Annotated in this window: 48 protein-coding genes, 1 tRNA gene and 2 pseudogenes (2 of these 51 running past the window's edge); 21 read left to right on the forward strand and 30 right to left on the reverse strand. The window is 55.4% G+C overall.

The features are described 5' to 3' along the window. Positions 1-222: the 5' end (the start) of a murein transglycosylase A gene (gene mltA, locus UR504_RS08345; RefSeq protein WP_302236359.1), read on the reverse strand. It extends 876 nt beyond the left edge of the window; 222 of the gene's 1,098 nt are visible here — the first part of the coding sequence; its start codon is at positions 220-222; its stop codon lies beyond the left edge, outside the window. Between the two features lie 208 nt (positions 223-430). On the opposite strand from mltA, the gene UR504_RS08350 reads away from it, so the two are divergent. Further along, a tRNA-Met gene (locus UR504_RS08350) sits at positions 431-507 on the forward strand. A gap of 87 nt (positions 508-594) precedes the next feature. Here the strand turns inward: UR504_RS08350 and amiC are convergent. After that, the gene (gene amiC / locus UR504_RS08355) at positions 595-1,848 is read right to left on the reverse strand and encodes an N-acetylmuramoyl-L-alanine amidase AmiC (protein WP_023309036.1); all 1,254 of its coding nucleotides are present in this window, start codon (positions 1,846-1,848) and stop codon (positions 595-597) included. 227 nt (positions 1,849-2,075) lie between these two features. Between amiC and argA the strand changes: the two genes are divergently transcribed. After that, positions 2,076-3,407: an amino-acid N-acetyltransferase gene (gene argA, locus UR504_RS08360; RefSeq protein ID WP_008499655.1), complete on the forward strand. Its 1,332-nt coding sequence runs from the start codon at positions 2,076-2,078 to the stop codon at positions 3,405-3,407. Positions 3,408-3,441: 34 nt separating this feature from the next. Here the strand turns inward: argA and recD are convergent, their stop codons facing one another. From recD to rppH, 12 genes are all read right to left on the reverse strand, one after another. Continuing rightward, on the reverse strand, positions 3,442-5,262 hold the full coding sequence (recD, locus tag UR504_RS08365; protein WP_302236356.1) for an exodeoxyribonuclease V subunit alpha: 1,821 nt from the start codon (positions 5,260-5,262) through the stop codon (positions 3,442-3,444). Next, on the reverse strand, positions 5,259-8,801 hold the full coding sequence (gene recB, locus UR504_RS08370) for an exodeoxyribonuclease V subunit beta (RefSeq protein WP_302236354.1): 3,543 nt from the start codon (positions 8,799-8,801) through the stop codon (positions 5,259-5,261). Before recB ends, recD begins: the two co-directional genes overlap by 4 nt. Beyond that, positions 8,798-11,680, reverse strand: coding sequence for a pitrilysin (gene ptrA, locus UR504_RS08375; RefSeq protein ID WP_320739597.1), 2,883 nt, complete (start codon positions 11,678-11,680; stop codon positions 8,798-8,800). The genes recB and ptrA overlap by 4 nt, the downstream gene beginning before the upstream one ends. A gap of 139 nt (positions 11,681-11,819) precedes the next feature. Then, the gene (gene recC / locus UR504_RS08380; RefSeq protein ID WP_302236348.1) at positions 11,820-15,194 is read right to left on the reverse strand and encodes an exodeoxyribonuclease V subunit gamma; all 3,375 of its coding nucleotides are present in this window, start codon (positions 15,192-15,194) and stop codon (positions 11,820-11,822) included. Between the two features lie 12 nt (positions 15,195-15,206). Then, positions 15,207-15,530, reverse strand: a complete 324-nt coding sequence (locus UR504_RS08385) for a prepilin-type N-terminal cleavage/methylation domain-containing protein (protein ID WP_133295081.1) — start codon at positions 15,528-15,530, stop codon at positions 15,207-15,209. Further along, positions 15,515-15,916, reverse strand: coding sequence for a DUF2509 family protein (locus tag UR504_RS08390; RefSeq protein WP_320739599.1), 402 nt, complete (start codon positions 15,914-15,916; stop codon positions 15,515-15,517). The genes UR504_RS08385 and UR504_RS08390 overlap by 16 nt, the downstream gene beginning before the upstream one ends. Then, positions 15,913-16,473 (reverse strand): prepilin peptidase-dependent protein, encoded by a 561-nt coding sequence (locus UR504_RS08395; protein WP_143345478.1) that lies wholly within the window; start codon positions 16,471-16,473, stop codon positions 15,913-15,915. Before UR504_RS08395 ends, UR504_RS08390 begins: the two co-directional genes overlap by 4 nt. Next, positions 16,464-16,928: a prepilin peptidase-dependent protein gene (locus UR504_RS08400; protein ID WP_320739675.1), complete on the reverse strand. Its 465-nt coding sequence runs from the start codon at positions 16,926-16,928 to the stop codon at positions 16,464-16,466. The genes UR504_RS08395 and UR504_RS08400 overlap by 10 nt, the downstream gene beginning before the upstream one ends. Positions 16,929-17,112: 184 nt before the next feature. Beyond that, positions 17,113-17,907, reverse strand: a complete 795-nt coding sequence (gene thyA / locus UR504_RS08405) for a thymidylate synthase (protein WP_111966081.1) — start codon at positions 17,905-17,907, stop codon at positions 17,113-17,115. Positions 17,908-17,913: 6 nt separating this feature from the next. Then, complete coding sequence (gene lgt, locus UR504_RS08410; protein WP_115876201.1) at positions 17,914-18,789, reverse strand: prolipoprotein diacylglyceryl transferase; 876 nt, start codon at positions 18,787-18,789, stop codon at positions 17,914-17,916. A gap of 193 nt (positions 18,790-18,982) precedes the next feature. Then, entirely contained in the window at positions 18,983-21,229 is a 2,247-nt protein-coding gene (gene ptsP, locus UR504_RS08415; protein WP_111966082.1) for a phosphoenolpyruvate--protein phosphotransferase, read from the reverse strand. A 12-nt stretch (positions 21,230-21,241) separates the two neighbouring features. Beyond that, a complete protein-coding gene (rppH, locus tag UR504_RS08420; protein ID WP_013098553.1) occupies positions 21,242-21,772 on the reverse strand; it encodes an RNA pyrophosphohydrolase in 531 nt (176 codons plus the stop codon). A gap of 683 nt (positions 21,773-22,455) precedes the next feature. On the opposite strand from rppH, the gene mutH reads away from it, so the two are divergent. From mutH to UR504_RS08435, 3 genes are all read left to right on the forward strand, one after another. Then, positions 22,456-23,148, forward strand: coding sequence for a DNA mismatch repair endonuclease MutH (gene mutH / locus UR504_RS08425; protein WP_111966083.1), 693 nt, complete (start codon positions 22,456-22,458; stop codon positions 23,146-23,148). A 128-nt stretch (positions 23,149-23,276) separates the two neighbouring features. Continuing rightward, positions 23,277-23,495 (forward strand): YgdI/YgdR family lipoprotein, encoded by a 219-nt coding sequence (locus tag UR504_RS08430; protein WP_008499668.1) that lies wholly within the window; start codon positions 23,277-23,279, stop codon positions 23,493-23,495. A gap of 131 nt (positions 23,496-23,626) precedes the next feature. Continuing rightward, complete coding sequence (locus UR504_RS08435; protein WP_115876203.1) at positions 23,627-24,667, forward strand: NADP(H)-dependent aldo-keto reductase; 1,041 nt, start codon at positions 23,627-23,629, stop codon at positions 24,665-24,667. Positions 24,668-24,759: 92 nt separating this feature from the next. On the opposite strand, the gene lplT is transcribed toward UR504_RS08435, so the two are convergent. Further along, entirely contained in the window at positions 24,760-25,953 is a 1,194-nt protein-coding gene (lplT, locus tag UR504_RS08440; RefSeq protein ID WP_111966085.1) for a lysophospholipid transporter LplT, read from the reverse strand. Continuing rightward, complete coding sequence (gene aas / locus UR504_RS08445; protein WP_320739602.1) at positions 25,946-28,105, reverse strand: bifunctional acyl-ACP--phospholipid O-acyltransferase/long-chain-fatty-acid--ACP ligase; 2,160 nt, start codon at positions 28,103-28,105, stop codon at positions 25,946-25,948. Before aas ends, lplT begins: the two co-directional genes overlap by 8 nt. 425 nt (positions 28,106-28,530) lie before the next feature. Here aas and galR point away from each other — a divergent pair, with 425 nt between their 5' ends. Beyond that, positions 28,531-29,547, forward strand: coding sequence for an HTH-type transcriptional regulator GalR (gene galR, locus UR504_RS08450; protein ID WP_302236330.1), 1,017 nt, complete (start codon positions 28,531-28,533; stop codon positions 29,545-29,547). On the opposite strand, the gene UR504_RS08455 is transcribed toward galR, so the two are convergent. Next, entirely contained in the window at positions 29,508-29,993 is a 486-nt protein-coding gene (locus tag UR504_RS08455) for a GNAT family N-acetyltransferase (protein ID WP_115876206.1), read from the reverse strand. The two genes, galR and UR504_RS08455, sit on opposite strands and share 40 nt — an antisense overlap. 220 nt (positions 29,994-30,213) lie before the next feature. On the opposite strand from UR504_RS08455, the gene UR504_RS08460 reads away from it, so the two are divergent. Next, on the forward strand, positions 30,214-31,251 hold the full coding sequence (locus tag UR504_RS08460; protein ID WP_111966089.1) for a LacI family DNA-binding transcriptional regulator: 1,038 nt from the start codon (positions 30,214-30,216) through the stop codon (positions 31,249-31,251). On the opposite strand, the gene lysA is transcribed toward UR504_RS08460, so the two are convergent. Continuing rightward, positions 31,221-32,483 (reverse strand): diaminopimelate decarboxylase, encoded by a 1,263-nt coding sequence (gene lysA / locus UR504_RS08465; RefSeq protein WP_115876207.1) that lies wholly within the window; start codon positions 32,481-32,483, stop codon positions 31,221-31,223. The two genes, UR504_RS08460 and lysA, sit on opposite strands and share 31 nt — an antisense overlap. Positions 32,484-32,604: 121 nt before the next feature. Between lysA and UR504_RS08470 the strand changes: the two genes are divergently transcribed. Then, on the forward strand, positions 32,605-33,537 hold the full coding sequence (locus tag UR504_RS08470; RefSeq protein ID WP_111966091.1) for a LysR family transcriptional regulator: 933 nt from the start codon (positions 32,605-32,607) through the stop codon (positions 33,535-33,537). A 19-nt stretch (positions 33,538-33,556) separates the two neighbouring features. Here the strand turns inward: UR504_RS08470 and UR504_RS08475 are convergent, their stop codons facing one another. Beyond that, entirely contained in the window at positions 33,557-34,105 is a 549-nt protein-coding gene (locus UR504_RS08475) for a flavodoxin family protein (protein ID WP_045909897.1), read from the reverse strand. Between the two features lie 191 nt (positions 34,106-34,296). Between UR504_RS08475 and UR504_RS08480 the strand changes: the two genes are divergently transcribed. Then, positions 34,297-34,689 (forward strand): winged helix-turn-helix transcriptional regulator, encoded by a 393-nt coding sequence (locus UR504_RS08480; RefSeq protein ID WP_115876208.1) that lies wholly within the window; start codon positions 34,297-34,299, stop codon positions 34,687-34,689. 14 nt (positions 34,690-34,703) lie between these two features. Here UR504_RS08480 and UR504_RS08485 read toward each other — a convergent pair whose 3' ends face one another. The 6 genes from UR504_RS08485 to UR504_RS08510 form a co-directional block, all read right to left on the reverse strand. Further along, on the reverse strand, positions 34,704-35,396 hold the full coding sequence (locus tag UR504_RS08485) for an aspartate/glutamate racemase (protein WP_115876209.1): 693 nt from the start codon (positions 35,394-35,396) through the stop codon (positions 34,704-34,706). A 132-nt stretch (positions 35,397-35,528) separates the two neighbouring features. Next, complete coding sequence (locus UR504_RS08490; protein WP_302236319.1) at positions 35,529-36,944, reverse strand: sugar porter family MFS transporter; 1,416 nt, start codon at positions 36,942-36,944, stop codon at positions 35,529-35,531. Positions 36,945-37,255: 311 nt separating this feature from the next. Continuing rightward, positions 37,256-38,017 carry a 2-dehydro-3-deoxy-D-gluconate 5-dehydrogenase KduD gene (kduD, locus tag UR504_RS08495; RefSeq protein ID WP_111966094.1) on the reverse strand — a complete coding sequence of 254 codons (762 nt, stop codon included), beginning with the start codon at positions 38,015-38,017 and terminating at the stop codon, positions 37,256-37,258. 63 nt (positions 38,018-38,080) lie between these two features. Continuing rightward, complete coding sequence (gene kduI, locus UR504_RS08500; protein WP_115876212.1) at positions 38,081-38,917, reverse strand: 5-dehydro-4-deoxy-D-glucuronate isomerase; 837 nt, start codon at positions 38,915-38,917, stop codon at positions 38,081-38,083. Positions 38,918-39,151: 234 nt separating this feature from the next. Beyond that, on the reverse strand, positions 39,152-40,330 hold the full coding sequence (locus UR504_RS08505; RefSeq protein WP_302236315.1) for an acetyl-CoA C-acetyltransferase: 1,179 nt from the start codon (positions 40,328-40,330) through the stop codon (positions 39,152-39,154). Positions 40,331-40,423: 93 nt separating this feature from the next. Next, a complete protein-coding gene (locus UR504_RS08510) occupies positions 40,424-41,290 on the reverse strand; it encodes a LysR family transcriptional regulator (RefSeq protein WP_274240698.1) in 867 nt (288 codons plus the stop codon). Between the two features lie 105 nt (positions 41,291-41,395). Between UR504_RS08510 and UR504_RS08515 the strand changes: the two genes are divergently transcribed. Then, complete coding sequence (locus UR504_RS08515; RefSeq protein ID WP_115876214.1) at positions 41,396-41,857, forward strand: multidrug/biocide efflux PACE transporter; 462 nt, start codon at positions 41,396-41,398, stop codon at positions 41,855-41,857. 119 nt (positions 41,858-41,976) lie between these two features. Continuing rightward, the gene (locus UR504_RS08520; protein ID WP_136195109.1) at positions 41,977-43,206 is read left to right on the forward strand and encodes an amino acid permease; all 1,230 of its coding nucleotides are present in this window, start codon (positions 41,977-41,979) and stop codon (positions 43,204-43,206) included. Positions 43,207-43,244: 38 nt separating this feature from the next. On the opposite strand, the gene UR504_RS08525 is transcribed toward UR504_RS08520, so the two are convergent. Next, positions 43,245-43,715, reverse strand: a complete 471-nt coding sequence (locus UR504_RS08525; RefSeq protein ID WP_302236307.1) for an Lrp/AsnC family transcriptional regulator — start codon at positions 43,713-43,715, stop codon at positions 43,245-43,247. Positions 43,716-43,830: 115 nt separating this feature from the next. On the opposite strand from UR504_RS08525, the gene UR504_RS08530 reads away from it, so the two are divergent. Next, positions 43,831-44,442, forward strand: a complete 612-nt coding sequence (locus UR504_RS08530; RefSeq protein ID WP_133295096.1) for a LysE family translocator — start codon at positions 43,831-43,833, stop codon at positions 44,440-44,442. A gap of 27 nt (positions 44,443-44,469) precedes the next feature. Here UR504_RS08530 and UR504_RS08535 read toward each other — a convergent pair whose 3' ends face one another. Both UR504_RS08535 and yjdI read right to left on the reverse strand, forming a co-directional pair. Beyond that, the gene (locus tag UR504_RS08535) at positions 44,470-44,742 is read right to left on the reverse strand and encodes a GNAT family N-acetyltransferase (RefSeq protein WP_302236304.1); all 273 of its coding nucleotides are present in this window, start codon (positions 44,740-44,742) and stop codon (positions 44,470-44,472) included. Positions 44,743-44,752: 10 nt separating this feature from the next. Next, on the reverse strand, positions 44,753-44,983 hold the full coding sequence (gene yjdI / locus UR504_RS08540) for a 4Fe-4S mono-cluster protein YjdI (RefSeq protein ID WP_008499689.1): 231 nt from the start codon (positions 44,981-44,983) through the stop codon (positions 44,753-44,755). 176 nt (positions 44,984-45,159) lie between these two features. Here yjdI and UR504_RS08545 point away from each other — a divergent pair, with 176 nt between their 5' ends. The 5 genes from UR504_RS08545 to UR504_RS08565 all read left to right on the forward strand — a co-directional run bounded on the left by UR504_RS08545 (position 45,160) and on the right by UR504_RS08565 (position 51,649). Further along, a complete protein-coding gene (locus tag UR504_RS08545; RefSeq protein WP_302236301.1) occupies positions 45,160-46,800 on the forward strand; it encodes a sensor histidine kinase in 1,641 nt (546 codons plus the stop codon). Continuing rightward, a complete protein-coding gene (locus tag UR504_RS08550) occupies positions 46,784-47,479 on the forward strand; it encodes a response regulator (RefSeq protein ID WP_032638033.1) in 696 nt (231 codons plus the stop codon). Before UR504_RS08545 ends, UR504_RS08550 begins: the two co-directional genes overlap by 17 nt. 168 nt (positions 47,480-47,647) lie before the next feature. Then, the gene (locus UR504_RS08555) at positions 47,648-48,736 is read left to right on the forward strand and encodes an ABC transporter substrate-binding protein (protein ID WP_271369248.1); all 1,089 of its coding nucleotides are present in this window, start codon (positions 47,648-47,650) and stop codon (positions 48,734-48,736) included. 80 nt (positions 48,737-48,816) lie between these two features. Beyond that, the gene (locus tag UR504_RS08560) at positions 48,817-50,586 is read left to right on the forward strand and encodes an ABC transporter permease (RefSeq protein WP_274240710.1); all 1,770 of its coding nucleotides are present in this window, start codon (positions 48,817-48,819) and stop codon (positions 50,584-50,586) included. Beyond that, complete coding sequence (locus UR504_RS08565) at positions 50,579-51,649, forward strand: ABC transporter ATP-binding protein (protein ID WP_023326018.1); 1,071 nt, start codon at positions 50,579-50,581, stop codon at positions 51,647-51,649. Before UR504_RS08560 ends, UR504_RS08565 begins: the two co-directional genes overlap by 8 nt. Before the next feature lie 210 nt (positions 51,650-51,859). Here UR504_RS08565 and UR504_RS08570 read toward each other — a convergent pair whose 3' ends face one another. Further along, positions 51,860-52,312, reverse strand: coding sequence for a hypothetical protein (locus UR504_RS08570; RefSeq protein ID WP_302236290.1), 453 nt, complete (start codon positions 52,310-52,312; stop codon positions 51,860-51,862). Continuing rightward, positions 52,312-54,165: a VENN motif pre-toxin domain-containing protein gene (locus tag UR504_RS08575; protein WP_244599393.1), complete on the reverse strand. Its 1,854-nt coding sequence runs from the start codon at positions 54,163-54,165 to the stop codon at positions 52,312-52,314. The genes UR504_RS08570 and UR504_RS08575 overlap by 1 nt, the downstream gene beginning before the upstream one ends. Before the next feature lie 1,198 nt (positions 54,166-55,363). Here UR504_RS08575 and UR504_RS08580 point away from each other — a divergent pair. The 4 genes and pseudogenes from UR504_RS08580 to UR504_RS08595 all read left to right on the forward strand — a co-directional run. Next, positions 55,364-55,630, forward strand: a complete 267-nt coding sequence (locus UR504_RS08580; protein ID WP_061354404.1) for a hypothetical protein — start codon at positions 55,364-55,366, stop codon at positions 55,628-55,630. 167 nt (positions 55,631-55,797) lie between these two features. Then, positions 55,798-56,154 (forward strand): hypothetical protein, encoded by a 357-nt coding sequence (locus tag UR504_RS08585; protein ID WP_320739609.1) that lies wholly within the window; start codon positions 55,798-55,800, stop codon positions 56,152-56,154. A gap of 172 nt (positions 56,155-56,326) precedes the next feature. Further along, positions 56,327-57,475, forward strand: a pseudogene (locus tag UR504_RS08590) (IS3 family transposase). A 20-nt stretch (positions 57,476-57,495) separates the two neighbouring features. Beyond that, a pseudogene (locus UR504_RS08595) lies at positions 57,496-57,671 on the forward strand (tyrosine-type recombinase/integrase); its annotated part runs 148 nt beyond the window's last position; the annotation flags it as partial.

Raw genomic sequence — 57,671 nt, forward strand, 5'->3', positions numbered from 1 at the left:
ATACAGACGCGGCGACGCGTTGCGGATCTGGTAGACCTGCTCGGAGAAATCACCGGCATTAATCGGTGCGCCGACAGCATCAGGCTGATTAACTAAAGACAAAGGCTGGGATAACTTCCCGTCTTTATACTGTTGACCGCGATCGGTCGGTTTGGAAGAACAGGCCGCAAGAATCGCTACCATTGCGCCCGTCATCAGATACTTCGCCCAACGTCCTTTCATTATATCTCGTCTTTAAGTTGCCCATTTCCGCGTGATGAAGATAACAAACCGCCAGGGCTAATGAAATGCGATCGCATGCCCTTTGGCAAATTTTGCGCAAAAAATAGTCCAAACAACGCCATGTCGTTCAATTTGCATACAAAATCATGATAAATGTGAAAAAGGGGTTGCATCACAAGTCTATCCGAGTATAGTGCGCATCCACGGACGCGGGGTGGAGCAGCCTGGTAGCTCGTCGGGCTCATAACCCGAAGGTCGTCGGTTCAAATCCGGCCCCCGCAACCAACACTTCTAAAACAATAAACACCCTGAAGGGTGTTTTTTTGTATCTGTCGTTTGTGAATTTGCCGGGCGTGTACCCGGCTGAAAGCGTTATCCGCGCCGCGCCAGCGTCGCCCCGTCAGAGAAATACGCACGAATCCCTGCCAGAATCGACTCCGCAACCTCCTGCTGGAATTTTGCCGTCTTGAGCTTACGCTCCTCTTCCACGTTACTGATAAACGCGGTTTCAACCAGGATGGACGGAATATCCGGCGCCTTGAGTACCGCAAATCCGGCCTGTTCAACGCTGTTCTTATGCAGCTTATTGATGTTCCCCAGCTTGCCCAGCACCGCTTTACCAAACTTCAGGCTGTCGTTAATGGTCAGCGACTGCACCATATCGAACATGGTGTGGTCGACGTAGCGATCGCCGCTTTTGCTCACGCCACCAATCAGGTCCGAGGCGTTCTGGGTGTCCGCAAGGTATCTCGCGGCGGTACTGGTCGCGCCTTTGGTTGAGAGCGCGAACACGGACGAACCGCTTGGCTGGCGGCTGGTAAACGCATCCGCATGGATCGACACGAACAAATCTGCGCGCTGCTTCTGTGCTTTCGCCACCCGGACCTTCAGCGGAATAAAGATATCTTCATTGCGCGTCATATAGGCGCGCATATTGCCTTCTTTATCAATCAACGCCTTCAGGCGACGGGCAATTTGCAGCACCACGTCTTTTTCACGCGTACGGTATTTTCCCACCGCGCCGGAGTCTTCGCCGCCGTGGCCAGGATCGAGCATGATCACAATCGGACGATCGCGCCCTGCTTTCCCCGGCTGCGGACCACTTTGCGCGGGCGGCACCTGACGCTGAAGATCGCCTTTGTTGTAATCCTCCAGCAGGGCGAGAAGCGGATCCTGAATATCCGTCGCATTGGCCGGGTAGAGATCCATGACCAGTCGCTCTTTAAACGTCGCGACGGGCGCTAGGGCGAACAGCTGCGGCTTCACGTTCTGCTTAAGCTCAAACACCATGCGCACGGTTTGCGGGTCGAACTGCCCGACGCGCGCCGATTTAATAAACGGATCGTCGCCGCGGATCTGCGCCGCCATCCCTTTCAGCACGGAGTTGAGGTTAACGCCTTCGAGATCCACCACCACGCGTTCCGGGTTGCTGAGGGCAAATTGCTTATATTTCAGCACGCGATTGGATTCGACCGTCACGCGCGTATAGGTCGACGATGGCCAGACGCGCACCGCTACCACCTGACTGGTTGCGGCAAGACCGACCTGACTGACGCTAAGCAACCACATTGCCCCGGCCCCTTTTAACAAACGGCGGCGGCTTATTGCTGAATTGGATCCCGACATGCTTCTCCCGAGCAAGAACACTGACTGATATACAAAATGTCCAGATTGACCGAAAACTTTAACGAATGACGCATAAACTGTCATCTATAAAAGGGTAAACAATCATACGCTAACGCACGGATTACTTACCAAATTCTGTGGGTCGCGGAAAATTTGCGCTTGCACACGCGGTCACAATCGAATAAAAATACATAAATTACGAATAAACATTCATTAAGGGTTGTGCCATGGTGAAGGAACGTAGAACCGAACTGGTCCAGGGATTCCGCCATTCTGTTCCCTATATCAACGCTCATCGGGGAAAAACGTTTGTCATCATGCTTGGCGGCGAAGCCATTGAGCATGAAAATTTTTCCAGCATCGTCAATGACATTGGCCTGCTGCACAGCCTCGGGATCCGCCTGGTGGTGGTTTATGGCGCCCGTCCGCAGATCGACGCCAACCTGGCCGCTCATCACCACGAGCCGATTTACCACAAACATACCCGCGTCACGGATGCCAAAACCCTTGAGCTGGTGAAACAGGCGGCAGGTCTGCTGCAGCTGGATATTACCGCTCGCCTGTCCATGAGCCTGAACAACACGCCGCTGCAGGGCGCGCATATCAACGTCGTGAGCGGCAACTTTATCATTGCCCAGCCGCTCGGCGTGGACGATGGCGTGGATTACTGCCACAGCGGTCGCATTCGTCGTATTGATGAAGAAGCTATTCACCGCCAGCTGGACAGCGGAGCCATCGTCCTGATGGGCCCGGTCGCCGTTTCCGTGACTGGCGAAAGCTTTAACCTCACCTCAGAAGAGATCGCCACGCAGCTGGCGATCAAGCTGAAGGCGGAAAAAATGATTGGGTTCTGCTCCTCCCAGGGCGTCGTGAACGATGAGGGAACGATCGTGCCGGAACTCTTCCCGAACGAAGCCCAGGCCCGCGTGGAAGCGCTGGAAGCCGAAGGCGATTACCACTCCGGCACCGTCCGGTTCCTGCGTGGCGCCGTGAAGGCCTGCCGCAGCGGCGTGCGCCGCAGCCACCTTATCAGCTATCAGGAAGACGGCGCCCTGCTGCAGGAGCTGTTCTCCCGCGACGGTATTGGTACGCAGATTGTCATGGAAAGCGCGGAGCAGATCCGCCGCGCCACCATCAACGACATCGGCGGTATTCTCGAGCTGATCCGCCCGCTGGAACAGCAGGGTATCCTGGTGCGTCGTTCACGCGAGCAGCTGGAGATGGAGATCGACAAATTCACCATTATTCAGCGCGATAACCTGACCATCGCCTGCGCCGCGCTCTATCCGTTCCCGGAAGAGAAGATCGGTGAAATGGCCTGCGTGGCGGTGCATCCTGATTACCGTAGCTCTTCACGCGGTGAAATGCTGCTTGAGCGCGTGGCGGCACAGGCGCGCCAGATGGGGCTGAGCAAGCTGTTCGTCCTGACGACGCGCAGCATTCACTGGTTCCAGGAGCGCGGCTTCACGCCGGTGGATATTGATTCCCTGCCGGAAACGAAGAAAGAGATGTACAACTATCAGCGCCGTTCAAAAGTGCTGATGGCAGACTTGGGATGATACTAGGCCCTCACCGTCCGGCGAGGGCGTTCGTTCAGAGAGACTCAAATATCGCGCCCAGCCCGCTTCGGCGTTCCGTACGGGTGGCGATCGCCTGCACCAGCACCCGTTCATCGGCATAAAGCGACAGGCGCTGACGCGCGCGCGTAATGGCGGTATAGATCAGCTCGCGGGTAATAACGGGTGAAAGCTGAGTAGGCAGGATCAGCGCCGCATGGTTAAATTCGGAGCCCTGGGATTTATGCACCGTCATCGCCCAGGCGGTTTCATGCTCGGGTAAACGGCTGGGCTGGAAGGACTTCACGCTCCCGTCCGGCATCTGGAACCAGACGCGTAGTCCCTGACCGCAGTCGAGCGCAATCCCGATATCCCCGTTAAACAACCCCAGCGCGCTGTCGTTACGGGAGATCATCACCGGTCGCCCTTCATACCAGCGCGAATGCGGGGTACGGTTAATTTTGCGTTTTTGCGCCAGCAGCTGTTCCAGCCTGTCGTTGAGACCCCTCACGCCAAAGGGGCCTTCCCTCAGCGCACAGAGCAGCTGGTATTCGCCAAACGCGGCAATGACCTGCTCCGGCGCACTTTGCTGTTGTACGCTTGTCAGAAAGTGCTGATACCCCTGCAGAGCGTCGTCCAGCATCGCCTGATACTCTTCCCCGTTTTGCAGCGATTTTTTCTCAATATCCGTAAAGGTTCCGGCAAACACCGCTGAGGTGGCGTGTCTGTCTCCCCGGTTTACAGCCGCCGCAAGCTGGCCGATGCCGGAGTCGCTGCCGAAACGGTAGCTTTTTTGCAACAGACACAGGCTGTCGCGCAACGCCCCTGCAAGCGAGTGGCTTTCAGAGGTGAGCGAACATCCGGTGAGACGCGCTAACTCCTGAGCGCGTTCAGCGGTATATCCCAGACTGGCATAGGTGCAAATATCGCCCAGCACGGCCCCCGCCTCTACGGAGGCAAGCTGGTCACGATCGCCGAGAAAAATGACGCGCGCGTGCGGCGGTAGCGCATCAATCAAACGCGACATCATCGTCAGATCAATCATTGAGGCTTCATCCACCACCAGCACATCCAGGTGCAGCGGGTTACCGGCATGGTAGCGCAAACGCTGGCTGCCAGGCTGTGCGCCAAGCAAACGGTGCAGCGTGCTGGCTTCATTGGGAAAAAGCGCAAGCTGCTCCCCGGTAAGCGGCAGCTTTTGCAGCGCGCCGCCTAACGACTCCGTCAGACGCGCAGCGGCTTTACCGGTGGGGGCCGCCAGGCGAATACGGCACTTTTGCTCCCCCGATAACTGAATCAGCGCGGCGAGCAGTTTTGCCACGGTGGTCGTTTTCCCGGTGCCCGGACCGCCAGAAATGACCGAGATCCGACGCGTTAACGCCACGGCAGCTGCCACTTTCTGCCAGTCTGTCGCATCGTCAGATATAAACAGCGTATCCAGCGTTTGCCGGAGCTGCGTTTCATCGCAGGGAAGCGGCGCGTTGCTCTCGCTGAAGAAGCGCGCCACCGTCAGTTCGTTACGCCACAGACGGTTAAGATACAAACGTTCGCCGACAAGGATCATCGGCGTCCCGGTATCGGTTCCGCTTACGGCAGGCGAGTCGAGTAATATCTCCTGCCAGTCCACGGCGTCACCGAGCTGCGCGAAACACGCCTGTAAAGCTGGCGGCATTTTCTCATCCACCGCCAGACGCGACAGCGGCAGGCACACGTGCCCTTCCCCCGCGTCTTTGCTAAGAATGGCTGCGGCAAGCATGACGGCAGGCTCCTCGCCTGCCACCATCATGGCAAACTGCACGTCCAGGTGGCGCAGTAATCGTTGTTCAACCGCGTCCAGCAGTAGCGCCTGCATCGTCATGCCACCTCCTCCGTGCCTGCAGCAAACAGGTTATCCATTTTTTCAATCAGTTCCTCAGCCGGACGCGTGCTAAAGATGCCGGAACGCGGGTCGTTAGCATCCACGCCGCGCAGGAACAGGTAAATCACGCCGCCAAAATGCGCTTCGTAACGGTAATTGGCCATGCGATGGCGCAGGTAACGGTGCAGCGCCAGGGTGTAAAGCTGGTACTGCAGATCGTAGCGATGCAGTTGCATTGCCGACGCCATCGCCTGTTGGGTATAGGCTTCGCTGCTGTCACCGAGCCAGTTCGATTTGTAATCCAGCAGGTAGTAGCGTCCTTCGTGGCGGAAAACCAGGTCGATAAAGCCTTTGAGCATCCCCTGCACCTGGCGGAAGTTCAGCGGCGGGCATCCGGCAGATAGCGGATCGTACTCGCGGATCAGCGCATCAAGCGCCTCGGCCCTGAGCGGGCTGGCGATGGGGAGATAAAACTCCATCTCCACCTGCTTATCTTTGGCGGTCAACTGATTCAGCGAAATCCCCTGCGTCGTGAGCGGCGCGTGCAGCACCGCGCGGATCCAGTCGGTGAGAACCGGCTGCCACTGTGCGTCGTAACCACCGCTCTGTAACATCTTCAGCACCCACTCTTCGGAAACCGGCTGGGTGAAATCCAGCTCTTCAAACAGGTTGTGCAAAAACGTGCCCGGAGAAGCGCCGCGAGGGAACTGGTGCGGCGTCAGCACAGGCTCAGCCGGCACGCTACCGGCGCCTGCGGCATCCACGTCCAGTTTTGGCATCAGATCCTGCGCAATACTCTGCCCGTGCTGCTGTAAGCCGGAGTAGCTGGTAACGCGCCAGTCGTCGGCAATGGTACGTACCACCTGACGGGCATGGAGATCTGACTCGTGCGGATCCGGCATGTGCCAGCGGCTGTTATCGGGCAGCGATGGAATATGCAGGGCAACATGCTCAGTGCAAAGCGATTCGATGCACTGGCGCAGGCCCGCCGCGTCTTTGGGCTCACCCTGTTGAATAAGCCGCCCCAGCGCGCTCAGATGAAAATCGCTCTCCCCGGTCTTTTCACCACGGCGACGGAACAGCGGCGCAACGCCCAGGCTGCAGTGCCATACCGAACGGGTCAGCGCCACGTAAAGCAGGCGCAGGTCTTCCGCCAGACGCTCGGCTTCGGCCAGCTCAACGCTGGACTCCGCGTTGCTGAGATCGAGCACCGCCTCGAACGACTCGCGATCGTGGTAAAAAGCCTGATCCTGCACGCGGTAATTGGCGATAAACGGCAGCCAGACCAGCGGATATTCCAGGCCTTTCGACTTGTGAATGGTGACGATCTGCACCAGATGTTTATCACTCTCGAGGCGCATCTGCTGGCTGGATGAATTGCTGTTCGGATCGGCAATCTGCTGCGCCAGCCAGCGCACCAGGGCGTGCTCGCTCTCCAGCTGCGTACCCGCTTCCTGCAAGAGTTCGCTGATGTGCAAAATATCGGTCAAACGGCGCTCGCCGCCTCCGGTAGCCAGCATATTCTCCGCAATGTGGCGCTGTGCCATGAGCTCGCGCACCATCGCCATGACTCCACGCTTCTGCCATTTTTCGCGGTAGCGCACAAACTCCTCTACCACAGCATCCCACGCGGCTTCGTCATTGTTGAGCGCATCTATATCCCGCGCGTTCAGTCCGAGCATCGCGCTGGCTAATGCGCTACGCAATGTACTTTCCCGCTCCGGGGCCAGCACGGCCTGGAGCAGCCATAACATCTCCTGCGCTTCCAGCGTTTCAAAGACGCTGTCACGGTTCGATAGATAGACGGAGGGGATATTCAGTAACGTCAGGGCGTCTCGGATTAATGCGGCCTCCTGACGGCTGCGCACCAGCACCGTAATATCCGATGCCTTTACCGGGGTGGGGTTATCCCCCTTCCACAGCAGCGCCTCGCCCCGCGCCCCCGCACTGAGCCAGTCACGGATTTGCGCAGCACAGTGTTGGGCCATGGCATTTTGATAGTCGGCAACGCCGCAGCCTTCCCCATCCAGCAGCCAGAAGTTCATGGCAGGCTGCGTCACGCCGTTAAACTCGAAGCGCAGCGAGGCATTTTTCGGGGCAAATTTTACCGGCTGAAACGGGATCTCCCGAAACATAAACGCCGTATCCATGCGACTAAAGAGCGCGTTGACGCTTTCCACCATGCCGGGAGAGGAGCGCCAGTTGGTATCGAGCGTGTAGTGCGCGTCAACCTCGCTGCGGGCTTTCATATAGGTGAAAATATCCGCCCCGCGGAAGGCGTAGATGGCCTGTTTCGGATCGCCGATTAACAACAGCGCGGTACCGGGCTGCTGGCGCCAGATACGGCGGAAAATGCGGTACTGCTGAGGGTCGGTGTCCTGAAATTCGTCTATCATCGCAACCGGGAAGCGGGTGCGAATCGCGGCGGCAAGCGCTTCGCCATTTTCACTGCTCAGCGCCGCATCAAGGCGGCTCAGCATATCGTCGAAACCCAGTTCACCCCGGCGGCGTTTCTCGCGCGCCACGGTTTCGCGAATTTCGGTCATGGCGCGAGCGATCATCAGATCGTTGAGCGTAAGGTTATCCGCCATCAGGGTTTCTATTGCCACAAACAGGGTATGCTCAGGCACAATGCCGTCGGCTTTGGTCCGCTCAGCCAGGAAACGCTGGGAGAATTTCTCCAGCGCGTCCGGGAGCTGATAGCCCCGCGTCTCTTCTTGCGCCCAGGCGCTGATCTTGTCGATCCATTTCCCCTGATTGCCGCGGTTGAACTTGCGACGATCGATGCCGGAATTTTCGATGATGGCGTCAATCTCACCGACTGACTCCATCCATTTTTGCTTGATATCCGCAATTTTCGCGATAATTTTTTCATGCCGCGAGGCCAGGGTTTCATCTGCCGGCGGCGGGGATTTGATTACCGGCGCTTCGCCCTGCAGATAACGATCGATCGCGCGCAGCAGCGCTTCCGGGCCTTTCCAGAGCGCGTGTACCGCTTCGGCAATATCACGCTGTAAGGGATAGCAGTGGCGACGCCAGAAATCCGCGCAGGCCTGATAGCGAAGCACGGATTCATCTTCAATGAGCTGCTGTTCGAACAGCATTCCGGACTCGAACGCATTCAGGCTCAGCATGCGCTGGCAAAAACCGTGAATGGTAAAGACGGACGCTTCGTCCATCTGCCGTTCAGCGAGCAGCAGCCACTGGGCTGCCTGCTGCTTATCGGCAATCTCTTCCAGAAGGCTGGCGTAGAGAGGGTTATCCGTGCTCTGACGCAGACAGGCGATGCGCAGCTCGTGGATATTGGTACGAATACGGCCCCGCAGCTCCGCGGTAGCGGCCTCGGTGAAGGTGACCACCAGCAGCTCTTCCACGCTCAAAGGGCGTGGAAAAGCTGCGTTGCCGCCAAGCCCTAACAGCAGGCGCAGATAGAGGGCGGCAATGGTGAAGGTTTTTCCCGTTCCCGCTGAGGCTTCAATCAATCGTTCACCCTGCAGAGGTAAACGTAAGGGATCAAGGGACTCAGCGGTATCGGTCATTCTTTCTTACTCCAGGGCATAGATTGCTGCAGCGCGCTGACGCTATTCCAGACTTTCCAGCCTTTCGGGTTCACGTACTCCGTTTTCCCGTTCTGGCTACCGGAAACCTGAGACAGGATGGTGATTCCCTGCGGCTTAATGACCGCCTGATGGAAGAAGTCGGCAACCCTCTGCGGCGTCAGCTGTTTTATCTCGGCCACTACTTTATCACGCGAATCAAATTTCAGATTACCGCGATCGAAATCTTTGCTCAGCTGAGAGGCTTCTTCACCCAGCGTCTGCGGCGGCTGCATCACCTGCGCGATGACGGCCTGCTGGATCTGAGCAAACTCTTCCGGCTTCATGGCACGCAGTTTTGCTTCCACCTGCGGGAAGAAGGCCTGATAACGCTTCCAGAGATACGCCGGTTGTTTGTCGCTGCTTTGCAGCAGGAAGCCCAGCCCCCACTGACGCCCGACGTTCATGGAGAAGGCAAACACCGCGTAGCCAAGCTGCTCCTCGGTGCGTAACTGGTTATAGAACCACGGCTGAATAATCTGCCCCAGCACGGCACTCTGCGCCGAGCTGGCGAATTCATCATAGCCCGTTGGCACAAATACCGCGGCCAGCGCGGAATCCGTGCTGTTACCCGCCTTTTCAAAAATCACATTTTGCTTTTTCTCAACCAGCACGTCCTGGTTGCGGCACCATTCGTCACCTTTAGAGCCGAGCTGAGTGCGAACATTCTGCGCCAGGATTTTAGCCTGCTCCTCACTCATGTTGCCGACAATCAGGAACTCCGGACGCGTATTGGTTTTCAGCGCGTCACGGTACGCCAGCACGTCTTTTAAGGAGATGGAAGGCAGCAGCGCGCGGCGCTCCTCTCGCTGGAAATAAGGAACCTGCGACAGCATTTGCGCCGGCATAAGCGCAAGATCGTAGGCCTTGCCCTTCTCGGCAGAATCCATCATCTGGGCATACCAGGATTTAGCCTGCTCAAGCTGCTCTTCCGTCGGCGTGTAGCTGAAGTAGCCCTCCAGCAAGGCCTGGAACAGCTGAGGCAAGCGCTGGGTATAGCCGTTTGCATTAAGCATCAAACCTTTATTGGCGTTGGTGGAGAAGCTGATCCCGCCCACGGCGGCCTGGTTGCTGAGCTGATCGAGAGCGATACCGGCGAGATAGTCATTGAGTGCGAACATCACCTGATTTTTGGCGCTGTTCATTGCTTTCGGGTTACGCAGCACCACGCTGACATCGGCTTTTGGCTCACTGGCAAAATAGCGGCTTGGGGTATACACAACGCGCAGCGTTGGCTCATCAATGATGAGTTCTGGATGCGGATAATCTTTCGTCGTTTTGATCAGCGAGAAATCATCCGGAATATAGGGGTTCAGCTCCGGCAGCTTCAACGCAATCTCCCCGGCCTTCTTCTGCCAGTCGGCGAAGGTCTGGGCGCTGATTTTATCCACCTGATAAGGGGCATCGACAAAGTACGCCGTCTTGTTATGCGGTTCGTTCGGGCTGATGTACCAGATGCGGGCATTCTCCGGCGTCATCATCGCCAGGCGGGCTTTTACCGCCCCGGCATCATACTGGTCGGCAATATTTACCGCGTCGAGGGTATGTTCCACCGGCACGCGGATCATGGTATCCGCCAGCCACTCCACATAGTCCATGTCGCGGGTTATGGATGGGTAGCGGAAGTCGAGATCCAGCACGTGCGCGAGTTCATCAAAATAGCGCTTATCGACGCCTTTCTCGCGCAGCAAAGCGAGGTAGCTAAAGATAGCCGCCACGACTTCATCGCGGTTGGCCAGCCCTTTGTCGGTCAGGGTGGCGGAGATCGCCAGTACGCCGCTATTACCGTTCACTACCGGATCGGAATCGGCGCGAATACCTTCCGCCAGTCCCTGCTTTTGCAGCCAGTCAGACAGCGTACCCGGGCTACGGTTACCTATCAGGTAGGTCACCAGCTCATCGGTTTTACTGCGAAACTGCGCCGTGTTGTTATCAATGCGGAATTCGACGCGCAGCACTTTGCGCGGCATGGCAGGAACGTAGTGGATCACGATACCTTTTTGCGCGTCCGTGACCACCGGAACGGTTATTTGCGGCAGGTCGATATTTTTATTCGGCACCCGGCCAAACGTTTTGGCCGCCATGTCTGCCAGCTCAGGCAACGGTTTATTGCTGTAGATGACCGCTTTCATCAGGTTGGCGGAGTAGTATTTATCGCGAAACGCGTGCAGGGCATCCAGCACCGGGCTATTCGGTTTGTCGCTCAAGGTTTCGAGGTTACCGCCGGAGAAGCGCGAACCCGGGTGTGCAGGGTTGATGGTTTCGGCGCTGACCTGCGCCATGCGCATACCGTCTCGCGTGCGGGCCATGGTCAGCTCGGCATTCACCGCATTGCGTTCACGATCGGCGTATTTTTTATCCAGCAACGGCGCGGCGATGGAATCAGCCAGACGGTCGACTGCCCCTTCCAGCGCATCATTTTCGACTTCGAGATAAAAAGCCGTGCGGTACGGTGCCGTACTGGCATTGTGGCTACCGCCATGCATCTTGAGAAATTCGGACAGGCTATCTGGCTGTGGATATTTTTTTGACCCCATCAGCGTCATATGTTCCAGATAGTGTGCAAGTCCAGGATGAGCGTCAGGATCTTCCAGCGACCCAACCGGCACCACTAATGCCGACAGGGATTTCACCGCCTGCGGGTCGGAAACCAGCAGCACGGTCATGCCGTTATCAAGACGAATAGCCTGATATTGACGGGTATCTTTTTCGCTCTTACGGATAGTTTCCTGAACGGGTTGCCAACCGGAGTCTGCGTGAGTGACGGGCGCCCAAAGGGCAATAAACAAAACAAACGCTTTAAACAAGGTGCTGCCTGGCATTACGACCTCTTTATCACGGCTACATCATTAACAAACTGCGTGCTGGACACGCCAACATCTCTTTCTTTGGGTACATCAGTCCGTGATAAGAAGTGCATCATAAATGAACACCCTTAACTGCGCAATTTTTATACAGCACTCAGGACTGATTAAATTTAAACAACGGCAGCAGGTAGCGCTGTGCCTCTTCCGTGATAGCCTCCAGGTATTCTGGCTCGAGCGTTCGCCATAAGCGCTGATACCAGACATCTTCACCTTCGCCACGCACCATCATGTTACCTTCGTAGGCCTGCATAAACTTACTGCGGGCTTTCTGCAGCGAAGCCTCATCCGTTAACATCGCATCATTCTGCGCGTCATAACAGGCTTTTATCCAGGCGCCGCCACTTTCCGGCAGTAGCAGGAGGGGTTTGTTCATTCCCTGGCGGTAGCCATCAATGTACAAAGACAGATACCGTAACGCCTGATCAGACTCCATCGGCGGGAAGCGCCATTCGCCCTCTTTGCGCACGAAAATGCGGCTTTCGCCTTTATGCCCAACCGCACTGTAGACAAGATGTTCCAGCCAGAGTTGCAAACCCTGTGAAACGCTAAGCATTGAAGGCCGCCAGCGAAGCAGCCCATCCTGCTGAACCTGGGTTAACCAGCCCGTGAGCTGTACCCCGTTGCAGTTGAGATCGATTTCAATACTATTCCCTGGCTGTCGGCACGCTCTTACGCGCTCTGCCAGGGCGGTCATCTCCTGACACTGCGCCTCCCAGACGATCTCCCCGAACGCCCCATAAGGCAACTGTCCCGCAGCGCGGTAGCGGCGGTATAGTTTTTCAGCATCTTCCTCTTCAACCAGCGCATTCAACAGCTGCAGGTTTAACTGGTAGCGCTCCAGACCTTCCAGCGTAAACGGCTCTGCATCAGGAATTTCACTCTCTTCAGAACGGAAATTGACCTGTAGTCGCTGCTGGAAGAAAGCGCGCACAGGATGCGCCCAAAACCGCTGAAGCTGCTCGAAGGTCAGGGTGTCGACAGGGCGAGGGTCGAGTTCCTGAATAAAATCGGTATGCGCATTCCCCTCTTTTTTCGCCGCTGGCAGCCACTCCTGCGCATAGCTCTGGCGCTCGCTGGCCGTATAGTTCACCGGGTCAAACGGCATGCGGCTGTGGAAACAGGTGATATGGTCTTTCACCCTCTTCTCGCTTTCATCGCAGTTGCGCTCTTCATCCCCCGGCAGGTAGTGGCTCTGACCGATATAATCCACCAGTTCCTGCACCAGAACGGAGGGGAAACGCTCGCTGTTGTCCTGAATCGAACGGCCGATATAGCTGATATAAAGCTTACTCTGGGCGGAAATAAGCGCCTCAAGGAAGAGATATCGGTCATCATCACGGCGGCTACGGTCGCCCCGTTTTGGATTTGCGCTCATTAAATCGAACCCCAACGGCGCGAGCGCGCGAGGATAAACGCCGTCGTTCATGCCAAGTAAACAGACCACTTTAAACGGGATTGAACGCATTGGCATCAGGGTGCAAATATTGATGGGGCCTGCCAGGAAACGCTGGCTGATTCGCTCCTGGTCAAGCCGCTGCGTCAACTCATCCCTCAACAGCGACAGCGGAATGGCCTCCTGATAGTGGGAATTGACGCCTTCGTCGATGATAGCCTGCCACTGCGTTTCAATGAGCGCCATCGCCGCTTCGGTGTCATTGTCCGGCAGGAAGAAATCATTAAGCAACGCTCTGCAAACCGGGAGCCATTCTTCAAGTGGACGCGGCTGCAGCAGCTCGTGTCGCCAGCGGTTAAGCTGCATCAGGAGCGATGCTAAATGCCCCACCAGTTCAGCAATTAACCCGCTGGACTCATCGTAAGGCAGCACCTCATTCCACTCGCCCTGACTGCTCTCCATGGCATAGCCCAGCAGCATACGCGTCAGGCCAAATCGCCAGGTGTGCTGCCCGGTTGGAGGAAGTTCGAACTCCTGAACGTTATCGTCATCGATACCCCAGCGAACGCCAGACTCATTCACCCACTGGCGAAGGTAGCGAAGCCCCTCTTCATTGATGTTGAAGCGTGCAGACAGAACGGGGACATCCAGTAACGCCAGGACATCTTCGGAGATAAAGCGGCTATCCGGCAGTGAGAGTAAAGTGATAAACGCCTGCAATGCCGGATGCGACTGACGGGCACGACGGTCAGAAATAGCATAAGGAAGATATCGCTCGCCCGTCGCGCTGCCAAAGACGGCCTGAATAAAGGGACTGTAGCTGTCGATATCCGCCACCATTACCACGATATCACGTGGCGTCAGTTCGGGATCGTCCTGCAGCATCGCCAGCAGCTGGTCGTGAAGCACTTCGACCTCACGCTGAGGGCTATGGCAAACATGGATCGTGATGCTGCGATCGTCAGCGTCCAGCTTACGCTTGCTGTCGCTGCGTTCGAACTCGTTCGCCGTCACGCCCATGACGGCACGGTTTTCCAGATCCAGAATATCTAACTGAATATTATGCAGCAGGCTGTCCGGAGCGATCTCGACAAAGGCATCCACGTCACCTTCGCCTGAGGAAGTGATGTCTGAAAGCATGTGAATGTAGTCACGCCCCAGCTTCCCCCATGAGGCAAGCAGCGGATTGGGCAGGTTCTGGATACCATCTTCGTCAAAAAGCTGCCCGGCAGTCGAGCCGTCCTTAAACAGCGGGACGGACCGTTCTTCAAAAAGGCGCTTTCGTTGGCGAGTTACCAGACGCGCAAGCCAGCGTTCATCGAGGATATCCCCCCAATACTGTCGGCAAGGGTTGGTGAACAAAATATGAATATCAATATGTCTACCCAGCGCATTCAACGCCTTTAAATAGACAGGGGGTAATGCGGATATTCCGCAGATAAAAACGCGTGACGGTAGTCTTGCTGGACGCTCTGTCGCATTTTCGAGTATTGAAATAAACCGATCGTACAGGTTGGCGCGGTGCCACTTAGGCTGCCCAAGTTTCTCCGTATGTTCTACCAGTGCTTTCCACAGCGGTGCCTGCCATATTTGCGCCTCCGGCAGACCTTCAACCAGCTCGCCCGCTTCCCAACGAATTAACCAGTCAGAACGGTAAACAAGGTATTGGTCGTAGAGATCGGCAGTACGCGACGCCAGTTGGAACAGCTTGCGCTTGTCGGTATCGTCATTGAGGTAGTGGCGCAGCATGGCGAATTCATCATGCTGCAGCATTTCCGGCAGCAGCGCCATGAGCTTCCAGCTCATGGCCTGCTTGTTGAAGGCGCTCTGCTCCGGGATGTCCGGCAACACGCGCACAAACATCTCCCAGATAAAGCTTGCGGGCAGCGGGAAATCAATATTTGCGGCTATGCCAAATTTACGGGAAAGCGACATTTGCAGCCACTGTGCCATACCGGTGCTCTGCACCAGCACCATTTCAGGCTCAAAAGGATCGTCAAGCCGCTCGCGCTCAACGATAAACTCCATCAGCGCTTCCAGCACATCCAGACGATTTGAGTGGTAGACCCTTAACATAGACGCTCCCGACTACTGGCTAACCGGGCAATGCAGACGCGTTAACTCACCGCGCCGCCCCAGAGGAGAAATAAGTGTAACCGTGATGCTGACACATCCTGCGTGCGTTGTCTGCCCCCGACTGGCCTGCCAGCCTGCAGGGAGAACATTTGTTGAGAGCTGAGACTGATTCCAGGCATGGTGCCAGAGCTGGCGATACTGGTTAAACAGGGTAAACCGCGCCGCCAGCGCCCGGTGATAACCCGACAAAGCCGTCACGACGATCACCAGCAGCATCATCGCCAGCAGGACTTCCACCATGCTAAACCCTTTTTCTTTGCTCACGGCAGCTGGCATAACGCGCTCTCCTTAAGGGGACAAAAATCACTCCAGCCGTGAGGCGAAAAACGAACTTTCCCGTCGACAATCTCTGCTGCGCGCCAGAGCAGAAGGCCGCTGTCTTCGGCAATTAGTAACGCGCGCCCCTCACTCAGCTGGCGCAAACACACTCGCCACGCAGGTGTCTTTTTGCACTGAACCTGGGGATCTGACGACCAGCTCTGAACCCGTCCCCACTCAAGCGCTGACTGTACCGTCACCTGCTGCTGAAGCGAGCGGCTCTCGCCGCCAACGAGCGCGCTAAACGTTATGAGCTGCTGATTGAGACCCGTGAGGATCAGTGTCCCGAGCACCAGTAAAAGCAGAACCAGCGCCAGCGAAGATATGCCGCGTTGACGATTCACAGGTTGTATCCCGTGACCGTATACACCGCCTGCCAGGGCTCCCCCTTCTCGCCTTTGCGAATCGCCGCCATTTCGATATTCACCTCTGGCGCAAAACCGGCATGCTCCACTGTTCTTACTACAAAATGCGCGATCGTAAGCCTGCTCGGGTCAGTAAGCTTTTCCCATCCTTTTCCTTCACATGAGGTCGCTCCACGCAGGGTTTCCAGTGCCCCCGACTCCAGACGAAAACCGGTGCTGTCATTTTCTGATGCGCTGTTATCCCAGTTGCCGTTACTGTTGGCGTCCGACCGCACAATGACGCAACTTCCAAGCCTCGCGGTCACCAGCGCCTGCCCCTGACAGTTTCCCGCGCAGTACCCCGCACGCTGAAGCTGTTTGCCCACGGAAAACAGATGATGCCAGACCTCTTCCTCTAGTTCTCTCTGGCCGGATTGCACTAAGACCGCTCGCTGCAAGCCGGGTAAAAATCGCGATGCGCTTATCAGCAAAAGACTGCTAATCGCCGTAGCAATCAGAACTTCAGTCAGCGAGAAACCACGCTGCCTCATCGACATGAACCTCCCCCAATGACCTTACACATCCTGATGCGTCCTCCATTTGAGACAATAATCAGCCACTCTCCTGGACGGCTTTGGACGCGTATCCGCCCTGCCCACGCCGTATCCCTTAATCCATAGAACGCGAGCGACGGCGTTACCTCGCCGATCGCGACTTCAGGCCAGAGTGGTATCAGCACAAAGGGACTGCCCTTCTCACAGCCTTGGGCGGCAGAGCTCACCAGACAGTCCCGGCCTCCCACCCGCTGATGGGTAATTTGATGGTCGCGGTTGTAGCGGTTGGCATGATTGCGTAGAAAAAGCAGGTAATCTCGCACCTGACTGGCGGTTTGCCACAGCCGCTGCTGCCGCTGCCAGTTGTCCCATCCGTACAGCCCTGAGGCGCTAAGAATAACGACAAGCGATATGGCGACCAGCGTTTCGATAAGCGTAAAACCGTTCTCTTTTTTCATACCGGGAGTGTGGCGAAGCACCGTGAACATGACGAGCATCGAAATATCGTTTTACGAGGCGTTATCCGGAGAATTGGAAGAGTTGCAGCGCGTTGCACGCTTTCTGGATAGCGCTTCGGGAAACGGGATATAGGCGAAAAAAAACCGGCGCTAAACAGCACCGGTTGTGTCACGCTTTATCGCATCAGATAGCGACGGGCGCTTTGATGCCCGGATGTGGGTCGTAGCCCTCAATTTCGAAATCATCAAAGCGGTAATCGAAGATTGATGCCGGTTTGCGCTTGATAACCAGCTTCGGCAGCGCACGCGGTTCGCGCGTCAGCTGGAGATGCGTCTGTTCCATATGGTTGCTGTAAAGATGGGTATCCCCTCCGGTCCAGACAAAATCACCCACTTCCAGATCGCACTGCTGCGCCATCATGTGGACCAACAGCGCATAGCTGGCAATGTTAAACGGCAGGCCGAGGAACACGTCACAGGAGCGCTGGTAGAGCTGGCAGGAGAGCTTCCCATCCGCCACATAGAACTGGAAGAACGCATGGCACGGTGCCAGCGCCATTTTATCCAGCTCGCCGACGTTCCAGGCGGAAACGATGATGCGCCGCGAGTCCGGATCGTTTTTCAACTGGTTCATCACGGTGGTGATCTGGTCAATATGGCGGCCATCAGGCGTTGGCCATGCGCGCCACTGCTTGCCGTAAACCGGGCCCAGGTTGCCATTTTCATCTGCCCATTCGTCCCAGATTGAGACGTTATTTTCGTGCAGATACGCTATGTTGGTATCGCCTTGCAGGAACCAGAGCAGTTCATGAATGATCGAGCGCAGGTGGCAGCGCTTTGTCGTCACCAGTGGGAAGCCTTCTTGCAGGTTGAAGCGCATCTGGTGGCCAAAAATGGAGAGCGTACCGGTGCCGGTGCGGTCGTTTTTCGGCGTGCCCTCGTCGAGCACTTTTTTCATCAATTCAAGATACTGTTTCATGGTTCCTCAGGAATTTTGTTGCTGTGGACGACGACGATACGCCCAAATCATCATAATGGCACCCGCGACAATCATCGGTATGGAGAGGATCTGCCCCATGCTGATGTACTGTACCCATTCGCCGGTAAACTGTGCGTCTGGCTGACGGAAGAACTCGACGATAATACGGAATGCGCCGTAGCCAATAAGGAACAGGCCGGAGACAGCGCCCATCGGACGCGGTTTGCGGATAAACAGGTTGAGAATGATAAATAGCACAACGCCTTCCAGCGCCAGCTCGTACAGCTGAGACATATGGCGCGGCAGAACGCCGTAGGTATCGAAAATGGACTGCCACTCCGGATGTGATGGCAGCAGCGCGATATCTTCCGCGCGGGAGCCCGGGAACAGCATCGTATAAGGCACGCTCGGGTCGACGCGGCCCCACAGCTCACCGTTGATAAAGTTACCCAGACGACCGGCACCCAGACCAAACGGGATCAGCGGCGCGATAAAATCCGAAACCTGGAAGAAGTTGCGTTTGGTGCGTTTGGCAAAAATCACCATCACCAGGATCACCCCAATCAGGCCGCCGTGGAAGGACATGCCGCCGTCCCAGACGCGGAACAGGTAGAGGGGATCGTTCAGGAATACAGGGAAGTTATAGAACAGCACGTACCCAATACGGCCACCGAGGAACACGCCGAGGAAGCCCGCATAGAGCAGGTTTTCAACTTCGTTTTTCGTCCAGCCGCTGCCGGGACGACTGGCGCGACGGCCAGCGAGCCACATGGCAAAAATGAAGCCCACCAGGTACATCAGACCGTACCAGTGAAGCGAAACAGGTCCTACTGAGAAAATGACCGGATCAAATTCCGGAAAATGCAGATAACCACTGTTCATCTGTCACCACAAGATGTTGTTATTCCGCTGAAAGTGGACAGCGGTAGAAATGCGATTCTGCCGTAAGCAGAGGCTCCAAAGTTGCGAATCATAGCATAAGGCGGGCGCGGAGGATGCGCCCGAGATGTAAAAGATGTGTATAGGGTGTTATGCCCTCTGGTGCCCTCTCCCACCGGGAGAGGGAGAAAGACGATTAGCGGCCGCCGCGGATCAGGCCGCCCATACCGCGTCGTTCCATAAACGCCGCGACCTGGTGACGGACCTCAGCAGCCAGCTGCGCCTCAAGGCTGCGTTCTGCGAGTTCGCGAGCATCATTGATGTCGATATGTCGCAGCAGGTATTTCACGCGGGCGACAGCGCGACCGTTCATCGACAGATGGCGGTATCCCAGACCAATCAGGATCGCAACGCACATGGAATCCCCGGCCATTTCACCGCACAGGCGTAAATCAATGCCGTACTGCTCCGCTTCACGGGCAATCATCGCTAACGCGCGAATGATCGCCGGATGCAGGCTGTCGTAGATACTGGCGACGCGGGTATTGTTGCGGTCGACGGCCAGAATATATTGCGTCAGGTCGTTGGTGCCGACAGAGATAAAATCAACACGGCTTGCCAGCTGCGGCAGCATAAAGACCATGGACGGCACTTCTAGCATCACGCCGATCCGCGGTTTCGGGATCGCATAGCCGATCATCTCTTCCACTTCACGCCCGGCACGTTCGATCAGCCGCCGCGACTCGTCGATCTCATCAATGCTTGTGACCATCGGCAGCAGGATGCTGAGATTGCCCGTCGCCGCGTTGGCGCGCAGCATCGCGCGCACCTGGATCAGGAAGATCTCCGGCTGATCGAGCGTAATGCGGATCCCACGCCAGCCCAGGCACGGGTTTTCTTCGCTGATCGGCATGTAGGGGAGCTGTTTATCCGCCCCGACATCCAGGGTGCGCAGGGTGACAGGTTTGTCGTTAAACATCTGCAGCATCCCCTGATACTGCGCCACCTGCTCCTCTTCGGAGGGGAAACCGCTCTGCAGCATGAACGGGATTTCAGTACGGTATAGGCCAATGCCGTCGATGCGGCTGCCAAGCTTTTCTTCATGCTCAGGGCTTAAACCGGCGTTGAGCATGACTTTGATCCGCTCACCGCTCTTAAGCTGTGCGGGCAGGTTAACGTCATCTTCCGCCAGCTTGCTTAATTCATTCTCTTCGCTGATAAGACGCTGGTATTCCTGGAGCAGAACCGGCTCAGGATCGACCAGCAGCTCACCGCGATAGCCGTCGACCACCAGCGTACGTCGGTGCAGTACCGACGGCTGAATGTCCGCCCCCATAACGGTAGGGATACCCAGCGCGCGCACCATAATGGCGGCGTGTGAGTTGGCGGCACCATCGCGCACCACGACACCGGCCAGCCTGTCCTGTGGCAGTTCAGCCAGCGTGGTTGCCGACAGTTCATCGGCGACCAGAACAAACCGTTGAGGCCAGGCATTCGGCCCCTGAATGGTGTCATCAAGATGGAACAGCAGACGTTGTCCCAGGGCCCGGAGATCTCCAGCCCGCTCTTTCAGGTAACCGTCGGTCAATGCCGCAAATTGGTCGGCAAATTTCTCGATAACCTTCTTAACGGCCCACTCCGCGACCGAGCCTTTATCCACTTCAGCAAAAAGCTCACGACGCAGACGCGCATCGGAAAGCAGGTGCGAATAGAGGTCGAAAATGGCCGCCGTCTCTTTTTGCGCACCTGCGGCAAAACGTTTGCTGTAACGACGAAATTCATTCGCCGCCTCTTCCAGCGCGGCGGTAAGACGCTCGCGCTCAAGCGCTTCATCAAGCGTTGAGGCTTCGTAAACCTGCTCCATTAACGGCAGCGTGGCGTCCATCCAGCCTTCAGCAATCGCTACGCCTGGCGATGCCGGAAGGGCACGAATGCGCGTATGGCGATACTGGCCAAAGAGCGCGGCAAGCTGAGACTGAGAGAGGATCGCCGCCATCTGCGTGGCCAGCGTGACGAGGAAAGACTCCTCGCTTTCGTCATACTGACGTAGCTCACGCTGCTGGACGACCAGTACGCCGAGCAGCTGGCGACGCTGGATAATCGGTACGCCAAGGAAAGCGCGGAAGCGCTCTTCTTTTACGGAAGGGATGTATTTAAAGCTGGGGTGTTTTTGCGCGTCAGCAAGGTTGATGGGTTCAGCCAGCCGCCCAACCAGACCGACGATACCCTCATCAAATGCGAGCGTTACGGTGCGTCCACGTGGCTTCTTCAAACCACGGGTCGCCATCAGGTAATAGCAGCGCCGATCGTGGTCGGCCAGATATACCGAACAGACCTCGGTCTCCATCGCAAGACAGATGTCGGTGACCAGAATATTCAGCGCCTCGTTCAGACGCGGAGCGCTGGCCACCTTCTCGACTATTTCTCGCAAGCGGGTGAGCATGATTTGCGTAGCTTAACCTCTTTTACGTCGCCAGGCAGGTGCGCTCTGCGGCTTAGGCGGGATCTCCTGAAGCTGCATGACCACACTTGCAAACTCTTTCATCACCCTACGGTAAACATCGCGTTTAAATGACACGACCTGACGAACAGGATACCAATAGCTCACCCAGCGCCAGCCATCGAACTCCGGCGTACTGCTGGTTTGCATATTGATGTCTGAATCGTTGCCCACCAACTGCAACAGAAACCACTTCTGTTTCTGGCCGATACAAACCGGCTTTGTGTCCCAACGCACCAAACGTTTCGGTAACTTGTAACGCAACCAGTTGCGGGTCGAAGCCAGGATGCGAACATCTTTCCGGCTCAAACCGACCTCTTCAAAAAGCTCCCGGTACATCGCTTGTTCTGGGGACTCTCCCGGATTGATCCCGCCTTGCGGGAACTGCCAGGAGTGCTGACCATATCGCCGGGCCCACATTACCTGGCCCTGACGATTACAAATTACTATTCCTACGTTCGGGCGGTAGCCATCGTCATCAATCACCGGACTACCCCAAACTAAACCTTATATATGAATGATTGTTTCACACTACAGGGAGGCGGTAAACCACTCTCTTACAGGGCTGTAGCCTAATAACATTTGAATAACTCACAAATAAGTGCTGAGTTATAAACAGATGAGAGCCATTAAAAGGAATTTTATTCACCTTTTCTGTGGATATAGTTGTGAAGAAGTGTCTAATTACCGATGAACAACCTCAAACAATGCCGTCCCCCCCTTTTTAGCTTAATTCAATAATACAATTATTTTCATATAGTTAAATGCATTTCCATGAACACAAAACAGAATAGCGTGACGATCGTCACATCAGGGATCGTCGTGCTGATGAAAGATCGAACAGCGTCGGTTTTATCCACAGATTGTGCCAATAAGTTAGTCACAATTTGTTTGAAATTTCGATTTTCCTCGCACGTCAAGGCTGTAAATTGAAACAGTAGTCAGGGTTATGCCCAGTTATCCCATTTTTCTGTGGATAACATGGTGTAAGATCCTGTTCATTGTCAGTGACCAGATTTGAACAACCCGTTTTCCGACTCTGGTGAAACGATTTCAAACCAGTAAAAAAACATATGAATCATGTACATGGAATATTCGTACAGAAATAGTTAAACTCTATCCACAGGGGACAATTTCTTCGTTTATTTTTTAATCAAAAGGTTACCATCATGCATCCGCTTACACCCTTGCTCTCACCGCCGTCCAGCGAGGGCCAGTTGCTACAGCAGGCACAGCGTCTTGCAGGCTTTTCGCTTGGCGAGCTGGCGGCAATGGCAGGGCTTCAGATCCCGAAGGATCTTAAGCGGGATAAAGGCTGGATCGGCATGCTGCTTGAACTATGGCTGGGTGCCAGCGCAGGGAGCAAACCTGAGCAGGATTTTGCTGCACTTGGCGTGGAGTTAAAAACTATCCCTGTAGACAGCCAGGGCAAGCCGCTTGAGACCACTTTTGTCTGCGTTGCGCCATTAACCGGCAATACCGGCGTAACGTGGGAAACCAGTCACGTTCGCCACAAGCTGAAGCGCGTATTATGGGTACCGGTTGAAGGTGAGCGTCAGATCCCCCTGGCTGACCGTCGCGTTGGCGCACCGCTGCTCTGGAGCCCGGACGAGGATGAAGAGCATCAGCTGCGCCTGGACTGGGAAGAGCTGATGGACATGATTGTGCTTGGGCAGGTAGAGCGCATCACCGCCCGACACGGAGAAGTGTTACAGCTGCGTCCGAAAGCGGCCAACAGTAAAGCACTTACCGAGGCAATCGGCGCGCAGGGTGAACCGATACTGACGTTGCCGCGCGGTTTTTATCTCAAAAAGAATTTCACCGGCGCGCTCCTGGCACGTCATTTCCTGTTAAAAACATAGTTTTTTACTTATTTTGCGAGCTCTCAAACATAATCGACTGCTTTTTAAGATTTTACCGCTTCCTCAAGTCGCCTTATCGGGTTAATACTAGATTATGATTTGATACAAGCCAGATGAGGACGATAACGATGAAAAAATGGGCAGTATTAGTGTCAGCAGTCGGTTTAGCGTTTGCCGTATCGGGCTGTAGCAGCGATTACGTCATGGCGACAAAAGATGGTCGAATGATCCTGACCGATGGCAAACCCGAAGTCGACGATGATACCGGTCTGGTCAGCTACCGCGACCAGGAAGGCAATAAAATGCAGATCAATCGCGACGAAGTATCGCAAATTATCGAGCGATAATCAGAGAGAGGTCAGTCGCTTGCTGGCCTTTTTGATTTTTTTCTTCCCCTTTTGCTTCCCCTCTGCCATGTTTATATTCCTTTGTCGGGCACGCCCTGACGCGGTCTATAAGTCTACTGAGGAAGCCGGCTATGCATTATCACCGTATCCCCCACAGCGCTCTGGAAATAAGCCAACTGGGGTTGGGCACGATGACATTTGGTGAACAAAACAGCGAAGCCGATGCCCATGCACAACTCGATTACGCCGTCAGCCAGGGCATTAACCTGATTGATGTTGCAGAGATGTACCCTGTTCCGCCACGCCCTGAAACGCAGGGACTTACCGAAACCTACGTCGGTAACTGGTTGGCAAAGCGCGGCAACCGTGAAAAGCTGGTGATTGCCTCAAAAGTCAGTGGCCCCGCGCGCAATAACGATACCGGGATCCGTCCGAACCAGATCCTCGATCGCAAGAATATCCGCGCCGCTCTGGATGCCAGCCTGAAGCGCCTGCAAACCGACTATCTCGACCTCTACCAGGTGCACTGGCCTCAGCGACCAACCAACTGCTTTGGCAAGCTCGGATACAGCTGGAATGAGAGCGCCCCCGCCGTGACGCTGCTGGAAACGCTGGAAGCGCTGACCGAGTGCCAGCGCGCGGGAAAAATCCGCTACATTGGCGTATCTAACGAAACGGCCTTTGGGGTCATGCGCTATCTGCACCTGGCGGATAAGCACGATCTGCCGCGTATTGTGACTATCCAGAACCCGTACAGCTTGCTTAACCGCAGCTATGAGGTGGGTCTGGCCGAAGTGACACAGTATGAAGAGGTAGAGCTGCTCGCCTATTCCTGTCTCGGCTTCGGCACGCTGACGGGGAAATACCTGAACGGCGCGAAGCCGGCGGGGGCGCGAAATACCCTCTTTAGCCGCTTCACCCGCTACAGCGGTGAGCAGACGCAGAAAGCCGTTGCTGCCTATGTGGATATCGCAAAGCGTCACGGTCTTGACCCTGCGCAGATGGCGCTGGCCTTCGTGCGTCGTCAGCCGTTTGTTGCCAGCACCCTGCTGGGCGCGACAACGATGGAACAGCTGAAAACCAATATTGAGAGTTTCCACCTGAACCTGAGTGAAGACGTGTTAGCAGAGATTGAAGCGGTGCATCAGGTTTATACTTATCCTGCACCATAGCCTGACGCTTTTGCCCGGTGGCGCTACGCTTACCGGGCCTACAGGTGCTCAAACGCAGGCCCGGTAAGGCGAAGCCACCACCCGGCTAGATATCAACGGCGACGCTGCCAAATCCACAAGCCCGCGATCGCAATCGCAAACAGCCCACCAAACCCGACGCCGATCCCCACCACCGGCACACCCACTTTTACCGCCAGCGAGTAGAGCCCCAGCATTAACAGCATTGCCAGGTTTTCACCCAGGTTTTGTACCGCGATAGCATTTCCCGCCCCGACGGTCTGCTTACCCCGTTCCTGCAGCAACGCGTTCAGCGGCACCACGAAGAAGCCCCCCAGAATACCAATCAGGATGAGGAGGACATACGCGGGCAATAACGCATGCTGCAGCGAGAAGATAAGCACCACGACGCCAATCAGGATCCCTGCGGGCATGCAGCGTGCGACCGTCTCGAGCGTCACCAGCTTCGCCGCCGCACCCGCCCCAACCACAATGCCGATGGCCACCATCGCATTAAGATAGGTCGGCGTCGCATTGTCCGTAATGCCCAGCGCCACCGGCACCCACAGGACCAGCAGGAAGCGCAGCGTGACGCCCGCCCCCCAGAACATACTGGTCCCCATCAGGGAGAAACGCGTTTCCCCGTTACGCCACAGCACGCGGCACGCGTTGAAGAAACTGCCGGTCATCGGTTTGAAGCGCCAGGATTGCCCCGGGCGAGCCACTGGCAGCTTCGGAATAAAGAGGTTTGCCACGACCGCACCGCCATACACCACCGCGCAGATGCCCAGTGCCGCCAGGACATGCCAGTCGGCCAGTACGCCGCCCGCGACGGATCCGAGCAGAATAGCGGCAATGGTTGACGACTCCATCAGGCCGTTGGCTTTCACCAGCTTATCGCCCGTGGTCAGCTCGCCGAGGATGCCATACTTTGCCGGGGAGTAGGCGGCAGCGCCAATGCCCACCAGCGTGTAGCCAATAAACGGATTGAAGCCAAAGCAAATGCTGGCGGCACCCAGCAGCTTGAGACCGTTGGCAAACATCATCACCCGGCCTTTCGGGAAGCTGTCCGCTACCTGCCCGACGAACGGAGCAAAGATAATGTAAGCGCCCACAAACACCATCTGCAGGATCGGCTGGCTCCAGTCGGGGTAAAACTCGGCTTTCAGCAGCGCCAGCGTGGCGAACAACAGCGCATTATCACCGAACGCAGAGAGGAACTGCGCGGCAATGACCGCCATCATGCCTTTTGAACGCAGTGAGGTGTTAGTGTGTACTGACTCACGCATTTTGCTGTTCCGCCTCTTCAACCATGCCTTTCAGGGTCACGAAATCGGGCTTCCCGCTACCCAGCACCGGGAGCTGCTTCAGGTAGCGAATGTCGCGCGGCACGGCCAGTTCAGGGATACCGTGTTCACGCGCATAGCTCAGTAACCTGTCGCGCTTAAGTTCAGCGTCGGTCGTAAACAGCACCAGCGCCTCGCCTTTGCTGGCATCACTCTTCACCACCGTAGCATGCATCTTATCCACAGACACGGCCGTTGCCAGCTGTTCGACCATTTCCAGAGAGACCATTTCACCGGCGATTTTGGCGAAGCGTTTCGCGCGTCCCTGAATTTGTACAAAGCCCTGCTCATCGAAACGGACGATATCGCCGGTGTCGTACCAGCCGGTTTCAACCTCGCCGTTGACGTTTTCCGCCGTCGGCGCTTCCAGCACGCCCGGATTTTCCACGCGCAGATAACCGTTCATCACGTTTGGCCCTTTCAGCTGCAGACGGCCACCGTCCTCAATGCCCGGCACCGCCAGCAAACGCGCATCCATTCCCGGCAGGATTCGGCCAACCGTACCCGGTTTCGCCGCCATCGGCACGTTAATCGAGACCACGGGCGCACACTCGGTAACGCCATAGCCTTCAAGAATGCGCAGGCCAAACTTGTCCTGCCAGATCTGGCGCGTGCTCTCCTGCAGTTTTTCCGCACCGGCCACCACATACCGCACGCGATAGAAGTCATACGGATTGGCGAAACGCGCATAGTTGCCCAGGAAGGTTGAGGTTCCGAACAGGACGGTGCAGTTACGGTCATAGACCAGCTCCGGCACAATGCGGTAATGCAGCGGGCTCGGGTAGAGGAACACTTCTGCGCCGGTCAGGAGCGGCGTGAACAGCCCCACCGTCAGGCCAAAAGAGTGGAAAAGCGGCAGCGCCGACATAAAGCGGTCATTCGCGGTAAAGTCGGCAATGCTTTTGATCTGCTCAACGTTCGCCAGAATGCTCTTGTGGCTGTGGACGACGCCTTTAGGATTGCCTTCCGACCCCGACGTGAAGAGGATAATCGCGTCATCTTCCGGCTGCTGTTTGACCTGCGCCAGACGCGGCACCAGCAGATGCGCAAAAATCCACAGCTTGTCGCCGGTGGTCACGTCCGCTTTCAGATCCTCCAGGAAGACCCAGCGCACTTGGGTGAGCTGCTCGGGAAAATGCCAGAGCTTGCCTTTGTCCAGGAACTGTCGGGAGGTAAAGACGGTATTAATCTGGGCTGCGGTGATGGCGCTGGTCAACCCCTTCACGCCCGCCGTGTAGTTCATCATTGCCGGGATACGGCCCCGGGAAACCGCACCGAAAATCACCGCCGCGCTGATGCCCGCATTAGGCAGCATCAGGCCAATTTTTTCGCCTTTTTTGCTGTACTTCTCCAGAATACGGCCCACAAACAGGGTTTTGGTCAGCAGTTTGCGATAGGTGTCGGGGGTAAAGTTGATGTCTTCGATACAGTTTTTCTTCGCGCCATAGCGGTACTGCGCGGATAGCAGAGATTCGTACAGCGTTTCGCGCGGGCGCACGGCCATGCGTGCTTCCATCATAATCTGATGCAGCATTTCCCCGGCGATTTTACGGCGATCGCGGGCACGCGGCGCTTCTGGCATCGGTAACGACGTTGGCGGCAGAATATGCAGGGTTATTTTAGGGAACAGACGCTGCTTCACCAGCCCCTTCAGGCGGCTGAAATGGGTTAGCTCCGCGCCTTCAATGCGCAGCGGTACCACGGTCGCTTTTGATTTCGCTGCAACAAACCCCGCGCCGTCGTAGATTTTCATCAGCGAACCGGTCACTGAAATACGCCCTTCAGGGAAAATAACCACCGGACGCCCTTGCTCAACCAGACGCACCAGATGCTTAATCATCATCGGCTTGGTCGGGTCGAGCGGCACAAAATCAATCAGCGGCGTGAGCCAGCGCATGTACCACTGCTGGCTGATAGAGGTATAGACCGCAAACACCGGGCGCACGGGTAAAAACAGCGCCAGCAGGATGCCATCTATAAAGGAAACATGATTTGGTGTGATAAGAACGCGTTCGCCGCGAAGCGCCTGGGCATCGCCAGTGACGTGGATGCGAAAAAGAATACGGAACAGTGTACGGAAGAACCCAAATAGCATCTCAACTCCCTTTGCCAGCCAGTGTGGAGGGTTGATAGTAAATGGTGGCAGATTACACGAGAAGTGATACGGGAGCGACAGCAAAAGTGGAGGCGAAAAAAAACCTGCGCATCCGCGCAGGTTGGTGCAAGAGATGAGTACGAAATCGTACTAAGAATTCTCACCAATCAATACCTCTGGGATCTCAACTGTATCAATCTCATTAACATCCTCGCCATCGGACAATCGCAACAGCCTGAGGCAAAGTGTAACCAAAGGTTCAGATTGACATTCTTCAGACATGACTGCGCGTGTAACGATTACACCACCAGGGTTGTCCTGCGTCACGTTTGTGGAGAGCGGAAATCCGCTCCCCTTGAATGCGCGCCGCTTTTCCGCAACACTATTTGGTGTGTAAACGCTTACCCCCAATAAGAAGGTAATGAATGGCGACAATAAAGGATGTGGCCCGTCTGGCAGGCGTGTCGGTGGCAACCGTCTCCCGCGTGATTAACGACTCCCCAAAAGCCAGTGACGCATCGCGCCAGGCGGTACAAAATGCCATGGAATCCCTGAACTATCATCCCAATGCCAATGCCCGCGCGCTCGCCCAGCAGTCCACCGAAACCATTGGGCTGGTGGTGGGTGATGTTTCCGATCCCTTTTTCGGCGCCATGGTTAAAGCGGTTGAACAGGTTTCTTATCAGACAGGTAATTTTTTGCTGATCGGCAATGGCTATCATAATGAACAAAAAGAACGCCAGGCCATTGAACAGCTGATCCGCCACCGCTGCGCGGCGCTGGTGGTTCACGCCAAAATGATCCCGGACGCCGAGCTGATTCACCTGATGAAGCAGATGCCCGGAATTGTGATCATCAACCGCATTATTCCCGGATTTGAAAAACGCTGCGTGGCCCTCGATGACCGCTACGGTGCCTGGCTTGCAACGCGGCATCTTATTCAGCAGGGCCATACCCGGATTGGCTATCTCTGTTCAAATCATCAGATTTCTGATGCAGAGGACCGCCTGCAGGGCTACTACGATGCCCTTCGTGAAAACGGGCTGCCGTGTAATGACCGCCTGGTGGCCTACGGTGAACCGGATGAGAGCGGCGGTGAACAGGCCATGACCGAGCTGCTGGGTCGCGGACGGAATTTCACGGCGGTTGCCAGCTATAACGACTCAATGGCCGCAGGGGCGATGGGGGTGTTGAATGACAATGGAATTGAGGTACCGGCAGAAATTTCGCTGATTGGCTTCGACGACGTGCTGGTCTCCCGCTACGTTCGCCCGCGTCTGACCACCGTGCGCTACCCAATCATCACCATGGCAACGCAGGCCGCCGAGCTGGCGCTAGCGCTAGCTGAACAGCGCCAGCCGCCGGAAATTACGCATCTGTTTAGCCCGACGCTGGTTCGCCGTCACTCCGTTGCGTCACCTGCGGAAGCGCAGAGCGAATAACGGTAGAGGTGAACCCGCGTGTTGGGGTATTCCAGACCATCACCGATGTACTGCCAGCCGTAACGTTCGTAGAAGTCGCGGCAGGCAGACCAGAGATGGAGCTCCTCATACCCGGACTGCGCTGCGTAAGCGATAACATGCTGCTGAAGTTGTCCCGCCAGCCCCTTACCTCGCGCCGCCTCATCAACGTACAGCGCCGCCAGCCACGGAAAGAGATCCTGTCGGGTGATCAAATCGCAGCGCCAGAGCCCTACCGTGCCAAGAAGCTGTTCGCCTTCAAGGGCAATAAACGTCAACGGTAATGCCCCCGGTGTCTGGCTGTGCTCAACAATACTGTGGAAAAATTCCCGAGAAAGCCCTTCGCCAAAGGCCTGCCAGAGCCAGTCGGTAACCTGCTCTGCGAAGTGTGGAGCCTTGTAAAGCGGGAGGATGACAGCCTTATTCATGTTTCACCTGCATTTTCTCATGTATTTACTGGCCTGATGCTCCAGCCCGGTTCGGTGATTATCTTACCAGAGTCAGGCTATTGAGTTTGACTTCAGGCTGGCCGGACGAATCGTTACCAAAAAGCGTGATCGTGGCAGAGTTTTTGCGCTTCCCGCATCGCTTATACGCCGCGAGGTCTGTGTTAAACTGCAAACCATTACGTGGAAGCAGGAATGTAGAATGGCAACAATGCTGGATGTCTCACTGCGTGCGGGCGTGTCGAAGGCTACCGTCTCGCGCGTGCTGAACGGCACAGGTCAGGTCAAAGAGAGTACGCGTCAGCAGGTCTTTGCTGCGATGGAAGAGCTGGGCTATCGTCCGAACTTTCTCGCGCGCTCGCTGGCTAACCAGACCAGCAACAGCATTGGTCTGGTCGTCTCGACCTTTGACGGCTTTTACTTTGGTCGCCTTCTCCAGCAGGCGTCGCGGCAAACTGAAACTCACGGGAAACAGCTGATCGTCACCGACGGTCACGACGCGCCGGAACAGGAAGAACAGGCGGTGCAGATGCTGGCCGATCGCCAGTGCGATGCCATCGTGCTTTACACGCGCTACATGAGCGAAAAAGCGATCGTCAAACTAATGAACACCGTGAAAACGCCGCTGGTGGTCATTAACCGTGAAGTGAGCCAGGCGCCGGATCGCTGCGTGTTCTTCGAACAGCAGGATGCCGCATTCAAGGCCGTGGATTATCTGATCGGCCAGGGCCATCGGGAGATCGCCTGTATCACCGTCCCGATCCACACTCCCACGGGTAAAGCGCGGCTGATGGGCTATCGCAAGGCGCTGGAAAAGCATGGTATCCGTCTGGACGAGCGTCGGATAAAGTACGGCGATGCGGGAATGACGCGGGGATACGAGCTTTGCAAGGAATTGATTGCCGACGGAGTACCGTTTAGCGCCCTGTTTGCCTGTAACGACGATATGGCGCTGGGTGCGTCCAAAGCGTTGCACCAGGCGGGGCTTAAAATCCCGCAGGATATTTCACTGTTCGGCTTTGACGATGCCCCAAGCGCGAAATGGCTGGAGCCTGCGCTCTCATCGGTTTATCTGCCCATCGACAATATGATTGTCACGGCCATCGATCAGGCGATCCGGCTGGCAAAAAACCAGCCGGTCGATGCCATCCCGCCGTTTACCGGCACGCTGGTCTTACGCGATTCGGTCACAACGGGACCGTACTTTAATCAGATGAGTTCTAAAGCCAGCAGTTCCTGAATGGTCTGGCGACGGCGGATCAGCCGCGCTTTACCGTTATCAAACAGCACTTCCGGCAGCAGCGGACGGCTGTTGTAGTTAGATGACATAGATGCCCCGTAGGCACCGGTATCATGCAGCACAAGATAATCGCCCGGTTTGACCTCTGGCAGCGCTCGGGTTTCCACTTTGCCGCCTTCCTGCTGGGTAAACACGTCGCCCGATTCGCACAGCGGCCCCGCAACGACCGTCTCAACGCGTGGCGCCTGCGTTAAATCACGGCCGTCAGCAGCCAGGGCGGTAATGTGGTGATAGCTGCCGTACATGGACGGACGCATCAAATCGTTAAAACCTGCGTCAATCAAGACGAAGTGGCGAGAGCCCATCTCTTTCACGCTGCGTACCTGCGAAACCAGCACGCCGGCTTCCGCCACCAGGAAACGACCCGGCTCAATTTCCAGCTTCACGGCATGACCCAGATGCGCGGCAATTTGGTCACGTGCGGCGCTCCACAGACCGTAATAATGATCGGTATCGATCGCCTCTTCACCTTCGCGATAAGGAATAGAGAGACCGCCGCCCGCAGAGATCGCCTCCAGATCCTGACCGAAGTCGACAACCTGGCGCACCATCGCGCCGCACACCTGCTCCAGGTGGCCGTAATCCACGCCAGAGCCAATATGCATATGAATACCCACCAGCTTCAGGCCGTAGCGCTGTAATACCTCCAGCGCGGCAGGCATATCGGCATACCAGATCCCGTGCTTGCTATTTTCGCCGCCGGTATTGGTTTTTTGGCTGTGGCCGTGACCAAAGCCCGGATTCACCCGCAGCCAGACGCGATGGCCGGGAGATACCTGACCCAGCTGCTCCAGCATATCCACAGAACCGGCATTCACCGGGATCTGCAGCTCGTGAACGCGCGCCAGCGTCGCGTCGTCGATCACATCGGCGGTAAAGACGATCGCGTCGCCGTCAGCTTTCGGATCGTATCCGGCCGCCAGCGCGCGTTCGATTTCGCCAAGCGAGACGGAGTCGACCTTCACGCCCTGCTCACGCATCAGGCGCAGAATATGGATATTGGAGCAGGCCTTCTGGGCAAAACGCACCACGTCAAACTGATGCAGGGCGGCGATCTTCTCGCGGACGATCTGCGCGTCGTAGACCCACACCGGACAGCCAAATTCGGCAGGCAGGCGCAGCAGGTTGTCGGCGTTCAAATCGGTATCAGTCTGGTTCAGCGGGCGTGGCATGGTCTTCTCCGGATAAATGCGTTTTGATGATTACGCCACAGCGCAAAGAGAATAAAAAATATCGTTTTATCGCGAGTCTATGCAAAAATGATATGGACAGTTCTCTGCTTTCAGGTGCCCTATGCCCGCCGTCAATTTACGCCACATCGAGATTTTTCACGCCGTGATGACCACCGGCAATCTCACCGAAGCCGCACAGATGCTGCATACCTCGCAGCCGACGGTGAGCCGCGAGCTGGCCCGCTTCGAGAAAGTGCTGGGGCTGAAGCTGTTCGAACGCACCCGGGGCAGGCTTCACCCTACGGTGCAGGGACTACGCCTGTTCGAGGAAGTTCAGCGCTCCTGGTACGGGCTGGACAGAATCGTGAGTGCAGCCGAAAGCCTGCGCGAGTTTCGCCAGGGCGAGCTGTCGATCGTCTGCCTGCCCGTCTTCTCGCAATCTTTTTTACCGATGCTGCTGCAGCCCTTTCTGGCGCGATACCCGGAGGTCAGCCTCACCATCGTGCCTCAGGAATCTCCCCTGCTTGAAGAGTGGCTTTCGGCTCAGCGCCATGATTTAGGCCTAACCGAAAACCTCTCAACGCCAGCAGGCACGGCGCGCACGGAGTTACTTTCGTTAGATGAAGTATGCGTTCTGCCCGCCGGGCATCGGCTTGCCGGTAAGGCGGTGCTCACGCCAGAGGACTTCCACGGGGAAAACTACATTAGCCTGTCGCAGACCGACAGCTACAGACAGCTGCTGGATACCCTGTTTGCCGAGCATCAGGTCAAACGGCGAATGGTGGTGGAAACGCACAGCGCGGCTTCAATTTGCGCGATGGTGCGAGCGGGCATCGGCGTCGCGGTGGTGAATCCGCTTACGGCGCTGGATTATGCGGAAAGTGGAATTGTTGTGCGTCGGTTTAGCGTCTCAGTTCCTTTTACCGTTAGCCTAATCCGCCCATTGCATCGTCCGGCGTCGGCGCTGGTGGAGGCGTTTAGCGAACATCTGCAGGGAGGGCTAAGTATGTTGGCGGGCCAGCTAAATAAGATGTTGAATCAGACGCCCCGCTAAACAGCGGGCGTCTGAAAACTCAGTTAAAACGTTTCGCAATGGCCGCAACACGCTCGCCGAATTTAACCGCGGTTTGCAGATCGCCGCTGGCAATGGCGCCAGCATCAGCATCCGATGGAGACTGCACCAGCAAACCTACTGAACCGCCCAGATTATTAATGTCCTGACGGGTTGCCGCGAGAGTATTTGACGGCGGCAGCCCCAGGCTCACCCAGATCCCACCGTGCTGAGAGGCTAGCGTTTGCAGATATTGCAACGATACCTGCTTATCACCGTTCAGGCTGGCGCTGTTGCTGAATCCCGCGAACACTTTGTCCTGCCAGCTACGTACGAACCAGGCTTTAGAGGTCGCGTCAGCGAATTTCTTAAACTGCCACGGTACGCTTCCCATGTAGGTTGGCGCGCCAAAAATAATCGCTTTGGCATCGTTGAGTTTTTGCCAGTCGCTTTCCTGAATATCGCCATTACTGTCAATGGCGATAAGCTCAGCCTGCGCGCCCTCGGCGACAGTTTCAGCAACGCGTTTGGTATGGCCGTAGCCAGAATAATAGATAACTACAACGCTCATTGATAGATCTCCTGATGCAATATTGCCTTGTGAGTCAAACGATTAAGACGACTTTAAAATTGCTCTGCGAGCCCGTTGCCATTTTCGGTTCCCTGGTATCAAATAGAAACCTTACGTCGTTTTATACACGCAAACATTCACGGGCGTAAGAAGGCACCTTTACCTCACCTGGTTACCTCGAGGGAACCACCATGACCCATACAGCAGTTCTGAAAAAGGAGATGCCTCCTTACAACGTGTTCGATGAGCGCTGCCCGACCCGAGGCGTGCTGACGCGTATCGCCGATAAGTGGGCACTGTTAATCCTTGCGCGTCTGGAGAAGGGACCGATGCGCTTTAGTCATCTTCAACGCGATATTCAGCGAATCACCAAAAAGGTGCTGACCCAGTCTTTACGCAAGCTGGAACGTGATGGGCTGGTGTCGCGAAAGATATTCGCCACGGTACCTGTAACAGTCGAGTACAGCCTGACACCGCTTGGCCAGACATTAACCGAAACGGTGACGGTGCTGGCGCACTGGGTGGAAAATAATATTGATGCCATTGTGGCGGCGCAATCCGCCTATGACGCCGCCAACATGTAAACCAGAACGGGTGCTCAGGACAGCATAAACGCCACGGCATCCGCAGCGTGGATGGCGGTGGTATCGAATACCGGAATCGGGCTTTGCGCTACGGGGACCAGCAAACCAATTTCCGTGCAGCCGAAAATCACCCCTTCGGCCCCCTGCTGCGCGAGTTTATCGATAACGCTGACGTAATACGCGCGGGAAGATTCGCTGAAGGTACCGAGGCAGAGCTCGTCAAAGATAATCTGATTGATGCGCGCCCGATCGTCTTCATCCGGGATCAGGCTCTCGATCCCAAATTCACTGTGCAAACGTCCGCGATAAAAATCCTGCTCCATGGTGTAGCGTGTACCCAAAAGCGCTACGCGGCGCATCCCGGATGCCGCAATCACACGCCCGGTCGCGTCCGCGATATGCAAAAACGGCAGCGAGCAGCGGTCCTCAATATGCGACGCCACTTTGTGCATGGTATTGGTACAAAGCACTATACCCTCGGCGCCAGCACGCTCCAGCCCAAGCGCCGCCTGGGCCAGAATCTCCCCGGCTTTATCCCACTCGCCGCTCGACTGGCAGGCTTCGATTTCATGAAAGTCAACGCTGTGCAGGAGCAGGCTTGCGGAATGCAGACCACCCAAACGCTGCTTCACCCCTTCGTTAATCAGGCGATAATAAGGGATTGTCGATTCCCAGCTCATTCCACCTAACAGGCCGATCGTTTTCATCATCCCTCCTTTTCGTTGGTTTCTTCTTTTAACACATCCGGTGCCAATAAAAAAAGGCGCTGCATTCAGCGCCTTTTAAACAAACATTGGTTATCCCCTGCATACGTTGGGCCAGGTAAACGGGCAATACGATCACACGCCGATGTTTCGCAGTTTCTCTCCGGCCATCAGCTTGCGCTCGATGTGTTCCAGCGTCACACCTTTGGTTTCCGGGATCAGCCAGAACGTGACGCCAATAAACGCCACGTTCAGCACCGTATAGAGCCAGAACGTTCCCGCTGCGCCAATCGCGTCCAGCAGCGTCAGGAACGTCGCGCCGATGATCATGTTCGATACCCAGTTGGTGGTCGTGGAACAGGTGATGCCAAAGTCGCGGCATTTGAGCGGCTGAATTTCGGAGCACAGGATCCAGACCACCGGCGCGGCGCTCATCGCGTACCCTGCGATACACATCATGGTCATCCCGACAGAAAGCCAGGAAAGCCCGCTTGAGGCCGTACCGTTATCAAACTGCATCAGGCAGTAGCCCAGGATCAGCGTGCCGAGCGCCATCACGCTGAAGCCAATTTTCAGCGCAGGTTTACGGCCCGCCTTGTCCACGGTGAACACGGCAATAAAGGTGGCGAACATGAAGGTCAGCCCGACCACCAGGGTCGCGATCATCTGCTGTTCCGTGGTGGTAAACCCGGCCATTTTGAAAATCCGCGGCGCGTAGTACATGATGATGTTCATGCCGGTGAACTGCTGCATCGCCTGCAGCAGCATGCCGAGGAAGACCGCCCGGCGCACGTTGCGGTTGATTCTAAACAGCGCCCAGCCTCCCTGCTTCAGCTTCAGGCTTTCGCGGATCTCGTTCAGCTCTTCGCGAGCTTTTTCTGAGGTATCGCGCAGCATGCGCAGCACCTCTTCCGCCTCCACGTGGCGCCCTTTTTGCGCCAGCCAGCGCGGGCTGTTTGGCAGGAAAATCACCAGGACGATCAGCACCAGCGCCGGTAAGGCCAGCACGCCCAGCATCGCGCGCCAGTTGCCGCTGTAGCTGAAGTAGGTGTCAGACAGGAACGCCAGCACAATACCCAGCGTGACCATCAGCTGATACATGCTGATCATCTTGCCGCGCACGTTTTCGCTCGCCATTTCGGAGAGATAAAGCGGCGCGGTGTAGGACGCAATCCCCACCGCCACGCCCAGCAGCACGCGGGAAAGCAGCAGGATTTCAACGTTAGCGGCAAACGCCGAGCCAATGGAGCCGGCAACGAACAGAATTGCCCCGACCATCAGGCTGTATTTGCGCCCCAGACGGAACGACAGCCAGCCGTTAAACAGCGCCCCAATGGCCGCGCCGAGCATCATGCTGCTCACCACCCACTCCTGCAGGCGACTGCTCAGGGTAAAGTGATCGGTAATAAACGGTAATGCGCCGGCAATAACGCCGATATCCAGTCCAAATAACAGGCCCGCCACGGCGGCGGCAATGGAGACAAACTGGTTCATGCGGCGAGTATCACGCAGCGCAGCGGGCATTAGGGTAGAGTCATTTATCGATGTCATATTTTTCCTGCCTCAACAGCAAAATTCGTTAAATGAAATTACGAGAAAGCGAGGAAAAGTGTCAGGTGGGAAAAGGTGAAGATATGGATTATTTCGCTGCGACATGCCGTTCTGTGATGGACATTACAATTTCAACTAACGCTTAATAATCACGTTATTTTACTAATGCATTAATTTTTCAGAATTAAAAGTGTGATGAATGTCGTTCATGATTTTTTAGTATGGATTTTTCGTGTTTACCCATATGGACTTTGACAATTTTTGAGCAAAAAAACCTCCGCCCGAAAGCAGAGGTCCAGACCCGATGCGGGTTATCGCGCCAGCCAGCCGCCATCAACCGCCACGGTGTAGCCGTTGATATAGTCCGATGCCGACGAGGCCAGAAACACTACCGGCCCCATCAGATCGCCCGGCAGACCCCAGCGCCCCGCCGGAATACGGTCAAGTATTTCCGCGCTGCGCTGCTCGTCTGCGCGCAGCTGCTGCGTGTTGTTGGTCGCCATGTAACCCGGCGCAATGGCATTCACATTGATATTATGTTTCGCCCACTCGTTTGCCAGCAGGCGGGTCACGCCCATCACGGCGCTTTTGGACGCGGTGTAAGACGGCACGCGGATTCCCCCCTGGAACGAGAGCATAGAGGCAATATTCACGATCTTGCCGCCGTTCCCCTGCGCAATAAAATGCTTCGCCGCCGCCTGGGACATGAAAAATACGCTCTTGATGTTCAGGTCCATCACGTCGTCCCAGTCGCGTTCGCTGAAGTTGATCGCATCTTCACGGCGAATCAGCCCGGCGTTGTTGACCAGAATGTCGATATGGCCGAATTCCGCTACCGCGCGATCCAGCAGTTCAGGAATGGTATCGATTTTACGCAGGTCGGCGGTCAGGCTCAGGAAACGGCGTCCCAGAGCCGTCACGCGCTCGATGGTTTCTGTAGGCTCAACGATATTAATCCCGACGATATCGCAGCCCGCTTCCGCCAGGCCTAACGCCATCCCCTGACCCAGCCCGGTATCACATCCGGAAACCACCGCCACTTTCCCCTGCAGGGAGAATGCATCCAGAATCATGTTTATTCCTTACTCTTTCAGAGCCTGTCACTCACAGGCAGGTTTATGCTTCACTGCCCGCGACTAGCGCAGATCGCTGACCGCAACATGGTCCATATCATCAAAGACCTGGTTTTCGCCCACCATTCCCCAGATAAAGGTGTAGGCTTTTGTCCCAACGCCGGAGTGAATAGACCAGCTCGGTGAAATCACCGCCTGCTCGTTGTGCATCACGATATGGCGCGTTTCCTGCGGCTGTCCCATCATGTGGAACACGCAGGCGTCCTCATCCATGTTGAAGTAGAAGTAGACTTCCATGCGGCGCTCGTGGGTATGGCACGGCATGGTATTCCACAGGTTGCCCGGCGCAAGTTCGGTCAACCCCATGCTGAGCTGGCAGGTCTCCAGCACGTCCGGCACGAAGTACTTATTGATGGTGCGGCGGTTGCTGGTGAGGTTGTCGCCCAGCGTCACGGGCGCGACGTCTGCCGGGGTCACCTTTTTGGTTGGACAGGTGGCGTGGGCCGGCGCGCAGTTGTAGTAGAACTTCGCAGGCCTGCTGGCGTCGATGCTGGCAAAGACCACGTCTTTCGCCCCTTTACCCACGTACAGCGCCTCGCGATGGCCAATCTCATAGCACTGTCCGTCTACGGTGATGGTGCCCGGCCCGCCGATGTTAATCACACCCAGCTCGCGACGTTCGAGGAAATAATTTACGCCCAGCTGTTTACCGACCTCGCCGCCAACGGAGACGGTTTTCGTGACGGGCATAATTCCGCCCACAATAATGCGGTCGATATGGCTGTAAACCATGGTGTACCTGTCGGCCTCGAATACCTGCTCGACTAAAAACGCATTGCGCAGCCCCTGAGTATCCAGCGTTTTGGCGTGCGCGCTGTGGATGCTTTCTCTGACGTCCACGGTAACCTCCAGATGTGGTCATGCCCGAAGGCGGAAATAAACGAAACAGCGTTCCGTTTTTTCATAATGAGCACATACTATCGGCATAAAGTGGGCTTTTCAATGAAATTTAAAACAACGTTTCATTTTAATTTTTGTTTATAACGGAAATGGTGTTCGGATCACAATTAAGCCGCCAGGAGAAAAAGGGCGCGAAAAAAAACCTCCCGGAGGAGGTTTTTTAATAAGAAGAGTTTAGCGTTCGATGGCCAGCGCCACCCCTTGCCCGCCGCCTATACAAAGCGTGGCAATCCCTTTGCGGGCATTGCGCTTTTTCATTTCGTGGACCAGCGAAACCAGGATCCGGCAGCCGGACGCCCCGATAGGATGACCCAGCGCGATCGCCCCACCGTTAACGTTGACCCGCAGCGGATCCCACTCAAGCATTTTTCCGACGGAGATCGCCTGCGCGGCATAAGCTTCGTTCACTTCGATCAGATCCACATCCGAAAGCTGCCACCCCGCACGCTCCAGGCAGCGGCGGGTCGCGTAGACCGGTGCGATCCCCATTAACGCAGGATCAACCCCCACGCTCGCGAACGCCTTAATGCGGGCCAGGACGGGGAGATCGAGCTCAAGAGCTTTGCTTTCGCTCATCATCATAACGGCGGCAGCGCCGTCGTTAATGGAAGAGGCATTTCCTGCCGTCACTGAGCCCTGCATTTCAAACGCGGGGTTCAGCCTGGCCAGGCCTTCAGCGCTGGCGTCAGTGCGCGGCTGTTCATCGGTATCTACGACGACATGCTCGCCGCTCTGACGCTGCGCGCTGACCGGGACAATTTCGTCGCGAAAACGACCGGAATCAATCGCCGCACGCGCTTTTTGCTGCGAGCTCAGCGCATAGGCATCCTGCACCTCACGGCTGATACCGTACTCGCGCGCCAGATTTTCCGCCGTCACGCCCATATGGTAGTCATTGAAGGCATCCCACAGGCCGTCATGCACCAGGCTGTCGAGCAGCTGACTGTTGCCCAGCTGTGCGCCGGTGCGGCTGTCGGTCAACACGTGCGGCGCGCGGCTCATATTCTCCTGCCCGCCCGCGATGATCACGTCCGCCTCACCACACTGAATGGCCTGCGTCGCGAGATGCAGCGCTTTTAATCCTGAACCACAGACGTCGTTGATGGTGATGGCAGAGACGGTATTGGGCAGCCCACCCTTCAGCGCCGCCTGACGCGCAGGGTTTTGCCCGGCACCGGCCGTGAGGACCTGTCCCAGAATCACCTCGTCAACTTCATGTGCTGCGATCCCGCTACGTTCCACCAGCGCTTTCACCACCACGCTCCCCAGGTCAACCGCCGAGTGACGCGCGAGCGCTCCCTGAAAACAGCCGATAGCTGTACGCAACGCACCCACTATTACGACATCTTTCATCACGACCTCTGTGTTAAATAACATGACGATAGTAGAGGATTGTTACTGGCAATTATCTTAATTGTTTAAAAATAGTGAGTTTAATCACAAGGATCAGCGTGCATCCTGCAGATACTGCCGCAGCCAGCTTCCGGCAACACCGGGAGGGGATCGTTTATTCCACAGCAGATCGATGCCGATCGCCCGCGGCCAGCCGGGAACATTGAGCTGTACCAGGGATTTCGCGGCGGCAAACTCATCCACCAGCGCGCACGGCAAGACGCACCAGCCAAATCCCTGTACCGCCATACTCAAGAGTAACAGGTAATTCGGGGCTGACCAGACAGGCCCGCGCGCGATCTCCGCCTCGCGCTCAAGATAGGTGCTCAGCCGCAGCTCTCGCCAGCCGTGCAGCTCGTCACGCTGAACGTCATGTTGTCCGGCGAGCGGATGCGTGGTCGCGACATAGATCGCCATGCGGGTCTGCATCGGCAGCCGGATAGCGCCGATATCCGTAGGATAACCGTCTCGCGCCTCGGTGAGGCCAATCTGCGCGCGCTCCTTTTGCAGGAGATCGATCACGTCCTCCTCCTCGCCAATCAGACATTCGAATTCCGTATGGGGAAAGCGCGCGTCAAACTGTTTCATCATCTCTTCCAGCACGTCCGGGTTGAGGGTATCGGAAAGGACAAACGTCAGACGCGCCTCCGTTTGCGCCGATAGCGACACCGCCAGCTCATCCAGCCGCGTGCTGGCGGCGAGAATCGCCTGCACGTAGCCCAGCACCTGTTCCCCCTGGGCCGTCAACACCGGCTGGCGCGCAGAGCGGTCAAACAGCTCGAAGCCCAGATCGGCTTCAAGATTGGCAATGGACGTGCTGATCGTCGACTGGCTTTTACGCAGCCGGCGTGCGGCCGCAGAGAAAGAGCCAGCCGCAACGGTCTCAACAAACGCGGTAAGGGCTTCGGGTGAATAGCGCATAACCTATCTACTTTAGCGATGGATACTATCTTTAATATATCAGCTTTAGCGATGAAAATAGGCCACATCAACGCCCATACCGGCGAATTAACGAGGTCTATCGCTATGCAACATCAGGATGCACTCCAACGTAAACTGCCGGAGCGGATCTTTCATGCTGTCTGTTTTGAAGGGATTGCGACGGCGATCCTCGCCCCTACCGCGGCGTGGCTTATGCAGCGTTCCGTGGTGGAAATGGGCGGGTTGACCATTGTTCTGGCGACCACCGCCATGCTGTGGAACATTATTTATAACTTCGGCTTCGACCGCTTCTGGCCCGTTCAGCGGGTCAAACGTACGGCAAAAGTGCGTGCGCTGCATGCGCTTGGGTTTGAATGCGGGTTTATTGTGATTGGCGTGTCGATTGTCGCCGCCGTGCTGGGCGTTACCCTGCTGCAGGCATTCACACTGGAAATAGGTTTCTTCCTGTTCTTCCTGCCGTACACCATGTTCTATAACTGGGCGTACGATTGCCTTCGCGAGAAATTTCTTAAGCGTCGCCAGCAACGGCGCGCCCTGGCAGGCTAAACACCTTCTGGCCGGACGCCCGCTCCGGCCATTCACCTTCAAAGCAACTGCGCTCTCGGTGCATAACTATGGTAAATTGCACTCCATTCCGATGGTTTGATAGTTGAAACGTTGCTCTAATGTCGAAAATTTGGTCAAAAGATGAGACTCTCTGGAGTTTCGCTCTCTACGGCACGGCCGTGGGCGCAGGAACGCTGTTCCTGCCCATTCAGCTGGGCTCCGCAGGCGCAATTGTCCTGTTTATTACCGCCCTCGTGGCCTACCCCTTAACCTACTGGCCGCACAGAGCGCTGGCGCAATTTATTCTGTCGTCGAAAACGAAAGGCAACGAGGGGATCACCGGCGCCGTCTCGCACTATTACGGCAGGAAGATTGGCAACCTGATTACCACGCTCTATTTCATCGCCTTCTTTGTGGTGGTGCAGATTTATGCAGTGGCCATCACCAACTCGCTCACGGAGCAGCTGGCGAAACACCTGACGGTTGATACCGCCGTTCGCGTGCTGGTCAGCCTGGGCGTGGTGCTGGTCCTGAATCTGATCTTCCTGATGGGACGGCATATCACGATAAAAGTGATGGGCTTCCTGGTGTTTCCGCTGATTGCCTATTTCCTGTTTGTCTCGCTCTATCTGATCGGCAGCTGGCAGCCCTCGCTGCTGACCAGCCAGATGGCCGTCGATCGCCACACGCTGCACCAGGTCTGGATTTCGATTCCGGTGATGGTATTTGCGTTCAGCCATACCCCGATTATCTCCACGTTTGCCGTTGACCGTCGCGAGAAGTTTGCCGATGGCGCCATGGATAAATGTAAGAAGATCATGAAGGTGGCGTACCTGATTATCTGCCTGAGCGTGCTGTTCTTTGTCTTCAGCTGCCTGCTCTCTATTCCGCCGTCGTACATTGTGGCCGCCAAAGAGGAAGGGGTGACGATCCTGTCCGCGCTGTCGATGATGCCTTCATCACCGGCATGGCTGGGCATCTCCGGGATTGTCGTGGCGATAATTGCGATGTCGAAATCGTTCCTCGGTACCTATTTTGGGGTGATTGAAGGGGCGACAGAGATCGTGAAGTCGTCGCTCAGTCAGGTGGGGGTGAAAAAGAGCCGCGCCTTTAACCGCGCGATTTCCATTATGGGGGTGTCGTTAATCACCTTTGCCGTCTGCTGCATTAACCCGAACGCCATTTCGATGATTTACGCCATCAGCGGCCCGCTTATCGCCATGATCCTGTTTATCATGCCGACGCTGTCGACGTATCTAATCCCCTCCCTGAAACCGTACCGTTCCATTGGCAACCTGCTGACGCTAATCGTCGGAGTGCTGTGCGTGTCGGTGATGTTTGTCGGCTAACCCCCCTTTGATGCCCGGCGTACTGCCGGGCATGCCTCTCAGTCTCGCCCAGCTAATTCCAGCGGAAAAGGCCTGTCCTGCACCACCGTTTTCATGACAAGCGTTGAGCGAAGATGCTGCACGCCGGGCATGGCGGAGAGCTTCTCGTCGTAGAGCTTCTGGAAAGCGGAGAGGTCGCGGGTCACGACGTGCATCAGGTAATCGGGATCGCCAAACAGACGCTGGGCCAGCACGATCTGCGGGATCTCCTCCACCGCCGCTTCAAACGCGCTAACCGCCTTTCGGTCCCCCTCCTTTAGCGTCGCAAAGACGATTGCCAGGAAGTTAAACCCCATTTTGGCGGGGTCGAGGCTGGCACGGTATCCCGTTATCGCCCCGCTTTGCTCCAGCGCCCGCACGCGACGATGGCACGGCGATAGGCTCAGATTCACACGCTCAGCCAGCTCGGTAAGCGACAGGCGTCCATCAGACTGGAGCGCCGCAAGAATTTTTCGATCGATGCTGTCCATTTGGAAGATTTTCTCAATTTCACCGTGTTATGAGCATAACATTGAAAGCCTATTTCGCAGAGTTAGCGATATTCTTTTTCTCAACGTTTGACGCACTGCGGGAGTCTTCAGGACGATGGAAATGAGTATTGTGGCCGGCTTTTGGGTGGTTTCTTTTCTGCTTATCATGACGCCGGGCGCCGACTGGGCCTACGCCATTAGCGCCGGGATTAACGGGCGACGCGTGGTACCGGCGGTGATGGGGCTGATGTCCGGACATCTGTTAGCCACTCTGATTGTGGTGGCTGGCGTGGGGGTCGTGATTGCTCAACATCCGCTGGCGTTGACCGGGCTGACCGTGGCTGGCGCTCTGTATCTCATGTGGCTTGGCATAATGTTGCTGCGTCACCCTGCCGCACCGGAAAAGGCCACCCACCACGCGGGAAGCTGGAGACAGTGGGCGGTGAAAGGACTCTGCATTAGCGGCCTAAACCCAAAAGTGTTTTTGCTGTTCCTGGCGCTGCTTCCGCAGTTTACGGACCCGACCGGAAGCTGGTCGATAGCGATGCAGATGTCCGCGCTTGGTATGATGCACCTTATCACCTGTACGCTGGTCTATCTGCTGGTGGGGTATGGTTCGAAAGCGGTACTGGCGACCCGACCACAGGCGGCGCGTCTGGTAAGCATGGCATCAGGAGGGATCATGGTGCTGATCGCGATGGTATTGCTTTTTGAGCAGGTGAGATAAAAAAACACCGGCCATCGCCGGTGTTATTTACGCCCGAATATCGTCATATTCCCGCGTTTTATCAAACTCATGTTTCGCGAACGGGCACAGCGGAATAATTTTGCGGTTCTCACCGCGCATCTTCTCCACCACTTTCGCTACCAGCTGTTTACCGACGCCCTGCCCTTTCAGGCTCTCATCCACATCTGTGTGCTCGATAATGCTCAGGTGATCGCCGGTTGGCACGAAGACAATCTCCGCGACCTGGTTACCGTTCGCATCATTCACGTAAAACTTGTTATGGCCTTCCAGAATTTCCATGGTTCCTCGCTTATTTTTGGCGATACTTCAGCGCACCGCTCGGGCAGGTATCAATCACGCGGACAACCGTTTCAACGTCCACTTCATCGGGAATAATCCACGGCTTACGTTTGAGATTAAACAGCTTTGCGCTGCCACGCACGCAGTTACCGGAGTGTTTGCAGATCCCGGTGTTGAAGTAAACGTCAATTTTCTCGCCGGTATAGGCCCGGTAACCCGCATCCAGTAGCTCTTTATCCATGACATTGCCTCTGTAATTATTATCGTGCTGAATGAAGAATAGCCTGACGGGATCCTGCTGGCTATAACGCCGAAAACGAAAAGCCAGGTCACAACTCTTTTCTTGCCAGATTGCGTCCGCTATTTGCCCATGTCAGGCTCGGCAAATGTCACTTTTACATAACATCCGCAGGTTGAATGAAACGCAGACTCTCTTTTCAGGTAAAGCTGTTTTTAGCGCTGGTGTGCTTCTCCTGCCTGCTGTTAGTTCTGCTGGGAACGATCCTGTTCCATTTTATTGACCGACAGCTCCATCACGATCTCGGCCAGCGCGCCCGGGTTCAGGCCAGCCAGATCGCGCTGATGCCGGGTCTGGCGGCCATGGTCGCGGCCAGAGATATCCCCGGTATCGCCCAGTTAATTCAGCCGCTGCGCGCCCAAAGCGATGCCAGCTATATTGTGATTGGCGATACGCAGGAGCAGCACCTCTATCATTCGGAATCCCCGGAGCGTATTAATTTACCGATGATCGGCGGGGATAACGCGGAGGTATTAAAGGGCAAAACTATTATTTCCGTGCGTCAGGGCGGTATTGGGGTTTCACTGCGTAGCAAAGCGCCAATCTTTAACGCGCAGCATCAGGTGATCGGTATTGTCTCGGTCGGCTATCTGACCTCCTATATTGCCAATATTAATGCCCGTATTCTCTGGCAGTCCGGGCTGTACGGCGCGGCTCTTCTGCTGCTGCTGTTTATGTTCTCCTGGCTGTTTACCCGCAATCTCAAAAAACAGATGTTCCGACTGGAGCCGAAAGATATCGCTCAGCTGGTTTTGCAGCAGCGCGCGCTATTAGAAGCCATGTATGAGGGGGTATTTGCCGTCAATGAAGAGAAGCAGCTGATTTTAATTAACCGCGCCGCACGAGAAATGCTGGATATTCGGCAAAGTGAGAAAGACCTTATCGGTAAACCGCTGGAAGACGTTCTGCAGACGTCGCCGGGCTTTTTATCCCAGCGCTACGCCTCGGTCAGCGCTGGCAGCCACGACCAGATTGCGGTGCTGAACCAGCGCGAGGTGATCGTCAACCGCGTGGCGATTGAGGTCGAACCGGGCGTTGAAAGCGGCTGGGTCTACAGCTTTCGCGACAAAAATGACATCAACACCCTCAGCAGCCAGCTCAGTCAGATCAAGCGCTATGCGGATAACCTGCGCATTATGCGCCACGAGCAGCTGAACTGGACCGCCACGCTGGTGGGCTTGCTGCAGATGAAACACTATGACGAGGCGATTCGCTACATTCAGGTGCAGTCCGAAGGTGCGCAGCGGGTGCTGGACTTTGTCTCCGCCCGTTTTTCCTCTCCCGCGCTGTGTGGTCTGCTGTTAGGAAAATACGTCAGCGCGCGCGAAAAAGGCATCGAGCTGCTGTTTGATCCCGCCTGCCAGCTCACCCGCATGCCCGCCACGCTCAACGAAACGGAGCTGATGTCGGTTATTGGAAATCTGCTGGACAACGCGGTGGACGCAACCCTTAAAGCACCGGTCCCCGCACCGGTAGAGCTTTACATTTCAGACCGTAACCAGGAGCTGCTGATCGAGGTGGCCGACAGAGGCTGCGGGGTGGAGGATGCGATGAAGCCGCATATTTTCCGCCAGGGATTCAGCAGCAAGCCGGACAGCGAAAACGACATTGTGGGCACCGAGCACGGTATTGGCCTGTATCTGGTGGCAGGATATATCGACAAGGCTGGCGGCACTATTGAGATTGCCGACAACACGCCACAAGGAACTATTTTTTCTGTGTTTATTCCGAATGGGCAAAAGCATGACCCGAGCACTTGATGTTGTGATCGTTGAAGATGAGCCGCACCTGGCGGAGCTGCATCGCGAGTATATCGAGCAAAATTTTCATTTGCGCGTGGTGGGCATCGCCGCGTCGATTGAGCAGGCATGCCGCCTGATTCGTCAGCATCAGCCGCGGCTTATCCTGCTGGACAACTATCTCCCGGACGGTAAAGGCGTGGAGCTCATCGATAATCCGCTGCTGAAAAGCTATGAGTGCTCGGTGATCTTCATCACTGCCGCCAGCGATATGCAGACCTGCAGCCACGCCATGCGCAGCGGCGCGTTTGACTACCTCATCAAGCCCGTCTTTTTCCAGCGCCTGCACGCCTCGCTGGAGCGTTTTATGCGCTTCATCCACACCGTGCAGCAGGTGAAGGTGGTCGACCAGCATGCGCTGGATCGCCTGTTTCATCTGCCTGCCGCGGAAGCCTCCGTTACGCCGTCCACAAAGGGCATTGAACCCCAGACGCTGGAGCGGATTAAACGCCTGTTCGCCGAGCATCCCGACAGCGCGATGTCGGTTGAAGAGGTGGTGGAAAACGTAGGGATCAGCAAAACCACGGGGCGCCGCTACCTTGAATACTGCGTGGAGAGCGGGTTAATCAGCGTCGAAATGCTGTATGGCAATATTGGTCATCCTCGCCGGTTATACCGCAAAGCCCCCGATAAACCGTAATCCAGAACCGTTCGTAAGCTAACGTTCGCGGATTTTATGGTGTTAATTGCTGAAACGACGGCGACAATCACACTTCGGAATCATTGCCCTCGCCTCCCTATTGTCGGAGGCGCGCTTTACGCTATGTTGACAATTAGTTCCTCAAATGTAACTAAAAGGTTAACTATAATGTCGAACACGTTCCGAATTTCTCTGCTTACCGCTACCGTACTGTTCTCTGCTTCTGCACTGTCTGCCCTGCCGCAGGGTTATCCTGCTGAGTATCAAAAAGTGGTTGATGCCGCCACGAAAGAGGGCAAGGTTGTTATTTACTCCACCACCGACATCAAAGCTGCCGGACCGCTGATCCAGGGCTTCGAAAAAACCTATCCAGGCATTAAAGTCGAATACAACGACATGAACAGCACCGAGCTGTACAACCGTTTCATCAGCGAACAGGCCTCCGGCGGCGTGAGCGGCGACGTGGTCTGGAGCTCCTCGATGGACACCGGCCTGAAGCTCGCCACCGACTACGCCATGGAGTATAAATCGCCGGAGCAAAGCCAGCTGCCGAAATGGGCGGTCTGGAAGGATAAGGCATACGGCACTACCTATGAGCCGGTGGTCTTTATCTACAACAAGCGTCTGATCCCGGCCGGCGACGTGCCGGACTCTCACGCCGCACTGGCGAAGCTGATTGCCAGCCAGACGGACAAATTCAAGAACAAAGTCACCACCTACGACATCGAAAAATCGGGTCTGGGCTTTATGCTTTCGGTGCAGGATCACAACGCCGATCCTAACTACTTCAAGACCCTGGCCGACGTCGCCAAAGGAGGCCTGTCGGTGCAGTCGTCTACCGGCACCATGATGGAGCGCGTCTCCTCCGGTGAAAACCTGATCGGCTTCAACATCCTCGGTTCCTACGCGGAAGCGCGCGCGAAGAACGATCCGTCGCTCGGCATTGCCTATCCAAAAGATTACACCCTGGTGCTGTCGCGCGTATCGTTCATCAGCCAGCAATCGCAAAACAGCAACGCCGCGAAGCTGTGGCTGGACTACGTGCTGTCTGAACAAGGGCAAAACATTCTGGCCAGTCAGGCGGACATCCCCTCCATTCGTAACGATATCGAAGGCAAGAATGATATCGACGGCCTGACCAAAATCCTCGGCAACGCGTTGAAGCCAATTCCGGTTGATGAAACGCTGCTGGAATACCTGCAGCCGAAAAAACGCCTGGAGTACATCAAAGAGTGGCGTACCGCCGCCGGTAAATAAGCGTCTGAGCGCGGCGCAGGCCGCCGCGCTCCCTTATCGACTGAGTTCGTTTTTCTGGGCTGCAACACCAGGGATACCCCATGAATACACTACGCAGAAAGTGGCAAAGCCTGCCGCGAGGCATCGTCGTGCTGATAACCGCCCTGGTTATCTACACGCCGCTGTCGTTTATCGTGATACAGAGCTTCCTGTCCGCCCCGTTCTTTTCGCCGTCAAAAGAGTGGAGCTTTGAATCATTTGAATTTATTTTCACCGACCCTGATTTTTATAAGGCCCTGAAAAGCGGCTTTATTCTTGCTTTCGGGCTGGTCTTTATCTCCATTCCGCTGGGTGGCGTGCTGGCGTTTCTGATGGTACGCACCGACCTGCCCGGTCGCCGGTTGATTGAGCCGCTGATCCTGGTCCCGATTTTCGTTTCACCGATGGTGCTGGGCTTTGGCTACGTGGTGGCTGCCGGTCCGGTAGGCTTTCTCTCCCAGTGGGCTCAGGCGCTGATTGGCTTTGTGCCGTGGAATATCTACGACATGTCGAGCATTGTGGTCATCGCCGGCCTGACGCACGTCCCGCACGCCTATCTGTATATCTCGTCAGCGCTGCGCAGCGTGGGCTCCGATGTGGAAGAAGCCGCGCGCACAGCGGGCGCGTCGCCCTGGCAGGTGATGACCTCCGTCAGCCTGCCGATGGTGCGCCCGTCCATTCTGTACGCCACCGTGCTGCTGTTCTTCCTCGGGCTGGAAGTGTTCGGCCTGATGCTGGTCCTCGGCGACCCGGAAGGCAATATGGTGCTGGCGACCTATCTCTATAAGCTGACGAACAAGATGGGCACCCCATCCTATAACCTGATGGCGGCGGTTGCCGTGGTGCTGATCTGCATCACCATCCCGCTGGTGATGCTCCAGCGTCGCCTGATGCGCACCGCCAACCGCTTCGTCACCATGAAGGGCAAGGCCTCGCAGGCCCGCGCGCTGCCGCTGGGTAAATGGCGCTGGGTGGCTGGCGCGGTGATTGCCTTCTGGCTCACCGTCACCATCGGCGTTCCGCTGCTCGGCGTGGTATTGCGCGCGTTTATCTCCAACTGGGGCGTGGGCGTTTCGCTGTGGGACGAGCTTTCTCTGAACACCTTCCGCACCATCTGGGCGCAGCCCAACCTGCTGCGCGCCATCGTCAACTCCATGGCGATTGGCGTGATTGGCGGCGCGCTGGCCGTGGTGTGCTACCTGTTTGTCGGCATTGCCATGCACCGTAAGCCGGACAACACCACGCGTTTCCTGGACTATAGCGTGCTGGTGCCGCGCGCCGTGCCTGGCCTGCTGGCGGGTCTGGCATTCCTGTGGGTGTTCCTGTTCCTGCCGATGTGGCTGGATAACTCGCTGAAATCCGGCTGGCTTTCCGGGTTTTCCTGGACCGACTGGATGCGTGAAAACGTCATCGTCTGGCTTCGTTCGCTGCGCAGCACCATTTTCAGCGTCTGGCTGGCCTATACCGTGGTGTGGATGGCTTACGGGCTGAGGCTTATCTCTTCCACGCTGCTGCAGGTAGGGCCGGAGCTTGAAGAGGCGGCGCGCAGTACCGGGGCGACGCGCGGGCAGATCACCCGCCACGTCACCATACCGCTCTCCCGCTACGGTCTGATCGGTTCGTGGCTGCTGATGTTCCTGATCTTTGAGCGCGAATATTCAACGGGTGTGTACCTGCTTTCACCCGGCACGGAAACCATCGGATCGATGCTGGTTTCCCTCTGGGCCGCGGGTGCCATTGATATCGTGGCGGCGCTCTCTTTCATTAACATCCTGCTGGTCGTGGTAGGTCTGGGCATTGCCCTTCGTTTCGGAGTGAAAATACATGATTGAATTAGCGGTTGACGATTTGCACTTAACCTACGGCGACAATCCTGTTTTAAAAGGTGTCTCCATGAACCTGAAGCGCGGCGAAGTGGTCTCCCTGTTAGGCCCCTCCGGCAGCGGCAAAACCACCCTGCTCCGCGCCGTCGCGGGTCTGGAAAAACCGACCCAGGGGTCGATTGTGATTGGCAACAATAAAGTTTACGACGGCACGCCGCGCAGCGAGGTCCCGGCGGAAGAGCGTAACCTGGGGCTGGTATTCCAGTCCTATGCTCTGTGGCCGCACAAAACCGTGTTTGAGAACGTGGCCTATCCGCTCAAGCTGCGCAAAGTCCCGGCCAAAGAGATCCAGCAGCGCGTGCAGGACGTGCTGGACCAGCTTGGCCTGGGCCATCTTGGCAAACGTCACCCGCACCAGCTCTCCGGTGGGCAGCAGCAGCGCGTGGCGATCGGCCGTGCGCTGGTGTACAACCCGCCAGTAATTTTGCTGGACGAGCCGCTTTCCAACCTCGACGCCAAGCTGCGCGAAGAGGCCCGCGTGTTCCTGCGCGAGCTGATTATCAAGCTCGGGCTATCGGCACTGATGGTGACGCACGACCAGAACGAAGCGATGTCCATATCCGACCGCATCCTGCTGCTCAACAACGGCAAAATTGAGCAACAGGGCACGCCGCAGGAGATGTACGGCTCGCCGAAAACGCTGTTTACCGCCGAGTTTATGGGCAGCAACAACCGCCTGCACGGCAAGGTCACCGAAGTGCGCGACGGCAGAGCGCGTATCGAAGGGAAAGGCTGGGTGCTGTGGGGTCAGGCCGGTGAAGGGGTGCAGAGCGGTGATGAAGCCACGGCGGTGATCCGCGTCGAGCGCGTGGCGGTAGTCGAGGGGCCAGGGGAAAATCAGCTTGAGCTGCCGCTGCTCACCAGCATGTATCTCGGCGACCGCTGGGAATACCTGTTCCGCACGGTGGGAGATGATTTTGTCATTCGTGCGTATGGGCATGAGGTTCGGGATCCGCAGCACTGCCATCTTTCGCTGCCTGAGAAGCATGTTTGGGTGTTTCCGAAAGGGTGATGAGTCAATAATTAATCTGCCATGGCCCGGTAGCGATTCGCTTACCGGGTCTACAAAACAAAGAAATGCGCAGATGCCAGGATAGATGGCGCTAGCCATTATTGTTAAGGCATTCTGACTAAAATAGCCACCTGACACTTTTTTCCGTCCGTACGTATAACGGTTTAAGACTCCATATCAAAATATTATTACAGAGCATATAAAGAAAATTTATGCGCCATATCCAGCATTTTTGAAAACTAATTGAACATGCTCCGTCAGTCCAACAAGATCTTCATAGGCGATTTGGCCAAAATCAGGATAATGGTTTTCAATATACTCGTTAACATCTTCCATACCTTCACTCGCTCTGAGATTTTTAACAAATGTAGGCAAAATACGATGACTAACACCAGTACCATACTCTTTCGGATGATGGGTCATACACCACTCAACTTTACCTTTATATGATTGAATTGCATCTTCCAGTAAGGTGATAACTTCTGGAACCTCTTTTTCAAAACGAAAACTGGTATAAGGAGGGCACTTAGAGCGATCAATTTTTTCAAAATGATCATTTATCCATTCATCTTCAATACGGCTCTGATAATGTAACCACTCCAGTTTTCCAAGAGAACCAATGAAGTCCAACAAGATTGTTTCTTTCTTACCTATCGGAAACATTATTTTAACCCCTGTAATTCATCAGAGATCGTAACACTTCCCTGATTTATAGATTTGATATGTTTTTCCCAATCTCCTTTAGGAATCAGTTTTAAGGACACTCTTGGATCGTAAACATACTGACCATCGGTATAAACCTGATGGAAAGCTTGTTCATGTACAATTTTTCCATTTTCATACACATTTAAGTTGTACGGAGTCGTCGGCCTTGCTTCAATAATTTTCCCGTGCCCGCCAGCTGCATCGAGAAGCTTAGGTGCGATATCTGAGCAATCCGTACAATCTGTATTGCCTATCCAGGCAATAAACTTAGGTTCGTTCATTTTTTCAATAACACTCTGATTGGCTGGATAACCGGGATTTTCAGGGCGAACATTTTCAAGGCCGGGGATCTTCTCGTTCTGATAGAAAAGATCATCCAGTGAAGGAGAATCCGGAACAGGCGTAGTTGTCGTCCAGCCATTATTGTTTGACGCTCCATCACCGTTGGTATTACCAGTATGATTTATCCCTCCGGTTGCTACACTATTATTCCCTGTGTTGGAGGGCGTATTTCCGGTTACAGTCTGGTCTCCACCAGTATTTGATGGTCCCGGGTTGATGACCTGCGTACCACCAGTACTGGTGATTGTCTTACCTGTCAGGGACTCATAGGCCGCTTTCTGAGCATCATTTAACTGACTGAGCTGGGAAGGATCATTGAGCGAGGCCACATAGATCAGATGCAACTGCTCATCTTGTGACAATGTATCCATTGCTGATGTGGATGCACCAATCCCCAGTAAAGCACCCAGACCACTGGCAACCAGGCGATCACGGCAAGCAGAAATTTTCAGACATCCCTGTGCAGCCAGTTTACCGCCCTGTATAACGACACCCAGCGAGTTATTCTCAACCTCCACCTTCGCCGTTTCTGACGCCGTCGCCGCCATGGAGACGCTGCCATCCGTCACCGCAGCGCCTGCCAGCCCACCCGCGATACTCACGAGGCTACTGACCAGCCGTTTTTCCTCTGGCGTCAGGTCACTGGATTTTTTATCTCCATACAGCGCACTGACCAGATGGTCGGTCATCGCCGAGGCCGTAATGGCTCCAATGGCACCGGCCTTCAGGCCATCCGCACTGCTCCCGCCACTCAGCTGCGTCAGCGCCGCCGCCACAATACCGTGCAGCGCGGCACGGGCTGTCGGGTCTTTCTGCTCCTTGACCAGGGTCGCCAGAAGGGGTGCCGCGCCTGCCTTTAGGTTACCGCCAAGCGCACCTGCCAGTAATCCCGCCGCTGCGCTGCCCTTCATCCAGAAGGCACTCCCCGGACCGTACTCGGTATTCTGATATCCGGGCTGCGTCTTCAGGAACGCTTCCTGCTCCTGCGGGGTATCACCCTGCAGTTTTCCTTCAGATGCCAGCTTCGCGCCCAGCGCCGCATTGGATTCCCGCGCTTTCTGCTCCGCATACTTGCCGTAAGCATCCAGCGCAGAGGTGGCCAGCGCCGCGCCTTCGCTCTGGACCGCAAGGTTATCCCTGACCTTTTGCACATCACCGCTCACGTCCACGCCGTGGTGGGCGCCAGCCGTATCACGACTCAGGTCAGCAATATCCTGTTTCTGTCCCGCCGGGTTGCGAATGACAATGCTACCGCCACTCACCGCTGATGAGGTCGTGCCGGTGTGGCTCTCTTCTGACTGGCCCGTACCGATGGCAGGAGCCAGGTTGCGGTTTTCACCGTTTCCGCTGCCGGAAAGCGCCACCGTGTAGCCGTTGCCGCTGGTCTGGCTCTCGTTGTGGAGATTACTGAAACCCAGCGTACCCGTGTCGAGGCTATTTTTATCTGCAGACGCCGTGGATGCAATCACCGCGCCGTCAAGCTGGGTATGATTTCCGGTGGTGACAGCAAAGCGCCCTTGCCTGCGAATATCCCGCTCTGTTCAACAACGCTCTTACCATTCTGGGTGATATTCTCACCCGATGCACTGACGCTACGGGCATCTGGTGAAGCGCAGGATGGATTGGTGGGTTGGCTGTTTACATTGTTGTGGGCAATGGGTACGAAACAGTGGCGGCCTGGCTCGGTGAATATCACCAGGTGATGGCAGACTTTCAGCCCGTTGTGTTAACGTCGCCGTAGTAGCCCTGTGTCTGCTGGCGAATACAAAAATGTGCTTTTATGACATTTGATGAGCTGGTAACTTCAAAGGCCTGAAACCTGAAATTGTGTGGTGAGCAGCCAAACTCATCCAAAATCCTTGAACAAGAGAACTCACTTCAAATCCTCCCGAATGCTTTCCTTTTGTTGATGAAATAGCTGTTGTGTACCCCGCTTCGCATCAACACTCCGAAAAGCAATACCTGACAATTCCAGTCAAGTACTTATAATGAACCGTTATGTTAAATAGACCAAAAAACGAACAGCGAAATGCTCTATTGTGGCAAGTTTTCCCTGTTGTGATGGCCTATGGGATGAAGTAGTCAAATGCATTGTTGGGAGTGTCGGCTGTAGGATATTTTGTGAACATTCTGGTTTTTTGCGGAGGGTCTGGGCTGGTGGTCTAGCAGATCACCAACAGTTCCGAGCCTGATTATTTTAAGCACCAGAGACGAATACTCAATCGTGTGTTTTTCTCATAGTTACCAGTAACATGAATCCACATACTCAAAATCATGTTGAAGAAATCAGCACTCGATCAAATTTTGAATTTTTTTCTTAATTATTGACATGTCTTCCAGGCCTTACGGTACGAGGACTTAGCCTTTTTTACCCTTTCACAGCTTTAACTTAACGTCAAAATAAACCCTTATGCACAAAAGAATCATCTCTAAAATATCGACTATGTGGGGCCGCTATTGATTGACCACCCCCACATGTAGTGCTGCGCCTGAATTTTAGGCGTAAAAAAACCGGATTCATTTGCATGAACCCGGCTTACAAAGCATGACCAATACGAGTCGCCAAACTCGTACGAATCTTAGCCTTGCCTTCATTTTTCACGGCTTGATTGTGCCAGGCAAAGAGGATCATGTAAACCATAAAATGACGCTCATAAGGAGCATTGCATGACTATTTGTAAACAATCACACCGTTACAATACTCTTTTCATCAGCTTACCTCACGATCAAGGTGGTGAAGGTCGCCATAAATGTTGCGGCTGCGCTTACGATCAGGGTTACCGTGCAGGCTTGGCTCGCACAGGGCAAGTTTGGGTAGACTTAGCCGCCTTACCTGATAGCCAAGCGGGAACCGTTCGTCACAAAAGTCCTCAAGCAGCGTTCGCTGATGGTTATCGTGATGGTGTGCGTGAATCTTACCGTCACGCTGGTTAATGTTGACGAAGGGGCTTCATGCCCCTTCCTTTTTACGGAATAGACCGTCCCAAGTTTTTGTAAGATTGACTTTTTCGGTTTGAGATCTCCCCCATTCATAACGCCTTATTTGCTCTTATCCATTCCCTCTGTAAAATGTTACTTTTGTTAACATCCTAAGGCCTCCCATGAAAAAAGCTTTCATAATCGCGCTTTCGTTATTCTCCTTACCTGTACTCGCAGAAGAAGATCAGGGGCCTGGAAAATATATTTGTGACATTCGCATATCCAGCCAAGGCACAGCTACCAAAATTCTGTCGAGAGCCTCGACTGTTCTTGATAATGAAAATAACTTCATCGTCCAAATGCCCAATGGTGATCAGTTGTATTCCCCTGAACTGGAAAACACTGATGATGGATTAAAACAAAAAGCCGAAAAAGGTGGCGTGACCTTCATTCGCCGTCCAACCTTTGGCGATAGGTTCATTGTGGAAGATGCAAATACAGGGTTCTTCTATAAGATGCGCAACTGTGAGAAGAAATGAGGTAAGTCAGAGAATGAAAAAAATAGTATTGGCTGTACTGTGTCTTCTCCCTATTCTCGCTTTTGCTAACGGATATAAAGTCGTAACGAAAGATGATGGCAGGTCTTTGTGAATCGCCACGGGTTTAACAGACACCTCAGAGCCATTTAAGATGACTTAAAGAGAAATGCCCATGAGCGGTAAGCGTTATCCTGAAGAGTTTAAAATTGAAGCAGTCAAACAGGTTGTTGATCTTGGTCATTTTGTTTCCAGCGTTGCAACACGTCTTGATATCACCACCCACAGCCTTTACGCCTGGATAAAGAAGTACGGTCCGGATTCTTCCATTAATAAAGAACAGTCAGATGCTCAGGCCGAGGTCCGCCGTCTCCAGAAAGAGCTGAAGCGGATTAAGGACGAACGGGACATATTAAAAAAAGCCGCGACGTACTTCGCAAAGCAGTCCGACTGAGGTATGCCTTTATCCGCGACAACAGCCGTTGCGGGCCTGTTCGTTTGCCCTGTCGGGTTCTGAATGTCCATCCGAGTGGTTTTATTTCTGGCTTCAGCAGCCACATTCACAGCGTCACCAGACAGACCAGATGCTGACCGGGCAGATCAAACAGTCCTCGCTTGAGTCTGGCTGCGTCTATGGTTATCGCAAGATCCATCTCGATCTTCGTGATATCGGACAGCAGTGTGGAGTGAACCAGGTCCGGCGACTGATGAAGCGTGCCGAAATAAAAGCTCAGGTTGGGTACCATAGCCCACACGCGCACGTAAAGACGAAGCCAGCATCGTGACACCCAACAGGCTCCAGCGGCAGTTCAATCCGGCCTCACCGGATGAACGTTGGGCGACGGACGTAACCTACATCCGAACCCACGAAGGCTGGCTGTATCTGGCCGTGGAGGTTGACCTGTTCTCCCGAAAAGTTATCGGCTGGTCAATGCAACCCCGCATGACAAAAGAGATTGTTCTGAACGCATTACTTATGGCGGAGTGGAGGCGTAATCCTCAAGAGCAGGTACTGGTTCACTTTGATCAGGGCAGTCAGTACACGAGCCATGAGTGGCAGTCGTTCCTGAAATCACACGGTCTGGAAGGCAGCATGAGTCGTCGCGGTAACTGCCACGACAACGCGGTTGCGGAAAGCTTTTTCCAGCTACTGAAACGCGAACGGATTAAGAAAAGGCTCTACGGAACGAGAGACGAAGCCAGAAGCGATATTTTTGATTACATCGAAATGTTTTATAACAGTAAGCGTCGGCATGGTTCGAGCGAGCAGATGCCACCGGCTGAATATGAAAACCTATATTATCAACGGCTCAGAAGTGTCTAGATTATCCGTGGCGATTCACACAACGCAAGGCAGAGCAAGCCGATATACCAGTGAAGACGGATTTCATCTTTAGCAAGGGCGATCTCCGTAGCAAAGGCAACGCCGTAACCCGTAACACGGTATTCACTGAATTTGGGAAGATGGGACGTAGAGCCGGATTCTCTAACGTGGGCTGCCATACGCCGCGAAAAAGTCG

Source organism: Enterobacter sp. 241F3, assembly GCF_034106785.1.
Taxonomy (GTDB): domain Bacteria; phylum Pseudomonadota; class Gammaproteobacteria; order Enterobacterales; family Enterobacteriaceae; genus Enterobacter; species Enterobacter vonholyi.

Excerpts from the sequence above, each read along its gene's own strand:
- amiC (WP_023309036.1), bottom strand. The coding sequence starts at position 1,848 with ATGTCGGGATCCAATTCAGCAATAAGCCGCCGCCGTTTGTTAAAAGGG.
- argA (WP_008499655.1), top strand. The coding sequence starts at position 2,076 with ATGGTGAAGGAACGTAGAACCGAACTGGTCCAGGGATTCCGCCATTCT.
- recD (WP_302236356.1), bottom strand. The coding sequence starts at position 5,262 with ATGACGATGCAGGCGCTACTGCTGGACGCGGTTGAACAACGATTACTG.
- recB (WP_302236354.1), bottom strand. The coding sequence starts at position 8,801 with ATGACCGATACCGCTGAGTCCCTTGATCCCTTACGTTTACCTCTGCAG.
- ptrA (WP_320739597.1), bottom strand. The coding sequence starts at position 11,680 with ATGCCAGGCAGCACCTTGTTTAAAGCGTTTGTTTTGTTTATTGCCCTT.
- recC (WP_302236348.1), bottom strand. The coding sequence starts at position 15,194 with ATGTTAAGGGTCTACCACTCAAATCGTCTGGATGTGCTGGAAGCGCTG.
- UR504_RS08385 (WP_133295081.1), bottom strand. The coding sequence starts at position 15,530 with ATGCCAGCTGCCGTGAGCAAAGAAAAAGGGTTTAGCATGGTGGAAGTC.
- UR504_RS08395 (WP_143345478.1), bottom strand. The coding sequence starts at position 16,473 with ATGTCGATGAGGCAGCGTGGTTTCTCGCTGACTGAAGTTCTGATTGCT.
- UR504_RS08400 (WP_320739675.1), bottom strand. The coding sequence starts at position 16,928 with ATGAAAAAAGAGAACGGTTTTACGCTTATCGAAACGCTGGTCGCCATA.
- thyA (WP_111966081.1), bottom strand. The coding sequence starts at position 17,907 with ATGAAACAGTATCTTGAATTGATGAAAAAAGTGCTCGACGAGGGCACG.
- lgt (WP_115876201.1), bottom strand. The coding sequence starts at position 18,789 with ATGAACAGTGGTTATCTGCATTTTCCGGAATTTGATCCGGTCATTTTC.
- ptsP (WP_111966082.1), bottom strand. The coding sequence starts at position 21,229 with ATGCTCACCCGCTTGCGAGAAATAGTCGAGAAGGTGGCCAGCGCTCCG.
- mutH (WP_111966083.1), top strand. The coding sequence starts at position 22,456 with ATGCATCCGCTTACACCCTTGCTCTCACCGCCGTCCAGCGAGGGCCAG.
- UR504_RS08430 (WP_008499668.1), top strand. The coding sequence starts at position 23,277 with ATGAAAAAATGGGCAGTATTAGTGTCAGCAGTCGGTTTAGCGTTTGCC.
- UR504_RS08435 (WP_115876203.1), top strand. The coding sequence starts at position 23,627 with ATGCATTATCACCGTATCCCCCACAGCGCTCTGGAAATAAGCCAACTG.
- lplT (WP_111966085.1), bottom strand. The coding sequence starts at position 25,953 with ATGCGTGAGTCAGTACACACTAACACCTCACTGCGTTCAAAAGGCATG.
- aas (WP_320739602.1), bottom strand. The coding sequence starts at position 28,105 with ATGCTATTTGGGTTCTTCCGTACACTGTTCCGTATTCTTTTTCGCATC.
- galR (WP_302236330.1), top strand. The coding sequence starts at position 28,531 with ATGGCGACAATAAAGGATGTGGCCCGTCTGGCAGGCGTGTCGGTGGCA.
- UR504_RS08455 (WP_115876206.1), bottom strand. The coding sequence starts at position 29,993 with ATGAATAAGGCTGTCATCCTCCCGCTTTACAAGGCTCCACACTTCGCA.
- UR504_RS08460 (WP_111966089.1), top strand. The coding sequence starts at position 30,214 with ATGGCAACAATGCTGGATGTCTCACTGCGTGCGGGCGTGTCGAAGGCT.
- lysA (WP_115876207.1), bottom strand. The coding sequence starts at position 32,483 with ATGCCACGCCCGCTGAACCAGACTGATACCGATTTGAACGCCGACAAC.
- UR504_RS08470 (WP_111966091.1), top strand. The coding sequence starts at position 32,605 with ATGCCCGCCGTCAATTTACGCCACATCGAGATTTTTCACGCCGTGATG.
- UR504_RS08475 (WP_045909897.1), bottom strand. The coding sequence starts at position 34,105 with ATGAGCGTTGTAGTTATCTATTATTCTGGCTACGGCCATACCAAACGC.
- UR504_RS08480 (WP_115876208.1), top strand. The coding sequence starts at position 34,297 with ATGACCCATACAGCAGTTCTGAAAAAGGAGATGCCTCCTTACAACGTG.
- UR504_RS08485 (WP_115876209.1), bottom strand. The coding sequence starts at position 35,396 with ATGAAAACGATCGGCCTGTTAGGTGGAATGAGCTGGGAATCGACAATC.
- UR504_RS08490 (WP_302236319.1), bottom strand. The coding sequence starts at position 36,944 with ATGACATCGATAAATGACTCTACCCTAATGCCCGCTGCGCTGCGTGAT.
- kduD (WP_111966094.1), bottom strand. The coding sequence starts at position 38,017 with ATGATTCTGGATGCATTCTCCCTGCAGGGGAAAGTGGCGGTGGTTTCC.
- UR504_RS08505 (WP_302236315.1), bottom strand. The coding sequence starts at position 40,330 with ATGAAAGATGTCGTAATAGTGGGTGCGTTGCGTACAGCTATCGGCTGT.
- UR504_RS08510 (WP_274240698.1), bottom strand. The coding sequence starts at position 41,290 with ATGCGCTATTCACCCGAAGCCCTTACCGCGTTTGTTGAGACCGTTGCG.
- UR504_RS08515 (WP_115876214.1), top strand. The coding sequence starts at position 41,396 with ATGCAACATCAGGATGCACTCCAACGTAAACTGCCGGAGCGGATCTTT.
- UR504_RS08520 (WP_136195109.1), top strand. The coding sequence starts at position 41,977 with ATGTCGAAAATTTGGTCAAAAGATGAGACTCTCTGGAGTTTCGCTCTC.
- UR504_RS08525 (WP_302236307.1), bottom strand. The coding sequence starts at position 43,715 with ATGGACAGCATCGATCGAAAAATTCTTGCGGCGCTCCAGTCTGATGGA.
- UR504_RS08530 (WP_133295096.1), top strand. The coding sequence starts at position 43,831 with ATGGAAATGAGTATTGTGGCCGGCTTTTGGGTGGTTTCTTTTCTGCTT.
- UR504_RS08535 (WP_302236304.1), bottom strand. The coding sequence starts at position 44,742 with ATGGAAATTCTGGAAGGCCATAACAAGTTTTACGTGAATGATGCGAAC.
- yjdI (WP_008499689.1), bottom strand. The coding sequence starts at position 44,983 with ATGGATAAAGAGCTACTGGATGCGGGTTACCGGGCCTATACCGGCGAG.
- UR504_RS08545 (WP_302236301.1), top strand. The coding sequence starts at position 45,160 with ATGAAACGCAGACTCTCTTTTCAGGTAAAGCTGTTTTTAGCGCTGGTG.
- UR504_RS08550 (WP_032638033.1), top strand. The coding sequence starts at position 46,784 with ATGACCCGAGCACTTGATGTTGTGATCGTTGAAGATGAGCCGCACCTG.
- UR504_RS08555 (WP_271369248.1), top strand. The coding sequence starts at position 47,648 with ATGTCGAACACGTTCCGAATTTCTCTGCTTACCGCTACCGTACTGTTC.
- UR504_RS08560 (WP_274240710.1), top strand. The coding sequence starts at position 48,817 with ATGAATACACTACGCAGAAAGTGGCAAAGCCTGCCGCGAGGCATCGTC.
- UR504_RS08565 (WP_023326018.1), top strand. The coding sequence starts at position 50,579 with ATGATTGAATTAGCGGTTGACGATTTGCACTTAACCTACGGCGACAAT.
- UR504_RS08570 (WP_302236290.1), bottom strand. The coding sequence starts at position 52,312 with ATGTTTCCGATAGGTAAGAAAGAAACAATCTTGTTGGACTTCATTGGT.
- UR504_RS08580 (WP_061354404.1), top strand. The coding sequence starts at position 55,364 with ATGACTATTTGTAAACAATCACACCGTTACAATACTCTTTTCATCAGC.
- UR504_RS08585 (WP_320739609.1), top strand. The coding sequence starts at position 55,798 with ATGAAAAAAGCTTTCATAATCGCGCTTTCGTTATTCTCCTTACCTGTA.